This window comes from Verrucomicrobium sp. BvORR034, from assembly GCF_000739635.1.
Classification (GTDB): Bacteria; Verrucomicrobiota; Verrucomicrobiia; order Verrucomicrobiales; family Verrucomicrobiaceae; genus Verrucomicrobium.
In genome coordinates this window covers 1-57,671 of record NZ_BATQ01000072.1, presented here as the reverse complement: position 1 = coordinate 57,671, position 57,671 = coordinate 1, and the positions used below count along the sequence as shown (strand labels likewise).

Here is a 57,671-nt window from a genome sequence, read left to right as displayed (position 1 = left end):
GCCAAAGATCACCCGGATGTCCGCCTCATTGTCATTGGCGAACACACGCTGCAGATTGCGCTCAAATGGCGTAAGGGTTGCCGCTGGTACCTGAGGCTGCACCGGGGCGACCGCAGGAGTGGAGGCAGGAGCATCCGGCCTCAGCAGGGTAAGAGGCGGTGGTGTAGGCGATACAGTGGACGACGCCATCACCCCGGCAGGTGCTGGGAGATCTGCCGCAGTCAACCCTGGCAAACTGGAACTGAGCACTCCGACCGCCACAGCCATGGACCAACCACTCCAACGATGGAGGGCTGGGCAGCCTGATAGGAGATGCATGAGTAGGGGGGACATGCAATGCCCGGGATTCCCTGGGGCGGATGATTGAATTCTACCACAGAGGGCGGGGTGATCAAGATCCGACCGTTTCATCTTCAAGGGCATGCAGGTTTGCTTGAAGATCGCGTGACACCCGGGGGCTGGTGGCACGTCCGCTGCGAAATCTCCCACTTCACGGATGGCAAAGGCGTAATCTCGTTCCAGATGTTTCGAGACTTGGGTTGCGCCCAGCGCAAATCCCCCGCCCTGCTCCATGGATCCCCTCACCCACTCCTTTCTTGGCATGGCCACCGCCCTGGTGGTCGCACGTCGTTACACTCCACGCGGCCAGGTCGCCCTGGCGGGGCTGGCGGCCGGGCTTCTGCCGGATACGGACGTCTTTCTCCGCAATGCCGCCGATCCGCTCTTTTTCATCGAGTACCATCGGCACTTCACCCACAGCCTGGCGTTTTCACCCGTGATCGCCGCATTGGCGGCTGGCATCGTCTGGCTGATCTACCGGGTGGTCGCCCGTCGCAGCATCGCCGTTACCCCGCTCCTGCTGCCTGCATGGCTGGCAGGCCTCAGCCACATTTTCTGCGACCTCTGGACCAGCTACGGCACCCGGGTGTGGTGGCCCTTTTCCGATGCCCGCGTCTCGCTCGACTGGGTGGCGGTGGTGGATCCCCTGCTGACTCTCCCGCTCCTGGTGCTGACAGTTCTAGCCCTCACGAAGCAAAGGGGAGCCCGGAAGCATGCCGCGCTCGGACTGGCGTCCGTGAGCCTCTACCTGGGGCTGGCAATCGTTCAGCATCATCGGGCATCGACGGCGGTCAGCCAGTGGCTTGCGCAATCGGGCGGCACGTCCCCTACCCCTGTGCAAATCACGGTCAAGCCCTCCATCGCGAACATCATCGTGTGGCGGGCATTGATCCGAGATCCCGATGGTGTGCGGGTGATGGCCGTTCGTTGCGGTCTGGGCGCGACTGAGATCCTCAACCCTTCGCCACCCCATTATGCCGCCTTTGCCACCCCGGCCGACGCGGTGGCCGCGTTCGGCTTGTCGGCAGATTCGGTCCAAGCCTCAGACATCAAGAGGTTCTTCCATTTCTCCGATGACTGGGTGGGCGTGCATCCTCAGCACCCCCAGGTGCTGGGCGACCTCCGCTACGCCTCACTGCCGGATGACATCCGCCCCCTTTGGGGCATCCACCTGCAACCGTCCCACCCTGAAGCCCGGGTGGAATGGCAACAGTTCACGGAAATGGAACCCGGAGCGGTGAAACGGCTCTGGGGGATGATTTGGAAATAGGGTTAAGGGTTAGGAGTTAGGAGTTGGGAGAAGAGCTTCTAACTCTTAACTCCTAGCCTTCCTATTCTCACGGAATCCTGAACACCTTCCCGTTCGTGGGATCCTTGGCCAGTGAGCCGGGATTGAGTCCGGACACGTCCAGTTCCGTGTAGGGTGGATAGGGGCTCTTCACACGGCCTGGGGTTTTGGCGCGGGTTGCCGTCTTGATGTCCTTGGGGTCCGTCTTGGGCGCGCCAGTGTCCGGCTTGGGACCGGAGGGCACCACATCATCCCTCAGCCTGGGCTGAGGCTGGGGTTCTGTCGAAGCGCGTTCTTGAGGCTCACCAGTGGAACGCTGGCGCTCATCATCCCACTCCTCATCACGATCGTCCCTCTCGTCACGGAGATACTCGTTCCTCCCGCCATGACGGGGGCCGCGCGGACCGTAGTTGTAATAGTCATCTCTCCTCCGATTGCTTCGGGGGGAGTGCTCATAGCGGTCGCCGTACTGGTAGCCTTCGTCGTAGTAGCGGCCTGAACCATGCCGCTGCCGCTGATTGTAGCGACTGGGGGGCGGGCCGCCCCCCGGGCCCGGCTCCACCATGTAGGACGGGGGCTCGTAGTAGTCGTAGGGGTCATAGACGCAGCCGACTCCTGTCACGAGAAACAGGACCGACAGGCCGGGAATTTTCAAAAATCGAAAAAGGGGGGGCTCCATGGTTGAGAGATTGGACGCAGCAGATCAAAAATAACTCAATCTACCTGAGGATCGCAATCTCCCCCTTCCTTGGGTCTCTAAGGAATGCGGAAAACCTTGCCCGTGGCGGGGTCTCTCGCCAGGGAGCCAGGGAGAACGCCGGAGGAGTCCAGCTCCAAATACGGTGGGTAGGGGCTGCGCACCCGGCCGAAGGTGGTACTCCGGGTGCCCGTCCGGATGTCCTTGGGGTCCATGGCAACTGGGGCCACCGACGCGGGAGTGATGGCGGATGCTGGCAGCTGGGCACCGACCTGCGCCCCTTCACGAGGCAATGGCAGGGTTTCGTACCCGGTTTCCATCTGTCGAATGGGGTAGCCCGTTTTCTTGTCAAAGTGCACGGGGTCCATCGGTGCCACCTCCTGCCTCAGCAGGGTGGTAGAACTCTCCGTGATAGGCTGACGTCGCGCCCCCTGGTCGTACTTGGGACGCTGGGGAATGTCGGGGGCATCTCCGTTGTTGAGCACGCCAAAGAAGCCTGAACCACCGGAGTCTTGAGTCGCACCGGCCCCCGCCGCGCCGGGAGGAAGGGCGGGCTGACCAGGCAGAGGCACCCTATCTGGCCCAAGGGCAATCTGGCCTGGCGCGGCTCCCGGCCCACCTGCTTGTGCTTGAGCCTGCTGGGATTTCCGCGCGTCTGAGTTGGCCTTCATACGAGCCGCCCATTGCGGCCCCTGACCACTGGGACTCTGCAGGCCGATGCAACCTACCAACGCCATGCCGCATACTATTGAAGTGAGGAATGACAAGGCATTGGATTTCATGGCAAATGGGCAGTGCATACCGAGGACACGGGCAAAACTCCAGCCCCCGACGCCCCCTTTCATACCGCTGGAAGAAAATCCCGGCAATGAGAGAATTGGGTGAGCGAGAAGAGACGGCAACGAGGTGTCAGTCGTGAATGCGTTCGTCTGAACGCGTTCAGGCAGCTTGCCACCCATGGACCCGCTGCCTGCCCCACAGGGCCACGCCACCCTTCCGCACTTTCACGAGTGTAGCTACGAGCTTCCGTTGCGCGGTCGATGAGAGTCAGTCGTGGATGCGTTCGTGAGAACGCGTTCAGGCAGCTTGCTACCTATGACCCGCTGCCTACCCACAGGGCAACGCCACACCCTTCCGCACTTTTACAAGTGCAGCTACGAGCTTCCGCTGCGCGGTCAATGAGAGTCAGTCGTGGATGCGTTCGTGAGAACGCGTTCAGGCAGCTTGCCCCCCATGAACCCGCTGCCAACCCCACTGAGCCACGCCACCCTTCCGCACTTTCACAAGTGCAGCTACGAGCTTCTTCCGACAGCCTCACTCGCCAATCGACACACTACGCTCCTCGGCATTCCCCTTCAGCTCCGGCGCATACATCCCCTCGATCACGCTGGGCAACGCGCTGAATTTCCCAGGGATCTCGGCACGGAGACGATAGGTCAAAGACTGCTTCCCGCGAGGCAACCTCTCCAGGTAGTGCGTCACCTTTTCATCGCGGAACTCACGATACGTATTGAGCCCCTGGCTCCAGACATACCCGCTCTGTAGATCCACGGCTTCACATCCGGCGGGCTTGAAGTCCTCCAGCATGAGGTATTCGTAGTCGTTCTTGCTTTCCGTGATGAGTTCCACCTCCAGCAGGTCACCGCTCTTCACCGTGGCCTCCGGTCCCAGGGGTTCGCGGCGATAACGCGACCCTTGCTGTTTCAGGGCCTGGCCATGGGCACCGGACACAAGGTCCTGCGTTTTCTCCGGCACCAGCTTGTAGAGGTTCCGCTGCACCTTTACCTCCAGGCCAGCCGCCCGGAGGTGGTCTTCCAGGGTGAAACAGGCGAGGTAAGCATTCGCGTACAATGGCCCGGCTCCTTTACGACGGATCTCCAGCTGGTGTTTGCCAGCGGTGAGTGCCTCGCCTTCGATCACAAAGGCGTGGTCGAAGGAGAAGAGGTTCTCCTTGTTGATGGGAGCCTCTTTGACTTTCTTGCCATCCAGCCACAACTCCACCATCAGGTCCGGGGCGGTTTCACCGGAGGCCTTGATGTACATGGCCAGGGCGCTGATGGCAGCGGCCGTGTCGCGGGTGCTCTTCCAGTAGTTCCCGTGCTTGCGGTTGTTCAGCAGGTACTTCACCAGACGGGAGGCCACCGGATCCCTGCCGTCCTTAATAAGCCGTAGCTTCAGGTAAGCGGCGAGGGTTTCGGTCTCGTCGTCATACCAGTACCACCAGCGCTGGTCGTTGCCGAAGTCCAGCCATGCGGTCTGGTTCTCCTCATCCTGCTTTTGGAACTGCTCCAGGTTGCGGGTGATCATGTCCCGGCGCTCCGTCTCCTTGACGGTGGCGCAGGCCAGCCCCACGAGGGCCTGCATCGATTTCGAAAGCTTGAGGCGGTCGTTGTAGAGGTGGGTGCGCATGCCTCTATTTCCGCGCTCCCCGGCAACCAGGGCGGCGTGCACGAGGGCGTCTTCATTGTCCGCCTGGGTTTTGTGATCCTGAGCCTTCTCTGGCAGGTTCAGGCGGCGCAGTTCCTCCTCCTCATGACGGGATAGCCAGTCCAGACCCCGGCTCAGCATGCCAGCGGGCACATCTGCTCCCGCGGCACGGGCCTGGAGCAAGCCATCCACCACCTGGGCGGTGAGGTGCGAGGAGCCTTGAGCGGCGCCCGGCCACCATCCCCACCCGCCGTCGTTGGCCTGCATGGACTCGAGCCGGTCAATGCCAGCCGCGGCCATCTTCTTGACGACTTTCTCGTCGAAGACCGGATCCTGGTCGTTCTTGCGATAGCGCCGCCACTGCTGGGCGCGTTTGACGGGATCGCCCAGTTCCTGGGCATTCAGGTTCACGCCCTTGTCCCGGATGGCTTTGAGATCCAGGCCAAGATCCAGCAGCACCTTCTGGGTGATCACCGTGGGTACAAACCGATTCAACGTCTGCTCCGTGCAACCATGCGGATAGCTCACCAGGAAAGGCAGTGCATCCACCATGGCGGCTGCCAGGCTGGGGCTATAGCGTACCTCGAACCGTGTCTGGGCGGGGCGACGCTTGTCCGGCACTTCAAAGGCAATGGTCCCCTGCCCCTGATCCGGGCGAATGGCCAGGCTCCAGGCGTCCTGCCGCAACATGCCGTGCACATAGACGGGAAACTTCTTCTCCACCGCATCGCTCTCACCGGCAGCCAGCGCCTTCATGCGGACAGTCGCTTCGCCTTCGGCGATCACCTTGACGCGCCAGTCAAACCGGTGCTCGCCACCGGGGGCAATCTCAAACCGTTGCTCGGTGGCCTGCCCCTCCAGCGGCGCAAGCGTCTTGCCATCCAGTTCGAGGACCGCACGCACGTTCTGCTTCTCCTTCAGATCATTGTGAACGATGCCAGAGAGCACCACCTCATCCCGCTCCACAAAGAAACGCGGGGCCTGCATGCGCACCAGCAGGTCCTTGCGACTGATCACCTCCACCGAAGCCTCGCCCACCTCCGTATTGGGCCCGAGGACCCAGGCCCGAAGCTTCCAGGTGGTGAGATCGTCAGGGAAGTGCACCGGCAGCGTGACCTTGCCCTGAGCGTCCGTGGTCGCCGCGGCATTCCACACCAGTAGATCGGCAAAGTCCTGCCGGATCATCGGCGTGGCCTCTTCTGCTCCTGCCACCGATTGATTGGAAGCCAGCAGACCATCAATCGAGTCCGCGGCGATCGCCTTGGACTTGGCAGCCTCCATGGGCGCGGCAGCCGCTGTCATGGGCGCTGAGGCCGGAGCGGGGAGGCCGGCCATGTCATAGTCCACCCGGCCATTCCGCTTGAACTCATTCTTGTATCCAAACCCGCCTCCGCTCCCTCCAATGGCAAAGTTCATCCGCGTGCTCATGCCAAGGTAGCGGTTCCCGAACACTCCCACCGCCTCCCAGTTCAGCCCTGGCAGTGAAATCTGAGAGTTCACTGTGTTCAGGGAGCTCACTCCTATCATAAAGTGATTCCGCTTCCAACCCCAGAAGAAGTCCCTCACGTTGGGCACGTTGCTCCCGCCAGAGATGTACTCGAGCGCCTTGTCATAGCCAGTTAGGATGACCGGCCCCTGCACCGGCGTGCCATCGGGGTGTTTCACCTGGATCTGCACTGTGCCATCGGCCTGTGGTTTATAAGTCTCCTGGGAGGGCGTGAGCTTCACCTCGGCAATCCGCTTGCTGGGCGGCACCGGCACCTGCACCACCTGGGTGTGGATCTTGGCTCCATGAACCGTCACCACCTCCAGGAAGAAGTTGGGCTGGTCATTCGTACCGACGGGCAGGGTGATGCGGGTGGACTTGCCCTGGGCCAGCGTCACCACGCGGGGCTTGGGATAACCGCCATTCTGAGGACGCTCGAACACCAGGATGCTGCCGCCCTCCTGGGCAATGTTCACCACAAAGGAGGCGTCTTCGCCGGGCGCATACTCCGCCTTCTCCGACACCACCTCCAGATCCGGGAAGCGGAAGTCCTTGCCGTCAAAGTCCTTTCCTCGCACCGTGGTGTGCGCCGTGCCTTCCACTTTGTGCCCTGCGCCGTCATCAAACTCCACCGCCAGGCGATAGTGCCCGGTCTGGGGGAATTGCAGCACCTGCACAGCCGGGTTGCCATCGCGAGCCACCAGCTCGAACCGTGACTTCTCAGTCTCCACCGGCGCGCCGCCCGGTTCGTACGTGACAGCCAGAACCTTCAACACCGCCTTGCCATTCACGGGACTGCCATCCGGCGTGCGGGCTTGCACCGAGACACGGGCCTCCGTGCCGGCTTCATAGAACCCGCGATGCGTCCATACATACACCTGATAAGGCTGGCGCGGGGCCACCACAGAGCCGGAGCCGGAGATCATGCGACGGGATGAGTCCGTCACCTCTGCAGTGATGTTGTACTTGTGATCCTGGTCACCGTGCAGCTCCTTGGCCAGAGCGGTTTCGATAGGGATCTTCACCGTGCCATCCGGGCCGATGTCCACCGTGGCCTCGGCCACGACTTCCGGCGGATCTGACCGCACACCCCACCAGGGTGGCCAGATGCGGATGCAGCTGGTGTAGCCGGGGAGCCAGGCGTAGTCATTGTTCCGCCACCAGTAGCCGGGGCCGTAGAGCCAGTCCCAGGGGGTCACGGGGAACCAGGAGGCATCATGACGCACGCGCTCCACCTTGTAGTGCACCTTGGCCTCGCTCACCGCCCCGCCGAAGTAGTACTTGGCCTCCACCGTGGCCGTGAAAGGCTCGCCCAGTTGCACCGGCTTCTCCGGCGTTTTCACTTTGACCTCGAACTCGGGCTTCTTGTACTCCTCCACCTGGAAGAAGGCATGCCCCGCGAGCTGGGTGTGGTTGCTGAAGCTCACTGAGTAGCGACCCAACCCGGCAGTATCGGCCAGGGAAAGGTCCAGGCTCATGGCACCATTCGCATCTGCGACCACATGCTGCTCCAGCAGCTTCTCCCCACGGGGATCATTGATGCGAACTACAAAACGCTGGTTGGCGAATTCATTGCCGTTCTTGCCCTCTTCATAGGTCGCCCGGCGGGCCCAGCCTGCCAGATAGACTTTTTGTCCGGGACGATAGGCGGGGCGATCCGTGGTGATGTAGAGCTTGAGCTGCTGGCCATCGGGGTTCTGGCCCATGTAGTGCCGGTAGAACGGGTTGAAGCCCACCACCGCCAAGCCGCCGTCTGGAGACTCCACCCTCAAGAGCCAGTTGTAGCGGTTCTCCTCATCCATATTGATTGGGAAGTTCCCCTCCGCACCGCTGGTGAAGCGTTGTTCGCGCGTGAACCAGTACTCCTTGGAACGGTTGCCTTCACTGCGGTACTCGTGGCGATATCCGAAGGCCAGCACCTTGGCCTTTGAGACCGGGCGTCCTGTGGTTGCATCCAGCACAAAGCCATGAGCCCCGGCCCCATTGAGCACGGGCTTGGTCAGCACCACCAGATCCGCGAGCTCCACCATACAGTGGGCCACACCGCCGCCCTCAAACGTGGCTTCGAGGAAATAGACACCCGCCCGGCTCAGCGGCGTCTCCAAAGTGATACGCCGGTCGGCATGCTTCGCCCGGGGTTCCAGGGCCACCTCCCAGGTGGCGGCAGGCTCGCCCAGGTACTTCTCCACTTCCGACTGGCGGACCGGCACAGATCCCGAGAGCAGGGTGCCAAAGGCCTGATTCAGCCACGTCCACTGGCTCTGTTCCCGTTCCTTTTTCCCATTGGCCCGCGCCTTGTACTCCGCCTGCAGGGTATCGAGCAGGGCGTCCACCTTCACGGGTCTGGCCGTGAGCTTCACCTGTTTGGCATTGCGAAAGACAAGATCCACGGTGGCCTTCTGACCCGCCGGCAGGGTGTCCTTGCCTTCAAGCTTGCCCAGATGGCCCTCAATCTGGCGGAGCCGCCCTTCAGCCACTTCCTTGACCTGCGGGTCTTTGCCATGTCGCTCGATGACCTCTTTCCACACTGCCGCGGCCAAGTCGCGCTGCTGGCGGTTCTCGTGGATGTATCCGAGTTGCATCAAGGCCTGCGGGGCGCTCGCGGTGCCGCCCGTTCCAAGCTCCCGCAGGATCGGGATGAAGCGGTAGTCTTCAGGAAGTGTGTGCCGGCGGATCCCGGTCGCCAGCCGGGTGATGGTCTCCTCGGGTTTGAGCGTGGGGAGATCGACAATACCTTGGCGCAGATTGCCCTCTTCCTTGCCGTCCTGTTCACTCCTTTTCACGATCAGCGGCCAGATGGCGGTCCGCTGCAGGGTATCCACATCCAGCCAGCCTTGGATTTCAGTCACAAAGGCAAACATCGCCAGATGGGCGGAGGCCGGATCCGTTTCCGCAGCCAGCTTCAGGAGATAACGCCAGCGCTCCCCGTCACTGGCGGCAGTTTCCCAGGAGGCGGGGATTTTGAAATAAACCGGATTGCCGGCAGCGTCCACGGGATAGCCAGTGTCGTCTGCCGGATTCCCCCACGGCCCCCGACCTCGGCCTGGCCACATCATCTGGCCTCGTCCACCTTCATTGATCTCCACCTCTGGCAGTTTCTCCAGGTCAGTCAGGCTCTGGAGTTCCCAGGGGGCCTTGCCGGAGAGGAGCCCATTGGCCTCCGTCAAAAGCACGTTTACCCGCTCCGCTGCCGTGGCACCTGCATCCTGCAAGGCCAGGGTGGAAGCCTTGCGCAACCAGACGAGCCCCTGCACCCGGTCGCGATCTGTGCTGTCAGCTCTCTTGCCTGTCCAGTTCTGCCGCTGGTACTTGCCATCTGTCACACTGCCTTGATGAGCGCTGCGCTCCAGGATGCTGGCGGAAAGGGTCAGTACTCTCCAGTTCTGGGGATGAGCCTTTTGCACGCCTTCCAGCAGCGCATCCAGCCCGGTGCCCGCCGTGCCCAGCCCCTGCTGGGCCGAAAACGCCAGCTCGAGACCTTTGCGCACCTGTTGATCGGTCGCACCGGATTCCTGGAGGGGCTTGTCCAACAGAGGCTGGAGCAGCTTCATCGCCTCCGCCCCATTGCCCTCACTCAGCAGTTTCTCGGCCCGCACCAGCAGCTTGGCCTGGTCGCCATCACTTTTGCCGCCAGCCCCCTGACCCAGCAGGTCTAGAGAAAAGGCTGAGTACCACACCACCACCGGCACGAGTGCCGCGAGCGTGGCGAACCAGGGGAGTTTCAGGAAAGAGCGTTTCATGAGCGAGCAGGGGGAAGTGCGAAAACGGGGCACCAGACGGCGAAAACGCCGCAGTGCGTTCATACTAGGCCTGACGGAGAAATCGTGGCAATCTTGGAAAATAGCCTGATCCTGCGAGAAGATTCGCGAAGGGACCCGGGACAGTGAATTCGACGACTTCGTGCTGACGGGTCGAATGTGACGAAAAGTCCACTTTGGACTCAGGCAAGGTGCCCCACAGTGACAGGCTGGTGAGGTTGGGTTCAGTCGTCAGCGGGGCGAGTACGGACACCGGTCTCCACAGGCATCCGCTTCCCCCCAATCCCCACCGTTCGGTGACATGATCGATCCCTCCCAAGGACACATTTCCAGCCAGTTTAATCGGGACCTCGGCACCCTGCGGGACAACGTCCTGATGATGTCTGCTCTCACGGAGCGCAGTCTGGCCAATGCCCAGGCGGGGCTGTTTCAGAGGGATGCGGAACGCTGCAATCGCGCCATCGCCGATGATGACGAAATCGACACCCTGGAGCGCGAGCTGAGCGCCGAGGCCATGCGGGTGATCCTGCGCTTCCAACCCGTCGCTCTCGATTTGCGGGTCGTCGTGGCCACCATCAAAATCAGCGTGAACCTGGAACGGATCGCGGATCATGCCGTCAGCATTGCTCGTCGCGCCCGCAAGCTGCTGGACTGGGAGCCCATCCCCCAGATGCCCGCCCTGGCCGCCCTCTTCACGGATTGCTGCAAGTTTCATCACCAGGTGGTGGAGGCCTTTGTCACTCATCAAGCCCTGTCCCCGAACTTTCTGGAAATCGCCCACGCCGGCCTCATCCGCCGCGCCCAGGAGTACGGCGATACCGTGGCCGCCCGCATGCCCTACGAGCTGGACCAGGCCATCAACGCCTGCATGGAGCTGGTCCACATCTCCAAGCTGCTGGAGCAGATCGTCGGCACCAGCCGCGACATCGGCACCGACACGCAGTTCGCCTTCAATCCCGAGTTCGTGGCGGTGCGCCGACAGGACGTTGAGTAAGTGGACTGACGTTGGATACCCCAACGCAGTTCACTCACCAATCGCCCCTCGATCCTCTCCCCGCTCCGCCCACCCCACAGATCGCGGGGCCCGAGCCCCCGCCTCCTTTACTCCGCGGCCATGTCACCTTGACGTTTGTTCCTGCTTTACAGGAGGCGGGGGTTCCTAGCCCCGCTCAGTCGCACGTCCTCTGCAATGGACCACACCGGGCACACACAAGCCCGAGCCAGCTCAGGTCTTATGTCTTTTGTCTTCCAGTCTTCTGTCTCCCGCGCAGCGGGTCTCACTCCTCAAACAGAATCCGGTTCTCCCAGCAGGACCGGCATTTCTTACCGACTGGGAAGGAAGCGGGGTTCACGCCGGGGATGACGTTGTTCCAATGGTAGGCCCGCACGCCGTCATGGCTGCAATGGCTGTCTTCATTGAGAATGACAAAGGTGTCCGGATTGGCTCCAGCGATGAGCTTGCCATCCCAGAAGACCTGCCGGGCATCACGGGTGTACCAGCGGGTCATTACCTGGAAGGTGTTGGCATCTGCACCGGGTACGGACTTGGTGAGCTGATAGACCCGGCGGGCATCCCGGCTGTAGGCATGGCTCAGCAGCCGAAAGGTGGCCGGATCGGCACCATCCACCTTGATCCCATTGGCCAGCACCTGCTGCCGGTCCCGGTGATAGGCCACCGCCCCGGAGTGCCCAATGTAGCGGAAGTTCGGAGCGTCTTCGGAAATCACATGCCCGCACCAATAGACGCGGCGGCTGTCCTTGCCCGCGAGCTCGTCCAGCAGCTTGAAGTTGGCCGGATCCTTGGAGATGGCGTAGCCCTGGTAGTAAACCTGTTTCGCGTCCAACGCGTAGGTATTGCGCAGGCGGGTGAAGGAAGCGGGGTCAGCACCGGGGATAGGCTTGCCACAATAATAGACAGTGGCCTTGTCCCGACCGTAGAACGAGGCAGGCTCGACATCGTCCAGCTTCTGGAACGAAGCCCCATCGGCCCCCGGGATCTCGACCGGACTCGAGATGCCGAACCCGCCATGGTAATAGACCTTGCTGCCCCGGACGTGATAGCCAGAGGCCGAGAAGCCCGAGGGCTTGCCCTGGGCACAGCCACAAGAGACCACCAGGGTGACGGCGGAAGCGAGGGTAACGGTCAGGGAGGCAGCGGATCGCAAGAGTGGGAGTTTGAGAGAACGGAGCGACATGCGGGGGTTGGGGTATTTGCGGTTTTCATGTCGCTGGCGATTTGGTTGTGACAGGAAATGGTTCGGGAGAGATGAGGGAGACTTGGCCTCAAGGCAGAGGGCTCCATGACCACCCGCCCTCCCGCTCCCCGGCGGGAAATGCTCCTCCAACACTCAAGGCATCCCACCTCCCTTCCGTGTCCGCAAACAGGGTTGGAGTACCGCGTTTACGCGGCTCACTTCACAAACCACCGAGGAGTCCCCCCTTTCCTGACGCCCCCATCAAAGCCTTCGGGAGCGAGACGCCTGCGCTCCCCCTAAAGCCACGAACTGCCCGGCGGCGCGCCTCAGCACTCTGGCAACCGCTCGCCATACTCCTTCATCAGTCGCTCGTGTTCCGGCCAGAACGGTCCGCGCTCGCGGTTCTCCAGCAGATCCATCAGCAGCCCAACATGGGTATGCCAACCAGCCGCGACGGAGACCATGTTCTCTTTATGAATGAGCCGCCGATGCGTCAGAACCAGCCGGACGGACTCCCCTTCTGGACTGAGCTCGAAGGTAACCTCGGACATCCCCTCACAGAACTGCCACTCGAACACCAACAGCGTTGGCGGCGTGCAGCGGATCACCTTGCCAGGAGCGGGCTCCATATCCTGGGTAGTCCGATAGTTCTCCGGCACCTCTTCGCCGGGCTGGCTGAGTTCCCGATGCCGGAACTGAAGCTCCATGTAGCCGCCGTCGCGCCGCTCCATCTGGCCGCCCGCGAACCATTTCCGGCGTTTCTCCGGTTCCACCAGGTAGCTCCAGACGCGCTCGATGGGGCCGGGAAGCAGACGCTCCAGCCGCAAGGTGCCGGGTTCTAGAGGGACGCCGTAGGACTGATTCACTGACTGTGTATTTGGCGGGGTAGCACTCATAATCATCCAGGGGGGTTTATGTTATTACGTTATTTATGTGATTGAATTTAACCGAGATCCTCGGGCTTGAGCAGCTCTTCCTCCAGAGCGTCCAGGCTGCGGTTCCAGAAGCGCTTCATATGGGCGAGCCAGATTTCGATCTCGCGGATGCCCGCGGGGTCGAGCCCGTGGATTCGACGTTGTCCCTCGGCGCGTACGGTCACCAACTGCGCCTGCCGCAACACTTTCAAGTGTTGGGAGATGGCTGGGGCGCTCATGTCAAAGTGGGAACAGATGGCACCGGCGGTGAGTTCCCCTTCCGACAGGATCTCGACAATGCGGCGCCTCGTGGGGTCGGCCAGAGCTTCCATCGGCTTCATGGGCTATTTATGAAGCATTCACTTAATTAAATCAATGCCTAAATAAGCATGTTCACCACCCTTTCCCAACAGGCAGTCGGATCAAACCCGGGCTTCGTAGAAGGATTGACTCCTTGAACATCGCCCCTCTCACTTCCATGACCCCCTACTCTCACATCGCCCGCCGAATGACAGCGGCCACCACCCTGGCTTGCGCGTGTTTCAGCCTCACCTCCCTATCGCTTGCAGATGACTGGCCCCAGTGGATGGGACCCAAGCGCGACGGCCATTGGCGGGAGAACGGCCTGCTGGAGAAGTTCCCCGAAGGCGGCCCCAAGATTCTGTGGCGCGCTCCGATCAGCGGTGGCTATAGCGGCCCCTCCGTGGCGGGCGAAAGCGTGTTGGTGATGGACTACGTGCGCAGCGACGGCGACCCGACCCCGAGCGCAGGAGCCCGGCAAAACCTGTCCGGCAAGGAGCGGGTGCTGTGTTTCGACGCCGCCACCGGCAAACAGAAATGGGTGGTCGAGTACGACTGCCCCTACTCGGTGAGCTACCCGGTAGGCCCCCGCTGCACCGTAACCGTCGATGATGATCACGCCTACGCCCTGGGCGCGATGGGGAACCTCCACTGTATTCACGTAGAAACCGGGAAAATCATCTGGTCCAAGGACTTCGCCAAAGACTACGGCGCCGAGGCACCCTTCTGGGGTTACTCCAGCCATCCGATGGTCGTGGATGATCTGGTGATCACCCTCCTGGGCACTCAAAAGGGAGTGGTCGTGGCCTTCAACAAGCAGACGGGAGCAGAAGTCTGGAGATCACTGGAAGCCTCTGCGCCAGGGTACTCTCCAGTGAATCTGACCCAAGCCGGTGGGGTGGATCAACTCATCGTGTGGCACGCAGATGCTCTCAACGGCATTAATCCAAAAACGGGAAAACCCTACTGGCAGGTTCCTCTGAAGCCGATGTATGCGATGAGCATCATGATGCCACTTATTCACAATGACCTCGTTTTTGCTGGTGGCATTATGGGGATCAGCGCGACCGTGAAACTGGATGCTCACACTCCTACCGCCGCTCTCAATTGGGAAGGCAAGCCGAACAATTCCCTGGGACCCAAGAACAGCACCCCGGTCGTTGTGGATAACTTGATGTACGGCTTTGACCGCGACGGCGACCTTCGCTGCGTGGACTTGCTCACAGGGCGCAGATTGTGGACAACTACCGATCCCGTGGGTGGGAGGAGCCAAAATAGCAGCACCGCTTTCCTCGTGAAAACAAATTCTAATTTCATCATCTTCAATGAAATGGGCGAGTTAATTACAGCCAAACTGGATCGAGAATGTTATTCACAAATCTCAAAAGCGAAGGTCCTTGAGCCGACGACCCCTCATGCCAACCGCAAGGTGATCTGGAGCTGCCCAGCCTTCGCTCATCGCTGCGTCTATGTGCGTAACGACGAGGAATTGATCTGTGTTTCCCTCGCAGCCGAATAACGCCTAGAACGTAAAAAGACCCGGGCCTTGGGGAGTTGTTCCCACAGGGTACCGGGTCTCTACTTGCTCACTTATTCACATATTCACTTTTTCACAAACTGGATCCCCGTGCCTTCCAGTCGGGCCTCGATGACATCGCCATCGACGAACTTCCCGTCGAGCATATCGAGTGAGAGCGGGTCCAGCACCAGCTTCTGGATGGCCCTCTTGAGAGGGCGGGCTCCAAAGACGGGGTCGTAACCATCGTCGGCAATCTTCCGCACCGCCTCGTCCGTGAGGACCAGACCAATGTTCTGCTTTGCCAGGCGGCTGACCACCCGCTGGAGCTGGACCTTGACGATCTCGCTCAGATCACGGGCATCAAGCCGGTCGAAGATGATGACCTCATCAATGCGGTTCAGGAACTCCGGACGGAAGAACTGGCGCAACGCATCGCGAACGAGAGCCTCCCGCTGTTCGGGGTTGGCTTCTTCCTGGATGGCATGGCTGCCAATGTTGCTGGTCATGATGATGACCGTGTTCCGGAAGTCCACCGTCCTCCCCTGCCCGTCCGTGATCCGCCCGTCATCCAGCACCTGGAGGAGGGAGTTGAACACATCCGGGTGGGCTTTCTCCACCTCGTCAAAGAGGATCACGCTGTACGGTCGGCGACGGACTGCCTCCGTGAGCTGGCCGCCCTCTTCATAGCCGACGTAGCCGGGAGGCGCCCCGATGAGTCGGGCCACGCTGTGCTTCTCCATGTACTCGCTCATGTCGATGCGGGTCATGGCGTTCTCGTCGTCGAAGAGGAACTCGGCCAGGGCCTTGCTCAGTTCCGTCTTCCCCACCCCGGTAGGCCCGAGGAAGAGGAAGCTGCCGATGGGGCGGTTCTCATCCTGGAGGCCGGCCCGGGCACGCCGGACGGCATTCGAGACCGCCTTGATGGCGCTATTCTGCCCGATGACACGATTGGCCAGACGGTCCTCCATGTGGGTGAGCTTGGACCGCTCCCCTTCTTGAAGACGGCTCACGGGAATGCCGGTCCAGGTGGCGACCACCTTGGCGATGTCGTCCTCAGTCACCTCTTCCCGCAGCAGTTGCCCTTTGGCGGCCCCCTGGGTATGGGCCTGGGTCGCCTCCTGGAGCCTCTTCTCCAGATCGGGAATGAGGCCGTACTGGATCTCCCCGGCACGGGCGAAGTCGCCGCGACGCTGGGCTTGCTCCTGCTCAGTGCGGAGGCGGTCGATCTCCTCCTTCACCTTGCGGCTCGCCTGCACGACTTCCTTCTCCTTCTGCCACTGGAGCTTCAGGCCGGAGCCCTTCTCCTTGAGATCGGCGATCTCCTTCTCCAGCTTTTCCAGGCGGGCACGGCTGGCGGGGTCGGTCTCCTTCTTGAGGGCCTGCCGCTCCATCTCACGCTGCATGACGTCACGCTCGATGACGTCGATCTCCGTGGGCATGGAGTCGAGCTCGATCTTCAGCCGGCTGGCCGCCTCGTCCACCAGGTCCACCGCCTTGTCCGGCAGGAACCGATCACTGATGTACCGGTGGCTCAGAGTGGCCGCCGCCACGATGGCGCTGTCTTGAATGCGCACGCCATGGTGCACCTCATACCGTTCTTTCAGGCCTCGCAGGATGGCGATGGTGTCCTCGACACTGGGCTCTCCCACGTACACCGGCTGGAAGCGGCGCTCGAGAGCGGCGTCCTTTTCAATGTACTTGCGATACTCGTCCAGAGTGGTGGCCCCAACGCAGCGCAGTTCGCCACGAGCGAGCTGCGGCTTGAGCAGGTTGCTGGCGTCCACGGCACCTTCACTCGCGCCTGCCCCCACAATGGTGTGGAGCTCGTCGATGAAGAGGATGATCTCGCCTTCGCTGGAAGTGACTTCTTTGAGGAAGGCCTTGAGGCGCTCTTCGAACTCGCCGCGATACTTGGCCCCGGCGAGCATGCCGCCCAGGTCCATGCTGATCACGCGCTTGTTCTTCAGGGAGTCGGGCACGTCACCCGCGACGATGCGGCGGGCCAATCCTTCTACAATAGCGGTCTTGCCCACACCGGGCTCGCCGATCAGGACGGGGTTGTTCTTGCTGCGGCGCGAGAGCACTTGCATGACGCGGCGGATCTCATCGTCACGGCCGATCACGGGATCGATCTTCCCCTGCCGTGCACGGGCGGTCAGATCCGTGCCGTATTTTTCCAGCGTCTGATACTTCCCTTCCGGGTCCTGGTCGGTCACCCGCTGGGCACCGCGCACGGAAGTGAGGGCCTGTAGCAGGGTCTCGTACTTCAGACCGGCCTTCTTCAGCACGCCTTCGATATCGGTGCGCGTCTTGAAGAGGGCGAGGAGGAAGTGCTCGACGCTCAGGTACTCGTCCTTGAGGTTCTTTTGCTCCTTCTCGGCGTTGGCCAGAGTTTCACGGAGGTCGCCGGAAAGCCGGTCCGCCCCGCCGCCGCCAGAAATACGAGGCTGCTTGGCCAGGAAAGATTCCACCGCCGACTGCAGAGCGGCCGCGTTGGCCCCCACCTTGTCCACCAGCGGCTTGGTGATGCCGCCGTCCTGCTCCAGTAGGGCCAGCAGCATGTGGGAGGGTTTGACCTCCGCATGGCCATAGCGGGTCGCAAGGGACTGCGACGACGCGAGGGCCTCTTGAAGCTTAACAGTGATTCGTTCAGGGTTCATAGATTGAGGAGATAGCAAAAATCGTTTCTACAAGGGAGTACGCATAAACCGGCCCAATTCATCCGGGTTGGCATAACCTGTAGAGAATGAGCACCGTAGTGTGTTGACACGGGCCAAGAAGGTGTGAAAAATTAGGGACAATACGTCTCATGAGATCATTCTCGGCTCAGATTCAATTGCGCCATTTAGACACATTTGATTTTCGATCGAGAAGAAGATGTACTCTCTCATCGGAGAATTCGACATGCCCGGTCTGATTCGGCGAGTGAAAATGCCAAAAAGCTGCGTTTTTCCACCTCCCGATGATGATGCCGACGAGAACCCATTTCCTCAGCCTTCCCTTCTGGACGATTGCCTGTCTGCTCATCGCGGGGTGCGAAAGTATCGCCAAAGGCGAGGAGATCAAAGACGTGGCTGGATGGAAGGTCCACGTGCAATCGGAGCTGGCGGAAAGACACCCCGCCGAGACAGCCAAAGCCCTGGGTCTGCTGGAGCTTCAGTTAGCAGAGATAGACCGGAAGCTGCCCGCCCCTGTGGTCAAACGACTGCGTGAAGTGCCCCTCTGGTTTTCCGTCGGCTACCCCGGTGTGCCGCCACGGGCCGAGTACCACCCGAATGCCGGGTGGCTGAAGGACAACGGTCGCGATGTCGCCATGGCCAAGGGCATTGAGTTTACCAACATCCTCAAGTTTGAAGAGGAACTGGACCGCATGCCCAACTTCGCCCTGCATGAACTGGCGCACGCCTATCATGATCTGGTCTTGGGATTTGATCAGCCGGAGATCCTGGTGGCCTTCGAGCGGGTCAAGGCAGCGGGTCTGTACGACCGGGTGGAGATGCGCCCCGGCAAGGAACGGCCCCGGATTTTCCGGAAGGCGTACGCGCTGACGAATCACAAGGAGTTCTTCGCCGAGTGCAGTGAGGCGTACTGGAGCCGGAATGATTTTTACCCGTATGACCGGAAGGAGCTGGAGAAGTACGATCCGGAGACGGCGCGGTTGATGGAGAAATGGTGGGGCGTGGCGCGGTGAGGTGAAAAGAGACGAAGCGGCGGGATGGGAGGACGGTCAGCAGGTCCGCGGTATGCCGCGCGTCACCCCTCCGCTGCCTGAGCCGGACGGCACGTCCGGACTACGCCCGGGGAGACGCGTCGGGGTCATCCGCCCACATCAATCTCCGGCGGGCACCGCAAACACACCTGCTGCCGCTTTCACGGAGATCTGCTGGTTTCGGGCGTACGCCCGCGCGGCCGCAGCCTTCACTTCAGCACCGGACTTCCCATCGAAAACCGCCTCCAAAGCATCACGCAGGATGAACGCGCCAGGATACATCAGCTGCGTGGTGGTCAGGGCCATGGGGATCCCCAGTTTCGGGAAATACCTCTGCCCAATGCAGCAAAGCACCACCGCCCGGCGGGATGTCGCAGCCGCGCCACCAGCCGGCACATCCGGCCAGGTTACCTCGAACTCCATCAGGCCATTGTGGCCGATGTACGCCAGCCAGCGGGCCTTCGTCCCAAGCGGCAGCGCGATGTCTTCGCCGTCTGGTCCTTTGACCGAAATGGACTCCGCCACTCCTTTCCCACCCGCAGCATCCACAAACGCCTGCAGGCAGGGCTTGATCTCACGCCCTCGCCAGGCGTCGGCGACCAGATAAACATCTTTCCGCGTCGCGTGCCGGAAGACCACCCGCTCCAAGACTTCGGCACGGGGTGAGGCCACCGCAGGCAGGGCCTTCCAGGACTTACTCGCCCGGAAGCAGGATCTCAGGCCATCGGAGCAGCCCCAGTAGAGATTCGCATCCGGCTTGTCACCATCGCCAATCTTGGCTGGCACGGGGATGATCCCCTGAGAGGCATTGTCGCAGAGGGCCACGTACACGTGCACCACCTGCACCTCAGCCCCCCAGGCTACCGGAGCCCACATCATACCGGCTCCGGCAAAAGCAAGACTCAACAGAATCCGCCTGATGGCCACGGCGGAGATGGAGTTCCTGCTCATGTCTGGAGTCTTCTGTCTTCCAGTCTTCTGTCTCCCGCGATGCGGGCGTTACTTGATTTTTGAGAAGTCCACCGGCTTCATGTACACGGACTTCACGCCCTCAGGCTGCGGCACGGTGAGGGAGCCGTTCTTCTCACTCTCGCCTTTGGCGGCAATCCAGACCGGATCGGCGCGGAAGGTACCAAAAGAGGCGAGGCCCGCTTCCTTGCTCTTGTGCGCGAGGATGTAGATGAGCTTGTTGTTGTGGCCCTGCTCCGCGTCAATCGGCGTCCAGTAGCAGAGGTTGGTCATGCCGTGTTTCTCAAACAGCTTGCAGGTGTGGTTCGTGAAACGCGCATGCAGCTCCGGCAGCTTGCCTTCGTTGGTGGTGTAGGTGCGCAGTTCAAACACCCGCTCCGGGTCGCTGGCGGAGACCTTGAGTTCAGGAGAAAACTCCGTGCGGGTCATGAAGATGGATTCCGGCGGCTTGGCGAGGATCTTGCCGTTGGCCTCGCTGGCCTCCCGGACCTGCTTCCACTCGGGGTCAGCGCCAAAGGCCTTGAAGGATTCCTTGGCGGCCTCGCGGCTCTTGTGGGAGAGCACGTAGATGAGGGTGTTGTCCGCGCCGTTCTCCTTGTCCACCGGCACCCAGTAGCCCAGGTTCGACATGCCATGCTTCTCAAAGAGCGCGCAAGTGTGATCACGAAAGCGCTTCAACAGGTCGGGCAGCTTGCCTTCGTTGGTGGTGTAGATGCGCAGTTCATAGACGGGCTCAGGCTCGGCAGCTTTCGCCGTCGTGGAACCCATTGTTGTCGCCATGGCCAGCCCAACGGCGGCAGCTTGCAAGAGTGATTTCATAGTCGGTTTGGATATCAAAACTCAATTCTGCTGATTCTGTTAATTCTGTCTAAAAAACTCCGTCTCTGTGCTCCTCGGTGCCTCTGTGGTTGTTTCAAGACACTCTTCTCTCACTTCATTTCACTTGGCCACCACACCACGTTTCTGCTGGAAGAGCCAGTCCCACATCTCCTGGCTGTCATAGGTGACCGTCCAGGAATCATGTTGCAGGTTGGGATACATGGTGAGCTTCACTGGCGCGCCCAGCTTGCTCAAGGAGTTGTAGATTCGCTGGGAATTGGCGGGCTCCACCACGGGGTCCTTGGCTCCGTGAAACACCCAGATGGGCACGTTCTTGATCTTCTGCGCCATCACAAACTTCACCCCCGCACCGCCACAGATGGGGACCGCAGCGGCAAAAAAGTCCGGGTAGGCGAAGACCGTGTCCCACGTGCCAAAGCCACCCATGCTGATGCCGGTGAGGTAGATGCGGTCCGTATCCACGGAATAGCTGGCCACAATGCTGTCTGTCAGGGCCTTCACGCCGTAGGGGTTCCACACCTCCCCGGCGGGCACCTGTGGGCTCACCACGATAGCGGGAATCTTCTTCCCATTGGCGACAAGCTTGGGCGGACCGTGCTTCTGCAAGCGGCGCAGGTCATCGCCCCGCTCCCCTGCCCCGTGCAGGAAGACCACCAGAGGCCACTTCTTGGCCGGGTCTTTGCCAAAGTCTTCCGGCAGGGAAAGGAGGTACTTGTAGCCAACCTTGAGGGTCACCTCGCCCTCGAAGGACTTGGATTCCAGAGCGGGTGACAGGACCTTCGGGAAATCATCGTCGGCTTGAGCGGAGGCGTCTTGGGGCATGAAGGTAGTGGCTGCGACAACGGACATGGCGAGGGCGAGCAGCGGCGAGGTTCGACGGGATCGCAGAGAGGATGGGTTCATGGTGACAATGTGAAAGTTTACACGAGGCAGTACGAGCACAAAACGACGTCGGGACGGCTATCTGCGGTCGGCCACTCCGCTCTTGCGTTCACCCACACAGATCAACGACTTGTCGCCACGGATGAACAACTGCCCCTCACTCAGGGCGGGTGAGGCAAAGACCTTTTCCCCCACGTTGCTCTCTGCCACAAGCTGGTAGCTCTCGGCTGGCTTGACGACGCGCAGCTGGCCAGGGTCGTTAATGAAATAGACCCGCCCTTCCGCGCTCGCCGGGGAGGCGTGATGCTCGCGGACTCTCTCCTCCCAGGCGATGCGCCCGGACTTGGCTTCAAAGCAATGCGCCACGCCGGAATCCGAGACCACCAGGCAGTAGTCGCCTTCTGAGATGGGCGACGGCACATAGGAGACGCCCTTGTTGGTGCGCCAGGCGATGTGGGTATCCGTCACATTCCCTTTCCCGTCTGGGCGGATGGCCAGAATGTGTTTCTCCGGGAACCCGCCGGTAAGGAAGAGGTAGCCGGACTCCTCGTTGTACACTAAGGAGGCTACGAACTGCTCCGTGGGCCCATCCATCATCCAGATGAGGCTGCCGTCATCGGGATTGTAGCTGGTCACGCACTTGGTGCCGCTCAGGACCATCTGCGTGCGCCCCGCCAGCTCGCGGATGATAGGCACCACGTAGCTGCGGGTGTTGTTGGGACGCTGGATGCGCCAGAGCTCCCGCCCATCCTCCCGGGCCAAGGCCACGATGTATCCATCTCCATCGTGGTCGCAGTTCACGATGACCTTGTCCTTATAGAGGATGGGTGAGCTGCAGAAGCCGTGCTTGCTGGAGAAGAGGCCGGGCCGCACCTGCCAGATCTGTTTGCCGCTGAAGTCATGCGCCGAGACCACCACGGTGCCCTTGGCCACCTCCCCTTTGGGGATCTCTTTGCCTTCGTTGGCCTTCAGGGATGCTGCGGTGGGCGTGTTGTCCAGGAAGGCGGTGAAGACTTTCTCACCATCGGTCGCAGGCGTGCTGGAGGCGCAACTGTTCAGGCGATGGGTGGACTCGAGGGGGGCCTTGATCACCGGCACCTGCCAGAGGATCCTGCCCGTCACCCGATCCAGGCTGATGAGGAGACGCTCCTCGCCCTCGGCCACAGCCGCGACGGTAAAGAGCCGGTCACCCCAGACAATGGGAGAGGCATGCCCACCGCCGGGCAGCTCCGTCTTCCAGCGAATGCTGGCGTCCTGGACCTCCACCGGGAAGCCATTGTCTGCGCTTGTCCCATCGAGCCGGGGTCCCCGCCATTGGGGCCAGTTCTCCGCGTGGGCCAGAGGCGCCGCCATCATGGTGGCAGCACCGGCGAGGAGGTAAAACTTGAGGAAGGTCATGTGAGCGGCGAGGCAGTGGTGATGAATGCGGTGGGCGACCTGTCCACAACGCCCGTGCCGCGGGCCGACTTTCGCCCAAGCGCCGACGCGGAACATTTATGCCTGCTACACGAGCTATGGCGATTCCAGCCCAGGTGGCCCGGGCCTTCAACAAGGGGGTACCCGATGGGCAATTCTTCACGACAGGGAGGTTGAATGCACGACCGTGCTTCCCAAATTAGCCCCTCCCCCTTTTTATCTCTCTATGGTTCGTACGCGCTGGATGATGACCGGTTGGCTGATGTTGTTGATGCTGGGCATGATATCCTGCTCCAGCACGAACAGACTGCTCAAGGCGAAGCCTGTACCCTTGTCGGCTTTCGTCGAGCACCCGAACGAGATGAAGCCGGATCGCAAGCGCGTGCCCTTTCACAAGATCTGGCGGTCCCCAGACCCGGGCGTGCGGGAGCGGGTGGCGCAGAAGACCTCCATCTACGTGTCACCGGTGACGCTGAAATACCTGCGCCCCATCCATAAGGCACTCATTGAAAAAGAGATCGCCATGGGCAGCATCGAGCGCAAAGAACGCGAGATGGCCACGATGCTTCGCAATCAGTTCGCCATCGCCTTCCAGCGTTCTGAGCAGGCCAGGTATGTGCTGGCCCAGAAGCCCAATGCCAGCTCCGTCACTCTGGAACTGGCCCTGGTGGAACTGAGCCCCACCAGCCCCAAGGGGAACGCGGTGAAGACGGCGGCCAAGTTCGTCGTGGGCCCCCTGGCGAGCATTGGCGGCATGTTCACAAAGGGCAACGTCGCCATCGAAGGCAAGGTGAGGAACTCCAGCACCGGCGAACTGGTCTTCGAGTTCGCCGACAACGAAGCAGACCGGATGACCATGTACAGTCTGGCGGACTACCGCCCGTATGGGCACGCGACGGAGGCCATTCACGCCTGGGCCTCGCAGTTCGAGCTCTTTACCCGCACCGCCCCGGGAGACCGGATTCAGGACACCTTTGCCTTCACGCTGGATCCCCGGTAGCGTCCGGGGCGGAGCGGTGCTAGAGATGCCCGCCGCCCATGACTCGCCTGGACCTCCGCCAACAACTCACTGACCTCGACCTCTCCCATCCGCACCGGGCCGACGAAGTGCCCCATCGGGAGAAGATGATCGCCCTGCTGGACGAGCAGGAGGACTGCTTTCACCGCAGCTGTCACCCGGCCCATTTCACCGGCAGCGCTCTGGTGGTGAGTGCAGACGGCTCCCGCGCTCTGCTCACCCACCATCGCAAACTCGACTGCTGGCTCCAGTTTGGCGGCCATTGCGACGGCGATGACAACATCCTGCAGGTGGCCCAACGGGAGGCGCTGGAGGAATCCGGTGTGGAAGGGCTCATTGTGGCCTCAACGCGCCCGTTTGATCTGGACATTCACCCCATTCCGGAGCGCAAAGGCGAGCCCGCCCACTGGCACTACGATGTGCGCTACATGTTCATCGCACCAGAGAACGCCCAGTTCGTCACCAGTGATGAGAGTCACGAACTGCGCTGGTTCACCCCGGAGGAAATGCGGGAGCTGCCGCTGAGTGAAGGCATGCAAAGACTGGCGACCAAGTGGGAGGCGATTTTGGAGCGGCGATTCGGTAAGAGGTGAAAGGTGAGTGGTGGGATATCAGATGCCCGGTCTACCGTCTTGGCAACTCGGATCCCGCCCAAGGCATGACGTCCCAAAGCTGCCATGCGCTGTCATGCTCCACTCCGCGCTGGAGCACCATCAGATAGTATTGGCTGTAGGGACCTTCCGGTTGGGATACCAAGGGGCCCCTCTCCACCCGGAGCCCCACCAATGCGCCACGATGAAATAACAAATCCATGTTCCAGGATTCCACCTGGTCGGACTTTCGGGTTTCCCAGCCCTGGGGCAAAGCCGCCTCCATCCGACGCGCAGGATGAAACAACTGCTTGCAAGCCTCTGCATCCCCCTTGGCCACAGCATCCGACCACGATTTGACCAGGGCAACCATGGAGGGAGTGACGTCACGCGCCAGACGCTCGGAAGGATCCACCGCATCTTGCGCCACGGCCAGCAGGCCGAGACCTATGGCCTTGAGGTTGGACCGGTCCCACTGATACTGCGCACCACCCCCTTTTTCGTCGGCAATACGGGCGATGTAGGTCCACAAGTCTTCGGTGACCAATCCGGCCATGGCCGCGACAGGGGCCGCCCCATGGCTCATCTTGCTCTCCAGTGACAGATACACCACCAGAGACACTATCGCCACCGCATCGTCGCGCTTGACGGATTTGAGCACTCCCAAGATCTCTTCACCCACCCGACGGGCGTCGGATTTCAGTCCGGGTGTCTCAATGTACTTCTGTACGGCAGCCACCGCCGCATCGGTCCCCGAGGTGGCCTGTAGCTTGAGCACTTCCAGACAGTACTTGAGGGAGTCGGAGCCCAGGAGTTCGTCCAGCTTTCGCGCATGCTCCTCAGCCTGTTTAAAGGCATTGTCCTTCAGGGCAGATTGCAGTTTGCTCAATTCATCGGGCATGAGCTGCAGCCCCAGTGCTTCAAGTTGCTTCTCTGCCCCACCGGCAGGCGGAGGCTCCTGCTTGCTTGCTTCGGCACTTCCGGCAGGTGCCCAGGATTTCACGGTGGCGGCAACCTTGTCCATTCCGCCCTTGGCCCAACCGGAAAGCGTATCCTGCCAGCTTTCTGCTGCACCGGACGTCGGTGGCGTCACGGTTGGCTTCGCCGGTTCCAGGACTGGTCCGATGGTCGGGGCTGGCGCGATCTTCTCCGGTGCCTGAGCCTGTATCAGGTCGGCGATCGCCATGGACGCAAACACTGAGGCGACAGCACGCGCCGCCAGCCGCCCACGCATCTGTGAAAGAGCACTACTCCGCATGCTGGAAGTATGACAAGTCAGTCTCTCTTGAGAAAGCCAAATTCCCACACGTCACTCACTTGCTTATCAGCCGCCACCCCGCTGGACGATCTCGTCGACAACGATTGACTACCGTCACGGTCTTTTCTCGACTCCTCCTTGGTCTAGCCCCTCGTCATCGCCTTGTGAACTGTCGGCAGCCTCCCAGACCCGATAGGCTCCCCTCGCCTCCAGCCGGTCGATGTAGCGAAAGATAGCGGCCAGACCTCTGAACCACGGCCAGACAGGAATGGCAAGTGGCAGCAGAGCCAGCGCAAAGGACACGCACAGACCAAGAACTGGGATATCGATCCACGTTTCCTCAGGCACTGCTCCTCGCACCCAGCGGGTGCCAGACTGACAAACACTGAATACGGCGAAGGTTACCGGCATCATGAGCATCGTGCTCACCAAGCGATACCACCGGAAGCACACGCCCAGAGCGATGCCAATGAACCAAGCCGAAGCGACAGCCGTGAACGAAAACCCGAGCCACCGGGCGGCGGTGTTTTCGTGAGCCGTTTCTGAGAAGAGAACGTGCCACAATCCCTGCGCCAAAATCGTCACCCCAAGCCCGCCGAGACTGACAATGATCAGCCAGCGAGCCCAGACTTTGGCAGATGAAAAGTGAGCAGACATTTCTCTTCCATCCCATTATCTCACGAACGAAACCCGCACAATGGAAAAGGCTGTGGCCTCGTTGCTTGTCAGCCACAAACTGCGTACAGCCCCTCTCCGAAGGAAGCTGTTCGCAGTACAAACAGAGCCTCGCCAGCATTGTTAAGTGGCACTTGGTCCCAATCCCGCGGTTGGCAGTCACGCACCGGTCTTTGATTTCACGGGCCAGCGATCTTTCCCCACTTCCAGAATTCTCACGAAGCCGGTGTTCCCCACGCCCTTCGTGAGCTGGTTGCCGCCGAGCAACACCTTGCCTCCAGGCAGTTCCACGATGCCCAGCGCAGCATCGAAGTTCGTCTTACCGAGGAAGTTGAAGGAGGCATCCGCACGCAGGAGCTCCGGAGGCTTGCCATAGCAGCCGAACCACCACTCTCCCTTGATCCAAGCCAGGGTCTGTACGCCCATGAGCGTGTAACCGCTGGCGAGGACGTGACGCTTCACGAACTTAAACTCCGTGTTGTACTCGTAGACGTAGTTCTCGTTGATCCCCGGCGGCAACCCGCCCACGACATAGAACTTCCCCTCTCGGAAAGCCATGCCGCCGGCACCATGCACCGCCTCGGGCACAGCATGACGTGATAACTCCGCGAGCGTCTCCGCATCGTACACGAACACCCAGGAGTCAGCCTTGCCCGCGGGCTGGTTGAACTTGCCCAGATTCACTGCGACATAGATTTTGCCGTCCACATGGCAGAGATCCCCATGATGGTCGGCGGCAGGAATAGACTTGAGGATGCGCCCCTTCAGGTCCGTCTTCACCAAGGCCTCCGTCCAGCTCCAGTAGATGGCACCGCGGTCGTTGGTGCAAATGCCCTGTAGGTGGCGGGGATAGACACCCTCGCACTTGGCGTCATGAAACGCCGCGCTGGAGGTGGATTGGGCAAGAGCCTGGGCATAAGGAGATAACACGACCAGGGCCGTGCCTGCGCTGGCACTACTGAGAAAATGGCGACGAAGCATGAGCTGCTATACGGTGGGATTTGTCGTGCTCTGTCGGTTGGCTGAGATGGGCCGGGGCAGGCTGGAACACAGCGTCCTTCGATATCGCAAGCCTCAGCCACTCCCAAACCATCTCCACACCCCCAACACCTGATCCTGCGCAGCAGGATTTTGGGACTGCGGTGAGCATCACCGCTTTGGGAAGGCATGTGTCGTGCAAACGTCTCTCCACCGCCAACGAAGCCCACGACCGACCACGCTGGCCCCTGCTGGGGAGCGAAGGGTTCAAGAACATCACAAGGGGCGCCAAAGCGGCGGTTCCCGCACGCACTCCACAGCGACTTCGTCGCCAGGTGATGTCCGTTTTTCCGCTGAAAGCTCGTCACTCGGCCACAGACGCCATGAGTCACTCCCCACGGGAGCAGCACCGGCTTACCGCCTCACTGAATTACCGGTTTACTGAATTACCGACTTACAGCCATTTGCTCACATCGGGCACCATGAAGTCCATCATACGCCCCAGCAAAGCCTCGACGTCGCGATCCACCAGCAGCAAGCCGTGGTGTTCTGGGTGCAGGAGGGCGTTGTCCACCATGGCGTCCAGCATCTTCACGAGGGGATCGTAATAACCGGCCACGTTGAGCAGCCCAACCGGCTTGGTGTGGAAGCCGAGTTGCAGCCAGGCGAGGACTTCAAACAGTTCCTCCAGGGTGCCGTAGCCGCCGGGCAGCACCAGGAAGCCGTCGGCGTGGTCCATCATGGCCTGCTTCCGCTCGTGCATGGTCTCCACCTCGATCAGCCGGGTGACGCCGCGGTGCTCCTTTTCCAGCTCGACCAGCTTTTTCGGGATGACGCCGATCACCTCCCCGCCCTGGGCCAGTGCGGCATCTGCCACCACACCCATCAGCCCCACGCTGCCCCCGCCGTACACCATGCCCAATCCGCTGCGCGCCAGCTTGGCCCCGACCTGTGCCGCCACTTCGGCAAAAACAGGATTGTTTCCGAAACTGGACCCACAATAGACACAGACGCGATGCATGGTTCGATCCATGATGATCGAACCGGAGTGATCCGGCAACCGCGAATGCAATGGGGCGATCTCTCTCCGATCTGACCCAAGAAATCGCGCCGATGTCCGTAATCCCAAGTGTCGAACTGTCTCTGCCAGATGTCCTCCCCAGCCAGGCTGCAAAAAGGCCAACAACCCGCGTCACAACCGGGCCAGAAGTGACAAAAATGGGTGAATGTCTGCCATCGTCAACGACGTCCGATTCTGCTAGGCTTTGCCAAACGCCATTTTTTCCATGAAAACCCGAGCATTCGTTGCTGCGCTCTGCGCGCTCTTTGCGGGCTTCGCGCCTGTCCCGGCCTCCGCCGTGGAACTTGTCATCGAGCCTGACACCCTGTCCCCGTCCTCCACCGTCGAGCTGCGATTCGACACGCCCATGGTGGGCAAGGATCGCGTCGGCTCCGTGGAGCAGGCCTCTCCCCTGGTGGCCGCCCCGGCGGTGAAAGGCGAGTTCCGATGGACCAGCTCGCGCAGCGGGCAGTTCCGGTTCACCCAGCCGCTCTCGTTCGCCACGAGCTACAAGTTTGCCCTGCGCCCGGGGATGAAAGATGTCGAAGGGACCGCCGTGGAAGCGACGGACCTGGGAGAATTCGCCACGGATGGGCTCAAGGTGGCCGACGAATGGCGGGCCTACCCCTACTACTCCGGTGACTCCGCCCAGCGCACACCGTTTTACATCCTGCAGTTCAACGACCGGGTGAATCCGGCCGAGATCGCCAAGCACGCCTACTTTGTGAGCAAGTCCAGCCCGACCCGGGTGCCCGCCACAGTGCGTCTGGCCACGGGGAAGGACTTCAAGAAACAGTACCACGCGGAGCTGGTGCAGACCTGGGATGAGCAGATCGCTGGCACGAAGCCCAAGATCGGGCTGACGGATACCCGCCCCAACGCGATCGTTATTGAAACCGCAGCTCCTCTGCCCATCGGCCAGGATTGGGCGCTGGTGCTGCCCGCAACCATCACGAACGCTGCTGGCAACGCCACGCTGGAGGGGGTGGACACCCGCACCTGGGGCAGCATCCTCCCGCTGGGCATCAAGCGTCTCGTGGCCGAGCCTCATTTTGACAGGCCGCACTCGATCGACATCCTTTTCAACAAGGCGATCAGCAGCAATGAAGTCCCGCCCGCCCAGGCAGCCCAGCGCATCGCTCCCTTCATTCACGTAGAGCCGCCAGTGCCGGGCCTGAAGGTGGAAGCCAGCTACCAGTCGGTCGCTATCACGGGTGAGTTCCTCCTGCACCAGCCCTACACAGTGACGCTAGCGGCCGGATTCCCCGGAGCGGATGGCCTGCCCATGGCGACGCGCTCGAAGGACACCGTGACCTTCCAGCCGAGCCCGGTCTATGTTTCCACCACTGCCACCACCAATACCCAGCTCGCCTCGGGCAAGGGCATCTTCGATGTCTATGCTGCGAACTACAAGGACCTGCGCCTGCGCGTAAAGCAGCTCTCCGACGGCGAACTGCTGAAGGCGCGCTCCCTCTATGACGAGAGCTATGATCCACACGCCACGGACACGAACAAGTCCGCGCAGAAGGTAAAGGACACTCCGTTCGAGAACTTCCCCGGCACGGTCATCTACGACCAGACCTATGCGAATGACAAGCCCCTCCAGCAGGCCACCTACATGGAGCTGAAGTGGAAGGACATCCTGGGCCAGCGCCCAGCCGCACCGGTCTTCATCGAGTTGCTGGCGACCGCCCAGGATCAGGCTCCCGGCGGTGCCATCGTGAACCGCGCGATTGTGGAGTTCACCGACATCGGGCTCCTGGTGAAGGGCACGGATCAGGAGGCATTGATCTACGCATTCTCTCTGAAGACCGGCCAGCCTCTCACGGACGTGCAGCTCACCCTGGCCGATGCGCAGCGCGGATTCCTGAAGGTGGCGCAAACGGACGCCCAAGGCTTCGCCAAGGTGCCATCCAAAGGAGCAGAGTGGGTGCTGGCGACGAAGGACCAGGACTGCACCTCCATGAACCTCGGCAGCCGCGGCGATCGCATAGGCATGTGGGGCCACGGGATCAACATCGCGTGGGAATCCCCGTTCCGCGACCGGTTCGAGACCTTCATCTTCTCCGACCGCCCCGTGTACAAGCCCGGTGACACGGCGCACGTGAAAGCCATCACCCGGCATCGCAATGGCGACTCGCTCACGCTGGGCGGCAAGCCCGCCACCGCCACCATGGTGCTGACGGACGAGCGCAACCGCACGGTGCAGACGAAGCCGATCACCTTTACCGCCAACGGCACCTGGGCAGATGACATCACCTTCCCAGATAGCACCACGGGCTGGTACAGCCTGCGACTGGAGTACCCCAAGACGGATGCCACGGGCAATCCCCTGCCGGCCGCGGCCAACGGGGACGATGAAGACGCCCAGATCGCCAACCTGGAACTGCGCGTGGATGACTACAAGCCCAACACGTTCGAGGTAAAACTGGAAGGCAACCGCAACCGTCTTCTGGGTGACCGGGTGAAGGTGCCGCTCACGGCCAAGTACTACATGGGCAAGGCCCTCTCCTCCGCCAAGGTGAGCTGGAGCGCCAGCCTGGCCGAGGACTATGTGCCCCCTACAGAGTGGGCAGACTACCACTTCGGCGATGCCCCGGCCTTCTGGCACTATGGTCAGAAGGATCGCGATGACGAGACAGCCGAGAGCGACGAAGAAGAGACGCAGTTCAGCTGGGGTGCGAACGGTGAGCTGACGCTCAATGACGACGGCACGGTGGATATCGAGATGCCCGCCCCTCCCCTGCACAAGGCCTCCCTGCCACAGACGGTGAGCATCTATGCGGATGTGACCGACGTGAACCAGCAGACGATCTCCAGCACGACGGAGTTCAAGCTCCCGGGCGCCGACTTCATCGTAGGGGCCAAGAAGCAGAACTGGTACGCCACCGCTGGCAAGCCGTTCTCCTTTGAGCTGGCCGCCATCACACCCCAGGGCCAGAGCTTCACCGCGCCCGTCGGCGTGGATGTGAAGGTGGAGCGCATGGAGTGGAATACCGTGCGCGTGGAAGGCGCAGGCGGTGCCATCACCACCAAGAACCAGTCCCGGATCATCGACGAACTGAAGACCTCCGTGCAGCTCAGCAGCAGCAATGGCCGCGCCAGCGCGGGCACGCTGAGTTTCACGCCAAAGCAGGGCGGCACTTATTTCCTCACTGCCACTGCCACGGATGCGCAGGGTCGCACGGTGCTCACCCGGGTGCCCTTCTACGCCGTGGGCGGCCAAGGCTTCCCCTGGTCCTGGGAAGATGGCAGCCGCATCACCCTGCAGCCGGACAAGACGACGGTGAAGCCGGGTGAAGAAGTCAGCATCGTGGTGAAGACCCCCTTTGCCGGTCAGGCCCTGGTGACGGTGGAACGCAACAGCGTGCTTCGCCATCTGGTGGCCCCCGTTTCGCCGGAGAATCCGGTGGTGAAACTGAAGATGACAGACGAAGACGGCCCGAACGCCTTTGTCTCCGTGATCGTGATGCGCGGTGCTGCCGACAGCCCCCAGCCGGACCCGATGCCGGAGTACAAGGTGGGCTACTGCGAGCTGACCGTGCCCTCGGACAAGAAGCGTCTCTTTGTGGAGGCCAAGCCCTCCAGCGACACGGTACGCCCGGGTGAGGAACTGAGCGTGACCGCCACCGTGACGGATGCTGGGAAACAACCTGTGGCCGGTGCCGATGTCACACTCTATGCGGTGGATGAGGGCGTGCTGAGCCTGATGAACTATCTCACGCCGCAGCCGTTCGAGTTCTTCCACATGCCCATGGCGCTGGCCGTGAACAGCTACAGCACCCTGGACTCCCTGCTGGAAGAGGCCATGGACGACCGCTACCGCGGGAACAAGGGCATTGTCATTGGTGGTGGCGGCGATGACGCCGATCCCAGCGCTGCCCTGCGCAAGAACTTCGTAGCCACCGCGCTGTGGAGTGCCACACTCACCACGGACGCCCAGGGCAAGGTGAATGCGACCTTCAAGGCCCCGGACAGCCTCACCCGCTATCGCGTGATGGCGGTCGCCGCCAAGGATGCAGATCGCTTTGGCAGCGGCGAGTCGAAGTTTGTCGTGAACAAGCCCCTCATGGTGGAGCCGGTGGTGCCGCGCTTTGCCCACCTGGGCGATGAGATCCTCATCAAGGGCATCGTCCACAACACCACGCCGCACGATGGCAGCGTGGAGCTCGAACTGACGCTGGATGACAATGCCATCCTCATCACCGAGCAGCGTCCGTTTGCCCTCGTGGGCGTACGGAACCGCATCACCATGAATGCCAGCCGCAGCGAGCGCCGCCCCATCACGTTGAAGGCGGGCGAAACCGTCGCCGTGGCCTTCCCGGTGCGCTTTGTGAAGACCGGCACCACCACGTGGAAGTGGCAGGTACGGACCACCACTTGGGCCCCAGGGGCTCCGGCCTTGAGCGATGCGGTGGAGAGCAAGTTCGAGGTAAATTCCCCGATCCCCGCGCTCCGCGAGGTGCAGTATTTTGAACTCACCTCCGCCTCCGCCAATCAGAACCTGCTGCAGCGGATCAATCCCCAGCTGCTGGAGAGCGAAGGCGATTTGAATCTGAGCTTCAGCCAGAGCCGCCTGTATGAGGCCCGCGATGCGCTGGATCAGACCCTGCACTATCCCTATGGTTGTGTGGAGCAGACCAGCTCTGCCACCCTCCCCTGGCTGGCCTTGTCCCGCTATGAGGCCATGTTCCCAGACCTGCTGCAGAAGGCGAAGGCGAACGACGCCATCAGCAAAGGGGTGCGTCGCCTGCTGGCCATGCAGACGGACTCCGGCGGCCTTTCCTACTGGCCCGGCGGTGACACCCCCGTTTACTGGGGCAGCGCTTATGGTGCCTTTGTTCTGATGAAGGCCAAGGAATGGGGTGTGCCCGTGCCGCAGGATTCCCTGGATAAGCTCACCGACTACCTCTCCAAGGGGCTGCGGGAGTTCGACCTCGCCGCCAGCACGGAGAACGAGAAGCTGACGGATGCCGCCATGGGCCTGTACGTTCTGGCCAAGGCCGGCAAGACAGAGCCTGCCTACTCCACGCTGCTCTTCCAGCGTCGTGAGAAGCTCCCGGAGACGGCACGCCTCTATCTGGCGCTCTCCATGTGCCTCAACAACGGGGCACCGCGGCAGATTGCGGAGTTGATTAAAGCTCCGGCCAAACGCACGCCGCAGCATCGCTACTGGGCCGCCCCCGAACTGGCGCACCCGCTGCGCCTGCTGGTGGCCACCCACCTGGGCATGAAGGCGGAGGCACAAGCTGCCGCGACGGAACTCCTGCGCACTCGCACCGGTCGCGGTGACTGGGGCACGACCTTTGGCAATGCCTGGAGCCTGCTGGCGCTGAGCGCGGCGGAACGTCCTGCCAAGGACGCCACCTCCAGCCCGCTGACGCTGGTGGCCAACTGGCAGGGCACGCCCAACCAAGTGGTTCTGGGAGACAACCTGGCCAGCCAGGCCATCCAGTTCCCGCTGAAGCGCAACGGTGGCCCCGCTCCCCTGAGCGTGGTTCTGCCTGACACGCGCCCAGTGATGGGGCGCCTGGAAGTGAAGTCCTACCCGGACCTCAAGACCTTCCAGCCGGTGTCCAAGGGATTCACCATCCGCCGCAAGTACGAGCGGCTCACGCCCATCGGCACCCGTGAAGTTCCCAAGAACCTTCGCGTGGGTGACCTCATTGTGGTGACCCTCGATATCACCGTGGACAAGCCAAACCGCTACATGGCCATCAACGATCCGCTGCCCAGCGTGTTCGAACCCGTGAACCCGGAATTCGTCACCCAGAACCAGCGCCGGAATGATGAGGGCGAAGACAATGCCTGGTTCTGCGACCATCGCGAACTCCGCAGTGATCGGGCGCTCTTCTTCACCAACGACGCCACAGAGCAGGGCCAGTTTGAATTGAAGTACCTGGCCCGAGTCATCGCAGAAGGCGACGTCATCGTGCCCCCCACCCGCATTGAGGCCATGTATGAACCCAATCACTACGGCCTCGGTGAGATCCAGCGCGTCATGACCCTGCCGATGGGTGATGGCAGCGATGTGGTGGCGCGGTAAGGCCCGCGCCCGCTCCGCGGGAGATAGAAGACTGGAAGACACAAGACCCAAGACTTGAGTTCACAGGTGCAAGTATAGGTTAACGGCCACGGTGCCCGGGTGTAATCCGCCCGGGCATTGGGTGGCCAGGCAGAATACAACCGAAGGACATCTCTCGATGAAACAGGCATCGTTGCCCACTGCAGAGCCGGATTGGCTCGTGGGCAGAGAACTGGTGTCCATTCAAGGCAGTTGCGGCGGGAGTGTTGAACAGTCACATGCACGCCGATATTGCCCGCACATCTCCTCCGCTGCCGGACCGACGGGGACCGTCGGACTACGCTGGAAGCGATACTCGGGTGTAGTCCGACGGTCCCCGTCGGCTCAGTCGCCGCAGGGCCGCACATCCTATCCACCTGCGCTCAGTCGTCGCCCCCAGCAGTCTGAGCTTCCCTCGCCGCGTGCTGAAGCATCTCGCGGAGGTCTCTGGTGGGTTCTGTCTTACCGCAGGAACGCGCGAGCCAACGCAGGCGAACACGTTGAACGGTCAAAGACGCCAACGCATTTCTCATACCTCTCCTCCGCTGCCGGACCGACGGGGACCGTCGCACTACGCTGGAGGCGATACTCGGGTGTAGTCCGACGGTCCCCGTCGGCTCAGTCGCCGCAGGGCCGCACGCCCTATCCACCTGCGCTCAGTCGTCGCACCCAGCAGCCTCTTCGTTCTACGACGGCTGCGGCCCCTCATCCCACAGGAGGTGCCGCATGAAACCCAAACCCACTTCCCCAGCCTCACCAGCCCCCACCTTCAAACGCCGACTCCTGCGTGTCACCCTCGGCTGCGCATCTCTCTTCGCCCTCGGCTGGTGGGTGCTCCCTTGGGCGGTCCCCCTCCCAGAAGGACTACTGAAACCCCAAAACGTGTCTCCCACCTTCCTGGCGGCGGATGGCACTCCCTTACGACAACTGCTCACCGAGGATGGGCAACGCGTCGGGGCACCCGTGCCATTTGACCAGGTGCCTCCCGCCCTGCTGCACGCGACGCTCGCGGCGGAGGACAAGCGTTTCTTCAGCCATGGCGGGGTCGATCTCCTCGCCATCAGCCGGTCGGCACGGGACAACTTGCGTCACGGCCAGGTGGTGTCGGGGGCCTCAACCATCACGCAACAACTCATCAAGATCTCCGCAGAGAAGCGCAAGCCGCGCAATCTGCTCACCAAAATCACCGAGGCCCTGCAGGCCCGCCGGCTGGAGATGTCCTGGACCAAGGAACAAATCCTGCCGGAATACCTGCACCGGGTGAGTTACGGCAACCTGCTCACCGGCTGCGGCGGCGCGGCCCAAGGTTATTTCAACAAACCCCTGCGCGACCTCACCCCGGCAGAGTGTGCCTTCCTCGCCTCCCTGCCCCAGGCCCCGTCACGCCTCAATCCCTTCAAGAATCTGAAGGCGCTCCGCAAACGCCAGCAGCATGTCTTGAAGAAAATGCAGGAGGCGGGCTGGCTCACAGGCGAGGCCTATGAACTGGCCATCGCAGAGCCGCTGAAGCTGCAACGCGGCATCGGCGGATTCAGCGCACCGCACGCTGTGGAGCTGCTGTTGCAACAACGGAGCACGGGAGCAGCAACCGAATCGCTCCCAAACACCTTTCAAACAACCATCGCCCCGGACCTCCAGCGGCGGGTGGAGGCGATCCTGCAGCATCGCCTGAGCCTGCTGGAGGGCAAGCATGTCACCCAGGCGGCGGCCGTGGTGTTGGAGAACACCACCGGCAGGGTGCTGGCGCTGGCGGGATCGCGCGACTTCTTCGGCACCGACAGCGGCCAGATCAACGGGGCCTGGGCTCCGCATTCACCGGGCTCAGCGCTCAAACCCTTTACGTATCTCCTCGCCCTGGAGCGGGGTTTCACCGCGGCCAGCATCATCCCGGACCTGCCGGTGGAATACAACACCCCGACCGGCCTCTACCGACCAGAAAACTACGACCGCAAGCTGAACGGCCCCGTGACGCTGCGCACAGCCTTGGGCAGCTCCCTCAACATCCCGGCTGTGAAGGTGCTGCAGCAATTGGGCGGGGAGACGTTGCTTCTAGAAACTCTGCAAAACGCCGGGATCACCACTCTGGACCAGGCGGCCGACCACTACGGGCTGGGCCTGACGATTGGCAATGCGCCGGTCCGCCTGCTGGAGCTGGCCAATGCCTACGCCAGCATCGCCCGCATGGGGAAAAACCAGCCCTGGACGCTGCTCCAGCCGACCGCCCCTGCCCCATCGACAGCCGAATCGACCCCGCTGTTCCAGCCTTCCTGTTGTTTCCTCATTGCGGACATCCTCTCCGACAACCAGGCACGGGTGCTGACCTTCGGCCCCCACTCGGTGATCCGCATGCCCTTCCCGTGTGCGGTGAAGACGGGCACGAGCACCAACTACAGGGACAACTGGACGATGGGCTTCACCCCGGAGTTCACCGTGGGAGTGTGGGTGGGGAACTTTGACAACACCCCGATGAATCAGGTTTCAGGAGTCACGGGTGCGGGCCCGGTCTTCCGGGACATCTTCACCCACCTGCATGACACCCGCGGCACCTCCTGGTACACGCAGCCCGCAGACCTCGTCCGGGCCAAGGTGGACCCACGCAATGGACGCCGCATCACCGCGCAGTCTCCTCTGGTGGGCCTGAGCCGGGAGGAATACTTCCTGCCGGGCACCCTGCCCCCGCCGGCTCTTTCTGCAGACTACCAGACGGATACGGGCCGGGCCTATCTGCCCATGGAGTACTCCGCCTGGCTGGCGCGCAGCGATCACTGGCTCACCGGCATGGTCACCCTGCGTCCGCCGGAACCGCTCATGACGCCGCCCCGCATCACCACCCCGCTGGATGGCACCGTGTTTTACCTCGATCCCGATCTGCGTGATCAAGGGCAACGCCTGATGCTGGAAGCCTTTCCTGAAGGCCTCCAGTGGACCTCCCCCACGCTGGAGATAGCCTTGGACCAAGACCAGCCCTACGCCCGGCTCACCGTGGGTCACCATGAACTGGTGGCCCGCCAGCCCGGCAGCGAGGACCTGGCGAGGGTCCGCATCGAGGTACGCCCGCCGCCCTCAGCGGCCCTGCGTCGGCCCGGACGGCTCCCCGTCCCGCTTCCCGCCCAGCCAGGCGCGCCAGTGGGGCAGCAGCCACAGGGCGAAGACCAGCGTCCATAGACTGCCCACAGAGCAGGCGATCCCCAGACTGGCCACCCCGCCGTTGCTGGCAAAGACGAGACTCATGAACCCGATGATGGTGGTGACCCCGCAGAAAAACACCGCCCTGCCCGTGGTGGCCCATACCTTGCTGACATCATTGTGATCCCGTTTCATGGCGAGCAGCATGTGAATGCCGTAGTCGATCCCCAGTCCCAACAGCAGCGGCAGCGATGCCACGTTCGCCAGATTCCACGACTGGCCCAGCAGGGCCATGGTGGCCGCCAGCGCGGCAATGCCCATGAAGAGCATGAGCAGACAGAGGGCAAAGTCCACCAGGTTGCGGAAGGTGAGCGCGAGCATGATGGCGAGGACGAGCAACAACGGCAGCATGAGCCGGGTGAGATCTTGCTTGATGCGCGCCGAGAGCGAAGGCCCGAGCGTCTCCCAGCCAGCCAGATGCACGTCCTGCCCCACGAGGCGCTGCCCCAGCGATTCCAGCTTGGCGAGATCTGGGCTGCCGGGTTCCCCCGCGAAGCTGACAGAGCCCAGCAAAACGGAGCCCCCCTGGGGGGCCTGGGGATTGAAAAAACGTCCCACCACGCCCGCAGCGACCGGCTCGCTGGGCAAGGGTTGTGGTTCCCCACTCCCCTTTCCCAGAGTTTCAAGAACCGCCAGGGTGCGGTCGGAGAGCTGCAACGCATCTTCTGTAAATCCCGCCTCCAGCACCGCGGCATTCAGCCTCGCTTTTTGACTGGCCATCTGCACCAGCCGGGTTTGGTTGGCTCCTTGAGCCGCCGCATCCGGCAGGAGCGCCACAGGCAGGGAGTGCTGGCGGATCAGTTCGTCACGACGGGCTTGATCAAGTGCCTTCACAGCCGGAGCCATACGTTCACGGGCGCTTTGCCAGTCCGGCGAGGTGGCGATGAGCGGCACCGTGGCCTGATCCGGCTTGCCCAGCGCCTGCTGCAAACGTTCCCATCCCGCCATGGACTGACTGTGCGCGGGACGCAGCACGGCCGAGCTGGACTGGAATCCCGGGAAACCGCGCACGACAAAGATGCCCACCATCACGAGCAGCACTCCCACTGTGGCCAGCAGTCCGGTACGGGGAGAGACTGCGGACGTGCGATCAGGCAGCGCCGTGGGGCGCACTTTTCCTCGAACCACCAGCTCCGGCATGATGAGCACCATGACGGCGAAGCCCGCCATCACCCCCAGGGCCACCATCAGCCCCATGTCCGCCAGACCCGGCAGGCCGCTGAAGAGCAGTGCCAGAAACACAGTGGCCGTGGTGCAGGCCCCGCCGAAGATGGGCGGCAACGCGCTGCGCCGCAGCTCCGCGGCAGAGAGATGCGGGTGATCCATGCCCTCCTGCAAGATGAAGACCGCGTAGTCCACCGCAATGCCCAGCAAGATGGAGGCGAACCCGAGGCTCATGATGGAGAGCTCCCCCAGCGCCCAGCCGCCCAGAGCCAGACTGAAGAGCACCACCAGCGCCAGCAGCACCTGGATCCAGAGCAGGATCTTCCACCGGCGAAACATGAACCAAAAGAGCGCAGCAATCAGCACCGTGGCCAGACCGATGGTCCCGCTCAGGTCCCGCTCGATGCCCGAGCCGGTCTCCGCCATGAAAGAAGGCTCCCCGGTGTAGAGGAACTGCAGTTGGTGCCGGGCGTCGTCTCCCTCGTTTTGCCACTTGCGAATCTCCCCCTGCACCTCCGCCATCCAGGCACTGGCCCGCTTGTACCCGGTGAGCTTTTCCTTGGGGGCCACCAGCAGCAGTCGCACCGTGCCATCGGCGGAGGCGGTGCTGAACCCCGCATCTTCCATGGAGGTCAGCCCCCCCAGATCCACCGCATCCAGCAGTCCCAACGGATCATACGACCACCGCTGCACCTCGGCGGGATCTGGGGAGCTCGCCAGCTTTTCCAAAACCCGCTCCAGATGAGCGGCCAGCTTGTCCGGCCCGAGCTGGCTTTCCAGTCGGGCGATCCGATCCGGCGGAGCATTCTGGAGCGCCCAGGCCAACAGGGCGGCAGCGGTATCTGGATTCTCCAGGGTACCGGCCCACTCCACGCTCCGGACGAGGTAGCTGGCCCTGCGGAGGTGCTCGCCCAGCCCCGCCACGCTGGCCGCCGCGGCCTCCGAATCAGGGGCCACCAATCCCACCAGCAGCTCATCCCCACCGGAGAAACCGTCTCGCAGGATGCGCAATCCCCTGGCCTCCGGCAGGTCCGCCGGCAGAGTGCCCAGAATGTCCGTGTCCAGGCGCAGCCGCTTGACCCCAAAGACGGTCAGCACCGCCACCAGAATCAGCAGCCCCAGTCGCATCCAAAATCGCATGGCGGGAGAATAAACACCCCGATCCATACGTCCATGAGTGACTGTGCAAGAGTTTGACTTTTCATCCTAAAAAAGCGTTAATCCCCATGATGTTCCCTGATGTGCTCGCAGGCCCCCATGTCCCTCATTTTGAAGTTCATTTCGATGCCAAGACCAGCGCCCTGAGCCATCTTCCCGGCACCTGCCGCCTGGATCTCCCCATCCCCGGATTGCACGGCCATTTCGAAGAAAAGTGGCTCACCGCCGGAGCCAGTGCTCGTCAGGAGGGGCCATTTTACTTTCTTGAGTCCAGCGACCACCTGCACGGGGCCGTGGTGGTGAATGTGGACGGTCGCCTGGAGGAGCCGATTCAGGCCGCCTACTCGCAGCTTCTACAGATCTGCACCAGCCGCGGGTTTTACCTTCATCGAATCTGGAACTACGTGCCACACATCAACGAGACCGACCACGGTCTGGAGCGGTACCGGCAGTTCAACCTGGGCCGATGGATGGCCTTCGAGCAGCGCTTTGGGCGGGATCTAAGGGCCTACATGCCAGCCGCCTCCGGCGTGGGCGTTGGGGGCAGTCAGTTCATCCTCACCTTCATCGCAGGTAAAACGCACCCCGTTTATCTGGAGAATCCCTCCCAAGTCCCTGCTTACCACTACCCCTCTGACTACGGCCCCAAGCCGCCCAGCTTTGCGCGGGCCGTGCTGGTCACCGAGGGCGGGACCACCACCGGATACCTCAGCGGGACGGCCAGCATCGAGGGGCATCGCACCGTGGGTGAGGGCGACTGGCATACCCAGTTCCGCACCACGATGCACAACATCGAAATCATGTTTGATCGTATGGACATGATGGAGGCCCTGCGCGGCCCTGAGGCAGCCGCCAAGGCCGGGATCGTCCGCCGGGATTTCAAGTGCTATCTGCGTCACGCCGAGGCGCTTCCGCTCATCAAAGACTGGCTCACTGAGGAACTGGGCTTGGCCAGCCACCAGGCCACCTTCCTCCAGGCAGACATCTGCCGTCAGGAACTGGACCTCGAAATCGAGGCGGTCGTGGAAAAACGAACGTCCGGTTCCCACTGAATGGGCTTGCCGCCATCATGGTAATCATTATGCTGGATCAGGAGTAATTCCGTACAAATCAGCACCCGCGCGTCTCCTTTGCCTGTCCGACTGTTCTCCTCACTCTCTATCCTCCCCTCACGGGCCGTCTCAGCCGCCCTGTTGGCGGTATTGCTATTTGCTTCCCAGCATTCCTCCGCCGCTCAAGATGCGTCTCCCGAGCGGGACCTGCGGTCCATGAAGCTGCAACTGCGCCAGGATTTGGTCGGCGCGATTCTGCCGGAGAAGCGCACCCAGCGCGATGAGCTGATCGCTCTGGAGAAAAAACTGGCTTTTGCCCAGGACTTTGCCGGGGCCATCCGCGCCCGGGATGAGCGCCTGAAGCTGGAGAAAGAAATTGCTGCCCTGGAGAAGGAGCTTCCCGCTCTGAAAGCCCAGGCTCTGAGCCTGCTGGCCAAGAGTCTGCCGGACAAGATTGAGTTCAAGCTCAGCGACGCCATGCTGAACGGCCTGACTCTGGACGCCCAAGGCACAGTCCTGAGTGGCTTCAGCAACCCAGGGGCTACCGCCACGTGGAAGCTGCCCGACCTGCCCCCCGGCGGCTACGAGGTCCTGCTCCGCTACACCGCGGACGACGGCGAGGTGATCCTGCAGGAGTCCTTTTACTCCCTGAGCGCGACCTGCCGCCCGCCCCTGAAGCGGGCGGAGGAGAAGTCTCTGGGCACCCTGCGTGTCCGCGATGGCAGCGGCATTCTCACCTTGAAAGCGAAAGCGCCTGAGAAAAGCGCCTCTCTGCGCGTGTATGGTCTGGTACTCATGCCGGCCGCCCGTTAATCCCTTCCCCTCCCTCAAGCCGGTGAAAACGCGTCTTGCTCTGCTGTTGTTGCCGCACCTGACTTTCGTCAGCCTCTCTCTCGCCCAAGCACCACCGACGGCGGCCCCGACACCGCCCGCCGCCGTCATCCCCGGAGAACCCGTAGAACTGAGCCAGTTGCGACAGCAGTATGCCCTGCGCGCCCTGGCGTCCTCCAAAACACTGGCGGAACAATATGCCGTGGCCTTGGGCAATCTGTCCCGCGAGGTGGGTGGGGAGGGCGACTACGAGCAGGCCCTAACCGCTCAGCGTCTGCGCCAGGAGCTGGCGGATCTGTACGCGAAGTCCCTGGACGATCCCACCCTCTCAAACGTGGTGGTGCTAAAGGCGGCCGATGCCCGGCCCAGCGGCACCGTTTCCTATGACCGGACCGCGGGCGACCTGACCAACTGGAAGACCGTGGGCAGCATCGCCGTCTGGGATGTGCAAAAGATGGTCCCAGGGAAGTACAATGTGGTGGTGACCTACTCCGTCGCTCCCATGGGCGATCCGCCCACCCGCATGAGCATCTACTCGGTGAGTGAAGACCAGATCACCGGAGGCGAATTTGAATTTTACGAAGACTCGAGTCTGGCAGGTGCGGCCATGAACCGCCGTGCCGGACAGGTAGCCGACACTGGAGGCTGGGACAAGCCTGCCTACCTCCAGCTCGCCCCCATCACGCTGAACCGAACCTCTGCCAGGTTCGCGGTAAAAATCACCCGCACGCGCGGTTCTGGCGGGGTCATGCGGCTGAAGGAAGTGCGCCTCACTCCCGCGAAGGAAGGTGACACCCCTCCTCCCGCAGCTCCTCCGGATGGCAGCACGCCCCCTGCCCCGGCCGTGGATGAGGTGACCAAGATCAATGAGAGCCGGGTGGCCCGCATCCAGCAGTCCATCAAGCCGTACGTGGATGCCTACATCGACAAGGTAAACAAACTGGCAGAACAAGCGCACGCCCGAAATGACGAAGAGGCCGTCGCCGACCTTCAGGTGGAGACTCGCGCCGCCCAACGCCTGCTGGAACGACCTGATCGCATCAGTGCCGTGAGCAATGCGGCCCCCCCCACCACCAGCCTGCGTGGACAAGGGTTCAAGGAATGGGAGGGGGCCACCTACATCTCCAGCGTGAACAATACGGGCGATGAATTTCTGGTCAGCTATCAGGGTGAGTCCGTGCCCGTCCGCCTCCTGTGGGTGACCTGCCCGCCCCTCTCCGTCCACGGTGGGGCACAGGTCAAGATGTGCAGTGACTACTTTGGCCTGGAACCGGATGACATCTATCTCCTGGGCAAGCAGGCACAGGTCTTCACCGACGCATTCCTCCAAGGGCGCCCCCTCAAGATCCTGACCCGCGGCACCAAGGACCCGGACGGTCACCTGCTGGTGGCTGTGCAGCTCGAGGGCGTGGGCGACTTCGCCGGTGTCCTGGTGGACAACGGCCTCGCCTGTGTGAACACGCCCACCGCGCGGGCAAAGAATCCCCGCCGCTTCGAGGAAATGACCCTCTCCAATCTCAAGGAACGCGAGAAGCAGGCCCGGCAGCGCCCCATCCCGCCAGGGGCCTGGGCGGTCTCACCCGACCAGGAAAAGCCTGCGCCCCCCGCGAACACGAACACGACCGCGAACTGACCAGCGAACCGCGTGATGCGTCCCCTTTCCTCCATTTCCCAGCCTTCTCACCTTCCTGGCCTGTGCCGGGTGGCGGCATTGGTTGTTTCCTTGTCCGCGCCTTCTCTGGCCCTGCAAGCGCAGAGTCCTGCACCGGCACCGGCTCCTGTTTCTGCACCGGCTGGCGCGCCCGCCTCTGCCTCCGCTGCGACGGCAGCCGTTCCCGCAGCCTCCGCATCACCCAGCCTTCAGTCCCGACTGGACACGCTGGACGCCACCTACAAGTCCAACCTCCGCCGCCTTCACGCCCCGGTTCTGCAGGATTACATGCGCCAGCTGGAGTTGCTCCGCCAGCAGCTCAGCGCCCGTGCCCGCCTGTCTGACGCCAAGACGGTGGAGAAGGAGATCGAGCAGGTGAAGCAGTTGATCTCCAACGGTGGCGCCATGCCTTATACCGCGCTCCAGCCTGCTGCTCCTCCTGTGGTCGGCGGCACCCCTATGGTGACAGCGCCCGGATCACCGCCTCCCCCTCCAGGCCCTCCCGGTCCCGGCCAAGGCATGGGCAAGCGACCCGGTCTGGTGCTGCATCCCAGCACGGCCAAGGTACAGGGCGTTCCCGCAGACCCCTCCGCAAAAACGCTCTCCCTAGGCGTGGCCGAGTGGACCGTGCCCAGCCTCCCCGCTGGCACGTATGATCTGAACATTGTCTTCTCAGCCGCCAAGCTGGACAGCGACGTGGAGATCCGCGCCTTCTTCGATGGCAACGACCTCACCGCCACCCTCAGCGCCGATCGCGCCACGGGCTCCGATCAAACGTTCCGCATCTTCCGCATCGGCCACATCACGCTCACCCAGGACGTGACCAATGAACTGCTGCAAATGCGCAGCAACCTCCCCCTCGGTCAAATGTTGGTGAAGAACGTGATCTTTGCCGAACCGAGGAAGGTGAAGGAGAAGGAATAAGGGGCAAGGGTTAAGGGGGCGCGACCAACAGGATGGTTGAACATCAAAAATGCTGCTCCGCTACAGACCGGGAAATCTGTGCCCGCCAAGGAACCGACTCTGGCTCAGCCCCCAGTAAGTCCCCTCAGAGGATTTGGGCCTGAAAGGCACACAGAGCCCAGCCCAGGGGCAAAGGCCACGAAGTGGACGGAGACCCTGGGTACCTCCAAAGAGGATGATCAGGTGGGAAGGCCGACAGCACCCGCTATCGGCCCATTTTTATCAACACCTCCACGTCGGTTGGACCTGATGTCATGCGCTGACTGACGTTCGCCGCAAGATGCCGCAAATTGTGCCTCCTCACGTCGACAACTACAACCGGTGTTGGAAGCGGATCAGGCAGAGGGAACGTCGCCCATCTTACGGGGGAGCAGGCAGGCTGATGGCCCCCGCCGCTGCACACTCCCACCGGTCTTTGACTCCCAACCACCCAGTGCCCTTGTAGTTGTCGAAGTGAGGAGGCACTAACTGAAGCGTCTGCAGCGTCACTTTCACGAACCGCCATCATCGTCACTCTACCTCCGCCCCGCCGACTTACTAAATTACCGAATCACCGTCTTACCGAACTACCTCCCCTCCTCCGCCGCCACCCCACCACGCCCGCCGCCAACACCAACAACATCATCCTCCCCGGCTCGGGCACGGCCGTCACAGCAATCGTCCCGTCCACATAGAGCTTGCTCGTGTCCCACGACAATCCCCCACCCAGGGCTGGCAGCGACAGGACACTAAACTCCCCGGTGCGGGAGCTCAGCCCGCTCCAGTCAAAGAGTTTCCAGGAATCGTTGGCCGTCCATTCCATCATCTGGTTGGGATTCCCCAACACGAGAGTAGCACCGCTCTCGATCACCAACGAGCCATTCACCACCATGACGTCCGACGCCGTGGCAACGCCGTCGTTATTTCCCAATCCCACGCCCGTGAACAAGTCCAGCGCCAGGGTGCTCCCGGTTTTGAAGGTGAGCACGCCGCTGCCGCTGGTGGCGATCTCCAACCGGCTGGCCTGAGCCACCGCGAGCGTCGCATCCCCCACGGAGACTTTGCCACTGACCGTGACATGATTTCCTGCAGCGGGAGCCACCCGTCCCGTCCCCGCCAGGGTACCCCCTGCCGCCACCGTGACCATGCCCGTGCCGGTCGCAGAGCCGGAGCCCGTGCCGACCGCCGCCGTATTGAGCGCCTGCAAAATCCCCGCAGTCACAGCCGTCCCCCCGCTGTAGGTATTGCTGCCAGTGATGCCCCAGGTCCCGACACCGGTCTTCTCAATCTGAGTCTTGATCGTGCCGTCGACATCGCTGATGCCAACGATCCGGTTGTCACCCGCATTGGTGCCGGTCAGCCGGAGCTTGCGGGCGTTCGTGTTGGTCCCCGCCGCGGTAAAGAGCGAGGTGAATTGCAACGTGCCGGTGCCCGTGTTCTCAATGATGCCCACTGCAGCGGCAATGGCCGACTGGGTGCCGTTGTTGTTGATCTGCACAGAACGGTTGGTCACGGAGTTCGTGGAGCCCACGTAACGCAGGGTCGACTCCACCGTGAGGCCCGATCCACTCGAAAGACCGGCCAGATAGATGATCGAGTTGCTGGCATCTCCACCGAAATCCCCTGTCCCGAGCGAGCTGGTCTGCCCGGTGTTCGCCAGTGTCTCCACCTCTACGATCCCGCGCTGAATGGTGGTCCTGCCTGCATAGGTATTGTTTGCCCCGAGCTGGAGCAGCGCCGCGTTGGCAGACACCTCGACACCGATGTTGTTTTCATAAAGGCCGGTGCCGCCGATGGTGCCGCGCCGGAAGTCACTGACCAGGGCGTCAAAGTCGATGACAATCTTGGAAACAAACGTGCCACCGCCGACCACAGCGTTCGCCGTGCCGTAGCCTTCCGTGCGCAGCCAGTCGCCCTGCAGGGTGAGGCTGGCCGTGTTATTCCCGACCTTGAGCTTGCCGCTGGCGGCCCCACCGCCAATCGTGAACTGTGTGCCGCTGTTGATGCTGCCCGACTTCAGCCACAACGTGCCCTCCACCACCGACACGGTCCCGGTGAAGGTGTGCACCGCCGTCTCCAGCACCACGGTGCCCACACCGGCCTTCGTCAGCGTCGTCTGGCTGGCAGCGGTGGCGTTGTTGGCAATGACAGAGCTGATGACAAGATCACCCTGGGTGTTGTTCTGGATGACCACGAGATCGGCGAGGTCAAAGCTGGTGCCGGTGGAGGCACTGCGGAGGATGCCGCCGTCGATGTAGGTCGTATTCGCCCCCACGCCCTCCCCCACGAGGATGCCGCCGGTGGTCAGGATCACCCCGGTGCCCATACCAAGGTAGCTGCTCTGCGCTGCATTAAACCGCAGGCTGGTGATGTCCGTGGAGTCACTGAGCTGGATCACGCCCGCCCCCATCACCACATCGGCATTGCCAGCCAGGGAGGTGGCCGCGCCCGCGGTGTAGCCGTCCTCGATGCTGGAAAGCCCGACGATGCGCCGGCGGTCACCCGACTTGGCCGTGGTGGCCGCCCAGTCGCTCTTCCCCCAGGTGAAGGAGACGATGCCGTCGTGGCTGATGATGGCGTTGTCCACGCCTCCGGTGGTGGTGAGATTGATGGGGCCGCCCGTGCCAGTGGTATCAGGCGCATCCGTCACCGCGTCGATCTGCAGGATGCTGGCCGAGTTGCCCCGCGCGAGGTTTCCTAGATCCACCGTGACGCCCGCCCCGCCGTTTTGCACGAGCTTCAGGTTCGACATGCCAATGCCGATGGAGAAGTTCCCAAAGTGCTGGGACGTGCTGACTCCGCCGCCCGTCTTGCCTGTGAGCCGGAGCGTGCCGCCCGCGAGCCGGAGCGCCCCAGGGGCTGACAGGCCGTTGTAGAGCAGGTTCGTGGGCGTGGCCAGACCGGTGTAGTCCAGATGCATCTCGCCCGCATTCACCGTCGTGGCTCCGTCATAAGTGTTCACCGCCTTCAAGATGAGGGTCCCCGTGCCGTCTTTCGTGACGGTAAAGGCTCCGGTATTCTGCCGGGCAATCGCATCCAGCACCACGATGTTTCCCGCCCCGCCAAAGGTGAGCGACCGGTTGCTGCCGCTGTTGTCCTTGATGATGGCATTGCCCGAGGCGACATCCAGGGTGAGGGTGCCGCTTTGAGACTCGATGCGCGAGGTGTTGTCCACCGTGATGAGTCCTGTGAGGGTGTTGTCCCCGCTGCCATTCCGGATGCCGCCGGTGTTGTTGAATCCCGTACTGCCCAGCGAGATGGGTTCTGCCGAGAGTGTCAAACCGCCTGTCAGCTCCAGCGTCCCGCCGGTATTGATATCCGTGAGGCTAAAGGTGCCGGCGTTGTTGCCTAGGGCGTTGACATGCCCTACCCGTACCACGCCGCCGTTGATCGTGACGTTGCCGGTGAAGTTGTTGTCGCCATTCAGGATGAGCGTACCGTTGCCGGTCTTCGTGACGCCTCCGGTGCCGACATTGATGCGGCCGTCCACGATGATGTTGGAACGTCCGCCGAAGGCGATGGCAAAGGTGCCGGTGATGGCATTGGTGGCGGCCGTGGCCGCCTGAAGCCGCAGCGTGCCCGCATCGGAACTGATGGTGGTGGAGGTCAACTGGGTGATGAGCCCGGAAATCGTGTTGTCCCCACTGACATTCCGCAGGGCGCCCTCCACAGCCACCGAGGTGCCGATCCCGGAGAGGGTGACGGCACGGTTCAAGGTAATGCCACCAGACAGCCGCAGGGAGGCGCCATCCTGAACGGAGATGAGTCCGGAGGTGCCCAGGGCGGCCCCGTTGCGTATCTCCAGCGCCCCGCTGGCGATGGTGGTGCCCCCGGTGTAGCTGCCCGTGCCGGTGAGCACGGTGGTGGAGCCGCTTGCCCCATTGATGAGGACGTTGACCGCACCGCCCCCGGCGTTGTTGGTGATACCTGAGTGGATGGTGAGCAGGGAGGTGGTGGAGTTGTTGGTCAGATAGAGCTGCCCAGCACCAGCTGAAGAACCGCCGGCGGAAAGGAAACTGCTGACACCAAGTTCACCGATGGTGAGATTCCGCGCGTCCGAGGCAATCTGCACGCCGCCCACAGCCGCCAGCCGCAACGTGTTGCCGTTGCCGATAGCGACGGTGCGATTACTCGCGGTATCCGTCATCGATACCGTGGCAAGGTAGCTCACCGCGGCTTCTGGGGTGACCACTCCCGTGGAGGTGCTGCCAATCGTGAGATGCGTGGCCACATTGCTGGCCTGGGCCACTCCCGTGGCGTGCGTGGTGCTGCCGGTGAAGCCGGTGACAACGCCGGATGATACTTGAGCCCAGGTGGCATAGCCCGTGCCGCTTTTATAAGTAGCCCAGGGTCCGAGGAAACCATCCACCGTGGTGGTGGTGATGCTGCCCTGCACGGGACCGGTGAAGGAGATCATGCCCGCGCCCGTGCGGGTGATGGTGCCGAGCTGGAGCGTCATACTGCCTCCTGCGCCGGAGTTCACCTGGATATCCCCTTTCAATCCGGTGACGGACACATTGCCAAAACGCTGCACATTGTCCGTCCCCGCCTTGCCATTGAGGATGAGCAGCGAGCTGCCGATGGCACTCGCCACGGGAGATCCGGCAAACTCCAGGCCCCCGGCCGTGGTCAATCCGTTGTAGAGGATGTCCTGCACGGGTGCGCCCGTGGCGGCAAAGTCGAGAATGGTGATGCCTCCGGTGTAGCCAGCCATGTTGCGCCCCAGCACGGTCTTGCCGCCGTAGGTGTTCGCGGCAGTGAGAGTGAATGTGCCATCGTTCTTGGTCAGGGAGTACCGGTGAAACGCATAGCCGTTCCCTCCGTCGGTGATGGCGGAGTTGATCAAGATGCCGGTGTTGGACGAGTGAGTGAGGATGCCCATGTCACCCGTCATGGTGATCCCGCCGGACAGAGTCACGTTTGAGGCCAAGATACGGATGGCACCGTAAGCGTGCGCATAGCCCGCAGCCGTGATCGCCTGGTTGAAGGTCGCATTAGTCGGCCCCAGCGTGAGGGTGCCGTTGGTCTGGACGACAATGGAGCTGACATTACCAATAGTGGCCTGCGATGTGACGCCGAGATAGATGTAGCTGCCGATGGTGAGCGTGCCCGTGAGGTTGGGGTTGGACGCCATGTTGAGATTCAGGAACTGCGTGACCGTGCCGCTGCCCGCGGTCTTGCGGATGGTCAGGTTGCTTCCTTGAATCGCGATGTTCGCACCCAAGGCGGCAAATTGGGAGCCACCGGAGGAAAAGTCAGCCATCTCGATATAGCCGCCATCGCCAAAGTTCAGCACCGTGTTGGCAGCCGATCCGTTGATGCTGTACTGGTTGCCCGCCACCGGTGTGGTGATCCCCAGCGGCAGAAAGACCAGCCCTTTCAGGTTCATGTTGCCAGAGACCGTGACCACACTGGGGTTCGCCGGCGTGGTGCTGCCGAACTGCGCCACCTCCAGGCCGCTGTTGGTCCACAGCACGTTGTTTCCGGAGACGGAGTCAATCCAGTTCGCCACCGTGGTGTTCCACGTGCCGTTGCCGTTTTGCACCCCGCCAGAGGCTGGAGCGGTGTCCCACGTCAGGGTCTGGGCGGGGAGCCGGGCGGCCAGCAGGCCAAGGCCCACGGCAAGAAGCGCAGTGTATCGAGCAAGGCAAAGGCGGAAGGCACGGGGGTGGCGAGGGTGTTTCATGGGATGGGCGCTGCTTCGCCCCCCGCCACCGACGGCACACCGCACGACTGGCTCACACCTTCACCTGGTCACGGGGGAACGGAGACGTCCCGTCAGCACCGCGTGTGCCGTGCTGCCCGCCGTACCGGCACATGGTCACATTTGTACCGGAACCCGTCAGGACCCACGCGCCTAATTTGATCACATTTTCACCAGTCCGGAGGAGATTCCACCCGGTTCAATGAAACCTCGTGAACACAATGAATGTACGAGGAACCAGACGGCCTCAGCACCTGTCTGCTGACGCCCCACCTGGGTGGAGCGGCCTGTTTTACCTCGACGTCCCCAGCTAAAACATGAGACGGCCCAGCAGAACGGCCATGCCCATGCCCACCGTATCGGCGCACAATCCGGCTGCCAGGGCATGCCGGCTGCGGCGGATGCTCACGCTGCCGAAGTACACCGCCAGCACATAGAAGGTGGTCTCCGTGGACCCGTAGAGGATGGCGGCAGTATAGCGCAGGGTGTCCGTGGAGGACGGGTGCAGGATGATCTCGTTCAGGATGCCGGAGGAGCCGGAACCGCTCAGCGGCCGCATGATGGCCAGCGGCAGCAGCTCCACGGGCATGCCAATGAAATCCAGCAGCGGGCGCACCGCCGACTGCAACAACAGCAGCGCCCCCGACTCCCGGAAACACGTCAGTGCGGCAAACATGACCACAAGAAAGGGCATGATGCGCAACGCCACGCCGAAGCCCTCCTTGGCCCCTTCCACCATCTCCTCGTACACGGCGACCCCTTTGAAGAGGCCCCAGACCACGGCAACCAGCAGGACGATGGGAATGGCCAGCACGGAGACAGACTTGAGCGCCTTCCGCCACTCAGACGTGTCAGCGGGTGCGGTGGCCTTGGCGGTCACCGCAGAGGCTTCCGCAGGGTTCGCAACCGCCGCAGCCGCAGCTTCGGCCTTGAGCACTTCCTGCCGTTGTTTGGCCTCGGCTGCCCGTTGCTCAGCGGCAGAGATCACGGCCTCCATGCCAGTGGCCCGCAAGACGGAGGCGCGAAAGTCCTTGGAGAACTCCATGGCCCCGCCTAGGGCAAAGAGGGCGCAGACGATGGAGAGCAGGATGGCCCGCATGGGAGAAAGGCGGAAGGGCTTGGCCGCAGGAGCGGCATCCGTGGTGCTGGTCGTCGCATCAGACTTGCCCGCGCCATCGCTGGCAGCATCAGCCGTCACTTCATCCGGCAGCACGCGGAAGGAGGGCAGACGCTGCAGGAACTTCGCCATGAGCACGGCGGTGATGGAGGCACACGCGGTGGCGATGAGCGTGGGCGCGATGACGGCGTACGGATCCTTCACCCCGCCAGAGCTGAGGTAGATGATCGCCCCCATGGGGATGAGCGTGAACCCGGCCGTGTTCAGCGCCAGGAACATGCACATGGCATTCGTCGCGCTCTGCTTCTGCGGGTTGAGCTCCTGGAGGTAGCCCATCGCCTTCAGCCCCAGCGGCGTGGCGGCATTGCCCAGCCCCAGCATGTTGGCGGCGATGTTCATGGTGATCGCCCCCATCGCAGGGTGCGTGGGCGGCACATCGGGGAAGATGCGGCGCAGGATGGGTGAGAGCAGCTTCGCCACCACCTCCATGAGCCCCGCCTTCTCCATCACCCGCAGAATGCCCAGCCACAGCATCATGGTGCCCGCCAGCGGCAAGGCGATGCCCAGCACCGCGTCCTTGCTCCGCTCCAGCAGCGCCGCCACCAGCACGTCCAGTTTCCCAAAAAGCGCGCCCGCCACCAGGCCCGTGAGCAGCAGAAAAGACCAGACGTAGTTCAGCATGGGGCCGCACTCAAAGCAGATCAGGCCCGGAAGCAACCGGGGATGTGGGAGAAACTGCAAAAGCCAAACTTCAAACCTCAAACTTCAGTGCCTGGGGCCCGACAGGCTGAAAACTGAAAACTCCAACCCCACCCAACCAAGAACTACGAACCAAGAAGCTCTCCCACCCGTATCCAACCCTGACCAGCACAGTTTTTGCCCGTTTTCCGCGCAAACTGATATTGGTGTTTGCTGTTTTGTTCGATGTCGTTTCTCATGGGGCCCCGCCTGGGAAAATCCGTTGTTTCCCGGTCCGAATCCCGCACGTAAAACGCTAGCTGTACTCTCCCTTTTTCTATTCCCCGCATGGTAGTCGCTTCTAAAGAACTCCGCCACCCCATCAAGGTTGTGTGCCACCGCACCGGCCTGACGGCCCACGCCATCCGGGTGTGGGAGCGGAGGTACGGCCTGATCTGCTGCAAACGGACAGACTCCAACCGGCGCCTGTATTCGGACGAGGAAATCGAGCGTCTGCGCCTGCTGAAGGAACTGACGGACTGCGGCCACCGCATCAGCCAAATCTCCTGCCTCTGCCTGGATGAGCTCTACGGCCTGTACAAGAAAGAGGTCTCCCCCGCCCCAGCCGCCGCACCGCTTCCGCAGGATCTCTCACACGACTCTGCCGAGCAGTGCCTGCAGCGCTGCAAGGAAGCCGTGCAGGTGCTGGACACCGCCGTGATCAGCGATCTGCTGGAAGAGGCCCGCCTGCGCTACGGCCAGCGCACCGTGTTGCTCCGCATCATTGCCCCTCTGGTCAACGAAGTCGGCGAGGCGTGGCGACGCGGTGAGATGCGCGTCTCCCACGAGCACCTGGCCACCAGCGTGGTGCGGGATTTCCTTGCACTGGGTGCGCGGAACTACCAACTGCGGCCGAACGCCCCCGAACTCCTCGTCACCACCCCCATTGGACAGATCCACGAGGTGGGCGCCCTGCTAGCCACCGCCGCCGCCCGGGATCTGGGCTGGCGCGTCACCTATCTCGGCCCCTCCCTTCCCGCAGAAGAAATCGCCGCCTGCGTGGAGATCCGCAAGGCCCGCGCCGTCGCCCTAAGCATGGTGTACCCCTCGGACGATCCCAACGTCCCCAATGAGCTGACCAAGCTCCGCGGCATGATGCCCGCCCGCACCGCCCTCCTCATCGGAGGCCGCGCCGCCTACGGCTACTACCAGGCCCTCCGCGTCCCCGACGTCCGCCTCGTGAACTGCCTGGCCGAGATCGAAGCCGCGCTAGAGGAGATCAGCGTCCGCAGCTGCGAGTAACGCTGCCCACTGCTCACGCAGTCCCAGCACTTTTCACTTTTTACCAACTACTTTTTACTTCAGTGAACCGCCTCCTCTTCGTCTGCATGGGCAACATCTGCCGCTCGCCCGCCGCTGAAGGCGTCATGAAGCACCAGCTCGCCGCCGCTGGCGTCTTAGACAAGGCCGAGGTGGACTCCGCGGGCACCATCAATCTCCACGCGGGCAATCCTCCCGATTCCCGGATGACCGCCGCCGCCGCGAACCGGGGCATCCAGCTCGTCCACCGCGCCCGCCAGGTCACCGCCCAGGATCTGGCCGACTTCGACCTCGTACTGGTGATGGACGAAGACAACCTGCGCGACGTCCGCCGCCTCGACCGCGAAGGCAAGTACGCCGCCAAGATCAAGCTCTTCTGCGACTACACCACCCGCCACAGCCAGACTGAAGTCCCCGACCCCTACTACGGCGGTCCCGACGGCTTCGAACTCGTCCTGGACCTCCTGGAGGACGGCTGCGCCAACCTGGTGAAAGAAGTGCAAAGCCAGGGATAAGGGAAGAGGGTCAAGGGAGAAGGGCTTGGCCAGAATTAACGGAATTCAGAAGGCAGTTGCCTCAGCTCCACCAACAGCCGGAAATCTCAAAACCCAATTCCGTAAATTCTGTTAATTCTGTCGAAAAACCCTTATCCCTCTCCCCTTACCCCAAAACCCAAGTCCCCATCTTGTTAATCTGACAAAAATCCTGTTAATCCTGTCTCTAAAAGGGTGACATCTTCCCTGACAGAGCGCGTCCGCACCGCCATCACGAGCGCCACGGGTTCGCCCCTCGGCGCCTGTGAGATCCGCCCCGTCCCTGGCGGGGACATTCATCAGAGTTATGTCCTCGTAGCCCTCACGCCCTACTTCGTGAAGGTGAACACCGCCAGCCAGGTGGACCTGTTCGAAGCTGAGGCAGTCGCCCTCCGCGAGCTGGCTGCCACCGGCACCCTCCGCGTCCCCAGACCCATCGTGTGGGACGTCTGGGAAGATTCCAGCTTCCTGGTCCTGGAGTACATCAACCTCCAGAAAGGCGCTTCCCATCAGTTCCGCCGCATGGGCGAGCAACTGGCCGCCCTCCACCGGGTCACCTCACCGCAGGGCAAGTTTGGCTGGGAACACGCCAACTACATCGGCACCACCCCGCAGCCCAACGCGTGGACCGATTCCTGGATCGACTTCTGGCGGGATCAACGCCTCGGCTTTCAACTCCGCCTCGCCCGGCAGAAGGGGCTCAGCCTCCCCGGTGCCGACCGCCTTTTGGAGAATCTTCCTGCCTTCTTTGCAGGCACGACCGTGGTCCCCTCCCTCCTCCACGGCGACCTCTGGGGCGGCAACGCTGCCTTCGATGAACACGGCCTCCCCGTCATCTTCGACCCCGCCAGCTACTACGGCGACCGGGAATGCGACCTCGCCTTCACCGAACTCTTCGGCGGCTTCACTCCCTCCTTCTACGAAGGCTACGACGCCACCTGGCCCCGCCAGCCCGGCTGGGAACAGCGCCGCGACCTCTACAACCTCTATCACATCCTGAACCACTTCAACCTCTTCGGGCGGACCTATACCCCTCAGGCTGAGGCTCTTCTAGACAGAATTAACAAGATTTTTTAAAGATTAACAGGATTAGGACTTCAGATTTCCAGCCGCAGAAGACGCTGGAGTGATTGCGCTTTGAACCCTGTCGAGCCCCAGACTTCGAAGCTTCTGAACTCCATCTTGTTAATCCTGTCTCAATTGGTCTCCTCTTCCTCCCTGACTCCATCCACGCGCAGAGACACCTTCACGCCGTGCTTCTGGGCGGCCACGTTCACCAGGGAGCGGATGGCACTGATCGTGAACCCGTTCTTCCCGATCACCCGCCGCACGTCATCCGGCGCGAGTTGAATCCGATACGAAATTGCCCCCGCGCTGGTCGTCCCCACGGCGATGCTCGCCTGTTGGGGGTGCTCGATCAGATTCGCCACCACGTACATGAGGAACTCGCGAAGGGCTTCAGGGGCGTCCATGGGGGTAAGGGAGCGTGGGAAGTTAAAAGCGGATAGTAAAAAGTGAAAGTCCAGTTTCGCCCCCTATAGCCTCCCAAACTCCACCTTGGCCCCAAAACCCAGGGCCTCGGTTCTCTCTCTTGAGCTTTGGCTTTTGAATCTTGAAGTTTGAAGTTTGGCCTTCCTCTGTGCCCTCTGCGCCTCTGTGGTTAAACCGAAACTCCCCTTCCCGCCATCCTGCTGAAACAGAACGCAAAAAATCCGCCGCGAACTGGACAAACCAGCGCGGCGGACAAAAAACAGCAAAACTGCCAGCGCTTAGGCCTTGGGAGCAGCGGCGGCAGCCTTCTTCAGGATGCTGCGCACGGTTTCCGTGGGCTGGGCACCTTTGGCGATCCAGGCGTTGGCCTTCTCGACGTCCACTTCGGCGTTGTCTTTGCCCTTGAGCGGATCATACGTGCCCAGAATTTCAAGGAAGCGGCCATCACGACGGAACCGCTGATCAGCGGCCACAATGCGGTAGTACGGGCGGTTTTTCGTGCCTTCGCGGCGGAGTCGGATGACAACCATGGTAATCGTTACAGAATACGTGAATGTGAATGAGTGGGCGTGGAGCATGCCAGCCCCAAAATGAAAATCAAGCAGGAATTTGCTTTTCTGCTTTTCATACGCACGACCTGCGCTAGACTCCGCCCTGCCCCAGCCGCCGGTGTTCGCACTGCGAGTTTGGGAAGCACCAATTGGAGGGATGGCTGAGTGGTTTAAGGCGGCGGTCTTGAAAACCGTTGAAGCGTAAGTTTCCGGGGGTTCGAATCCCTCTCCCTCCGCCAGGGTGGCCGAAAACGAGGCACCTCCTCCCGCGAGATAATCGCTAACCCTTGCGGACGCGACCATGCTCAAGGTGACGGCAGAACAACGTGAAGGAACCATCCAGCCCAGAAGCGCCCGGGCCTGAAAGGCCCAAAGAGCCCAGCCCAGGGGCGAAGGCCACGAAGTGGACGCAGACCCTGGGTACAGGCGGCCCCCTGGATTTGCGGCCTGAAGAAATCAAGGCAACTCCACCCACTTGGGTGATCACGACGAGAATCACCACCGAGACGAACCAGACTCGAAGCTCTTCCTCGAAGAGGATGCCGCTACAAGCCCTACGGCGAATCCCTCTCCCTCCCCTAGGTGAGGTTATCAATTTCAGTGTGACGACGCGCACCAAACCGTCGTCACAAATGCGCAATATAGACAAGGAAACTCTCGGGTCACGTCCGAATTTCGATGCCTAAGATCGAGACTAGCCCAAAACCACACGATCAACGTCAACTCGCACAAATATTTCGGATTCTAGGTCACATCAAACGCCCCCGTTAACGGAACTCAATGCACAAGCCCTCTCTTGAGATCAACTTTATCCCCAGTTTACCTTCTTAGGGTAAACCTTGATGATCTTCTTTTCCCGACGCCACTTTGCAAGTACCTGAATCAAGATGAGAACATCCACCAGACCAGTTGTCTTTATCGGCTCGTCGAGCGAAGGACTGCCTATTGCCGAGGCACTCCAGGCCAATTTGGATCATAATGCTGAGGCAATCTTGTGGAGCCAAGGGGTATTCGGGCTGAGCACTGGCACTCTCGAGACCCTTGTCAGTCGCTTGAGCGAGTTTGATTTCGCAATTCTCATACTAACGGCTGATGACTTGACATTGAGCCGCGGCACCGAATCCGCCTCGCCGCGAGACAATGTAGTATTCGAGCTCGGCCTCTTCATGGGTGCATTGGGCCGCACACGCACATTTATTGTATATGACCGGACCAAAAACATCCGCCTTCCCTCAGACTTGGCGGGAGTGAGCGCCGCAACCTATCAACCACCAAGTGCCGGGACTTTACAATCGGCACTTGGAGCGTGCACAACAGCTATCCGATCTGCTATTCAAGCCCAAGGACGTCGCGTTGCAATCTTGGCGGAAACCCCAATAAGGCCGGAAGACCAGTTTCGAGTGATAGCAAGTCTACTGGACAATGCTGCACTGCAGTTCCTAATACTCATGATGGAGAGTGGCACAAGCATCCATCGGGAGGCTTCGTTCAACATGGGAATTCGCTATGAACTTTCAATCAACCTAAACGGGAATCGAAACGAAGCTGGCGGCTACTTCAGTGTGGCAAGAATGAGTGAACGCTTAGCTGATGCGGGATTGCTAACAATTGACCTTAGAGGTCAAGTAGGACTGACGGATCGCGGGATCGCATTTGCAAAGTGGCTAGCTACATCAGGTTACAAAGCAAACTACTTTTGGAGCGATTTGGGCACCTGGGGCGAGCGCCCCGTGGAAATGCTAACCGGAGAAGATTCTCGCAGCTTGCCTAGAAACTTTTTTGAACTCCAGGCAAGAGAAGACAACCCGCAACCACAAATCGAGCCATCAGTTGTCGACGATCAACGCCCTTCATCATCCACGTAGGCTGATCTTCACCATCCTCCTCCAAAGACCCCCACCAAGGCTTATT

The 57,671-nt window shown here is 61.9% G+C and carries 37 protein-coding genes and 1 tRNA gene (1 of these 38 running past the window's edge); 17 read left to right on the top strand and 21 right to left on the bottom strand.

Features of this window, described 5'->3' with window-relative positions:
* Positions 1 to 333 carry the 5' end (the start) of a hypothetical protein gene (locus BV034_RS12920; protein ID WP_265592941.1) on the bottom strand. It extends 843 nt beyond the left edge of the window, so the window shows 333 of its 1,176 coding nt (coding positions 1-333); it begins with the start codon at positions 331 to 333; its stop codon lies beyond the left edge, outside the window.
* Between the two features lie 238 nt (positions 334 to 571).
* On the opposite strand from BV034_RS12920, the gene BV034_RS12915 reads away from it, so the two are divergent.
* Positions 572 to 1,609, top strand: a complete 1,038-nt coding sequence (locus BV034_RS12915; RefSeq protein WP_050027420.1) for a metal-dependent hydrolase — start codon at positions 572 to 574, stop codon at positions 1,607 to 1,609.
* Between the two features lie 67 nt (positions 1,610 to 1,676).
* Here BV034_RS12915 and BV034_RS12910 read toward each other — a convergent pair whose 3' ends face one another.
* From BV034_RS12910 to BV034_RS12900, 3 genes are all read right to left on the bottom strand, one after another.
* A complete protein-coding gene (locus tag BV034_RS12910; RefSeq protein WP_050027419.1) occupies positions 1,677 to 2,306 on the bottom strand; it encodes a hypothetical protein in 630 nt (209 codons plus the stop codon).
* Positions 2,307 to 2,383: 77 nt separating this feature from the next.
* Entirely contained in the window at positions 2,384 to 3,106 is a 723-nt protein-coding gene (locus BV034_RS12905; protein ID WP_265592940.1) for a hypothetical protein, read from the bottom strand.
* Between the two features lie 532 nt (positions 3,107 to 3,638).
* Positions 3,639 to 9,977 carry an MG2 domain-containing protein gene (locus tag BV034_RS12900; RefSeq protein WP_265592939.1) on the bottom strand — a complete coding sequence of 2,113 codons (6,339 nt, stop codon included), beginning with the start codon at positions 9,975 to 9,977 and terminating at the stop codon, positions 3,639 to 3,641.
* A gap of 319 nt (positions 9,978 to 10,296) precedes the next feature.
* On the opposite strand from BV034_RS12900, the gene BV034_RS12895 reads away from it, so the two are divergent.
* The gene (locus tag BV034_RS12895) at positions 10,297 to 10,989 is read left to right on the top strand and encodes a PhoU domain-containing protein (protein ID WP_050027416.1); all 693 of its coding nucleotides are present in this window, start codon (positions 10,297 to 10,299) and stop codon (positions 10,987 to 10,989) included.
* 283 nt (positions 10,990 to 11,272) lie between these two features.
* Here BV034_RS12895 and BV034_RS12890 read toward each other — a convergent pair whose 3' ends face one another.
* The 3 genes from BV034_RS12890 to BV034_RS12880 all read right to left on the bottom strand — a co-directional run bounded on the left by BV034_RS12890 (position 11,273) and on the right by BV034_RS12880 (position 13,445).
* A complete protein-coding gene (locus BV034_RS12890; RefSeq protein ID WP_050027415.1) occupies positions 11,273 to 12,190 on the bottom strand; it encodes a DKNYY domain-containing protein in 918 nt (305 codons plus the stop codon).
* A 326-nt stretch (positions 12,191 to 12,516) separates the two neighbouring features.
* Positions 12,517 to 13,056 carry an SRPBCC family protein gene (locus tag BV034_RS12885; protein WP_265592938.1) on the bottom strand — a complete coding sequence of 180 codons (540 nt, stop codon included), beginning with the start codon at positions 13,054 to 13,056 and terminating at the stop codon, positions 12,517 to 12,519.
* A 77-nt stretch (positions 13,057 to 13,133) separates the two neighbouring features.
* Positions 13,134 to 13,445, bottom strand: coding sequence for a metalloregulator ArsR/SmtB family transcription factor (locus tag BV034_RS12880; protein WP_050027414.1), 312 nt, complete (start codon positions 13,443 to 13,445; stop codon positions 13,134 to 13,136).
* Between the two features lie 137 nt (positions 13,446 to 13,582).
* On the opposite strand from BV034_RS12880, the gene BV034_RS12875 reads away from it, so the two are divergent.
* Positions 13,583 to 14,923, top strand: a complete 1,341-nt coding sequence (locus BV034_RS12875; protein WP_265592937.1) for a PQQ-binding-like beta-propeller repeat protein — start codon at positions 13,583 to 13,585, stop codon at positions 14,921 to 14,923.
* 83 nt (positions 14,924 to 15,006) lie between these two features.
* Here the strand turns inward: BV034_RS12875 and clpB are convergent, their stop codons facing one another.
* Positions 15,007 to 17,583, bottom strand: coding sequence for an ATP-dependent chaperone ClpB (gene clpB, locus BV034_RS12870; RefSeq protein WP_050027412.1), 2,577 nt, complete (start codon positions 17,581 to 17,583; stop codon positions 15,007 to 15,009).
* 302 nt (positions 17,584 to 17,885) lie between these two features.
* Here clpB and BV034_RS12865 point away from each other — a divergent pair, with 302 nt between their 5' ends.
* Positions 17,886 to 18,614, top strand: coding sequence for a hypothetical protein (locus tag BV034_RS12865; protein ID WP_050027411.1), 729 nt, complete (start codon positions 17,886 to 17,888; stop codon positions 18,612 to 18,614).
* Positions 18,615 to 18,752: 138 nt separating this feature from the next.
* Here BV034_RS12865 and BV034_RS12860 read toward each other — a convergent pair whose 3' ends face one another.
* The 4 genes from BV034_RS12860 to BV034_RS12845 all read right to left on the bottom strand — a co-directional run bounded on the left by BV034_RS12860 (position 18,753) and on the right by BV034_RS12845 (position 22,721).
* Positions 18,753 to 19,583: a hypothetical protein gene (locus BV034_RS12860; RefSeq protein ID WP_050027410.1), complete on the bottom strand. Its 831-nt coding sequence runs from the start codon at positions 19,581 to 19,583 to the stop codon at positions 18,753 to 18,755.
* Positions 19,584 to 19,631: 48 nt separating this feature from the next.
* Positions 19,632 to 20,420, bottom strand: a complete 789-nt coding sequence (locus tag BV034_RS12855; protein ID WP_050027409.1) for an NIPSNAP family protein — start codon at positions 20,418 to 20,420, stop codon at positions 19,632 to 19,634.
* A 120-nt stretch (positions 20,421 to 20,540) separates the two neighbouring features.
* Positions 20,541 to 21,344 (bottom strand): prolyl oligopeptidase family serine peptidase, encoded by an 804-nt coding sequence (locus BV034_RS12850; protein ID WP_265592936.1) that lies wholly within the window; start codon positions 21,342 to 21,344, stop codon positions 20,541 to 20,543.
* Between the two features lie 57 nt (positions 21,345 to 21,401).
* Complete coding sequence (locus BV034_RS12845) at positions 21,402 to 22,721, bottom strand: PQQ-binding-like beta-propeller repeat protein (protein WP_050027408.1); 1,320 nt, start codon at positions 22,719 to 22,721, stop codon at positions 21,402 to 21,404.
* 244 nt (positions 22,722 to 22,965) lie between these two features.
* On the opposite strand from BV034_RS12845, the gene BV034_RS12840 reads away from it, so the two are divergent.
* Together BV034_RS12840 and BV034_RS12835 are read left to right on the top strand one after the other, a co-directional pair.
* A complete protein-coding gene (locus tag BV034_RS12840; RefSeq protein ID WP_265592935.1) occupies positions 22,966 to 23,739 on the top strand; it encodes a DUF3313 family protein in 774 nt (257 codons plus the stop codon).
* A 38-nt stretch (positions 23,740 to 23,777) separates the two neighbouring features.
* Positions 23,778 to 24,350, top strand: coding sequence for an NUDIX hydrolase (locus BV034_RS12835; RefSeq protein WP_050027406.1), 573 nt, complete (start codon positions 23,778 to 23,780; stop codon positions 24,348 to 24,350).
* 31 nt (positions 24,351 to 24,381) lie between these two features.
* On the opposite strand, the gene BV034_RS12830 is transcribed toward BV034_RS12835, so the two are convergent.
* The 4 genes from BV034_RS12830 to BV034_RS12815 all read right to left on the bottom strand — a co-directional run bounded on the left by BV034_RS12830 (position 24,382) and on the right by BV034_RS12815 (position 28,291).
* The gene (locus BV034_RS12830; RefSeq protein ID WP_265592934.1) at positions 24,382 to 25,533 is read right to left on the bottom strand and encodes a hypothetical protein; all 1,152 of its coding nucleotides are present in this window, start codon (positions 25,531 to 25,533) and stop codon (positions 24,382 to 24,384) included.
* A gap of 186 nt (positions 25,534 to 25,719) precedes the next feature.
* Positions 25,720 to 26,262, bottom strand: a complete 543-nt coding sequence (locus BV034_RS12825; protein ID WP_050027404.1) for a hypothetical protein — start codon at positions 26,260 to 26,262, stop codon at positions 25,720 to 25,722.
* Between the two features lie 177 nt (positions 26,263 to 26,439).
* Positions 26,440 to 27,261, bottom strand: a complete 822-nt coding sequence (locus tag BV034_RS12820) for a hypothetical protein (protein ID WP_265592933.1) — start codon at positions 27,259 to 27,261, stop codon at positions 26,440 to 26,442.
* A gap of 451 nt (positions 27,262 to 27,712) precedes the next feature.
* Positions 27,713 to 28,291: a TIGR00730 family Rossman fold protein gene (locus BV034_RS12815; RefSeq protein WP_265592932.1), complete on the bottom strand. Its 579-nt coding sequence runs from the start codon at positions 28,289 to 28,291 to the stop codon at positions 27,713 to 27,715.
* 253 nt (positions 28,292 to 28,544) lie between these two features.
* Between BV034_RS12815 and BV034_RS12810 the strand changes: the two genes are divergently transcribed.
* Together BV034_RS12810 and pbpC are read left to right on the top strand one after the other, a co-directional pair.
* On the top strand, positions 28,545 to 34,364 hold the full coding sequence (locus tag BV034_RS12810; RefSeq protein WP_050027403.1) for an alpha-2-macroglobulin family protein: 5,820 nt from the start codon (positions 28,545 to 28,547) through the stop codon (positions 34,362 to 34,364).
* Positions 34,365 to 35,108: 744 nt separating this feature from the next.
* Positions 35,109 to 37,547 carry a penicillin-binding protein 1C gene (pbpC, locus tag BV034_RS12805; protein ID WP_050027402.1) on the top strand — a complete coding sequence of 813 codons (2,439 nt, stop codon included), beginning with the start codon at positions 35,109 to 35,111 and terminating at the stop codon, positions 37,545 to 37,547.
* Here pbpC and BV034_RS12800 read toward each other — a convergent pair.
* Positions 37,446 to 39,872 carry an MMPL family transporter gene (locus BV034_RS12800; RefSeq protein WP_265592931.1) on the bottom strand — a complete coding sequence of 809 codons (2,427 nt, stop codon included), beginning with the start codon at positions 39,870 to 39,872 and terminating at the stop codon, positions 37,446 to 37,448. The two genes, pbpC and BV034_RS12800, sit on opposite strands and share 102 nt — an antisense overlap.
* Before the next feature lie 86 nt (positions 39,873 to 39,958).
* Here BV034_RS12800 and BV034_RS12795 point away from each other — a divergent pair, with 86 nt between their 5' ends.
* The 4 genes from BV034_RS12795 (at position 39,959) to BV034_RS12780 (ending at position 44,348) form a co-directional block, all read left to right on the top strand.
* A complete protein-coding gene (locus BV034_RS12795) occupies positions 39,959 to 40,942 on the top strand; it encodes a hypothetical protein (RefSeq protein ID WP_265592930.1) in 984 nt (327 codons plus the stop codon).
* Positions 40,943 to 41,158: 216 nt separating this feature from the next.
* Positions 41,159 to 41,755 (top strand): hypothetical protein, encoded by a 597-nt coding sequence (locus BV034_RS12790; RefSeq protein WP_050027399.1) that lies wholly within the window; start codon positions 41,159 to 41,161, stop codon positions 41,753 to 41,755.
* 22 nt (positions 41,756 to 41,777) lie between these two features.
* Positions 41,778 to 43,406, top strand: a complete 1,629-nt coding sequence (locus BV034_RS12785) for a hypothetical protein (RefSeq protein WP_050027398.1) — start codon at positions 41,778 to 41,780, stop codon at positions 43,404 to 43,406.
* Between the two features lie 15 nt (positions 43,407 to 43,421).
* Complete coding sequence (locus BV034_RS12780) at positions 43,422 to 44,348, top strand: hypothetical protein (RefSeq protein ID WP_050027397.1); 927 nt, start codon at positions 43,422 to 43,424, stop codon at positions 44,346 to 44,348.
* Positions 44,349 to 44,937: 589 nt separating this feature from the next.
* On the opposite strand, the gene BV034_RS12775 is transcribed toward BV034_RS12780, so the two are convergent.
* Positions 44,938 to 50,052 (bottom strand): autotransporter-associated beta strand repeat-containing protein, encoded by a 5,115-nt coding sequence (locus tag BV034_RS12775; RefSeq protein ID WP_265592929.1) that lies wholly within the window; start codon positions 50,050 to 50,052, stop codon positions 44,938 to 44,940.
* A 328-nt stretch (positions 50,053 to 50,380) separates the two neighbouring features.
* On the bottom strand, positions 50,381 to 51,868 hold the full coding sequence (locus BV034_RS34195) for a nucleoside recognition domain-containing protein (protein ID WP_081887775.1): 1,488 nt from the start codon (positions 51,866 to 51,868) through the stop codon (positions 50,381 to 50,383).
* Between the two features lie 345 nt (positions 51,869 to 52,213).
* Between BV034_RS34195 and BV034_RS12765 the strand changes: the two genes are divergently transcribed.
* The 3 genes from BV034_RS12765 (at position 52,214) to BV034_RS12755 (ending at position 54,795) form a co-directional block, all read left to right on the top strand.
* Entirely contained in the window at positions 52,214 to 53,167 is a 954-nt protein-coding gene (locus BV034_RS12765; protein WP_050027395.1) for a MerR family transcriptional regulator, read from the top strand.
* Between the two features lie 62 nt (positions 53,168 to 53,229).
* Positions 53,230 to 53,700 carry a low molecular weight protein-tyrosine-phosphatase gene (locus BV034_RS12760; RefSeq protein WP_081887772.1) on the top strand — a complete coding sequence of 157 codons (471 nt, stop codon included), beginning with the start codon at positions 53,230 to 53,232 and terminating at the stop codon, positions 53,698 to 53,700.
* A 213-nt stretch (positions 53,701 to 53,913) separates the two neighbouring features.
* The gene (locus BV034_RS12755) at positions 53,914 to 54,795 is read left to right on the top strand and encodes a fructosamine kinase family protein (protein WP_050027393.1); all 882 of its coding nucleotides are present in this window, start codon (positions 53,914 to 53,916) and stop codon (positions 54,793 to 54,795) included.
* 119 nt (positions 54,796 to 54,914) lie between these two features.
* On the opposite strand, the gene BV034_RS12750 is transcribed toward BV034_RS12755, so the two are convergent.
* Both BV034_RS12750 and rpsP read right to left on the bottom strand, forming a co-directional pair.
* Positions 54,915 to 55,190: a KH domain-containing protein gene (locus BV034_RS12750; RefSeq protein WP_050027392.1), complete on the bottom strand. Its 276-nt coding sequence runs from the start codon at positions 55,188 to 55,190 to the stop codon at positions 54,915 to 54,917.
* Positions 55,191 to 55,487: 297 nt separating this feature from the next.
* The gene (gene rpsP / locus BV034_RS12745) at positions 55,488 to 55,739 is read right to left on the bottom strand and encodes a 30S ribosomal protein S16 (protein ID WP_050027431.1); all 252 of its coding nucleotides are present in this window, start codon (positions 55,737 to 55,739) and stop codon (positions 55,488 to 55,490) included.
* Positions 55,740 to 55,911: 172 nt separating this feature from the next.
* Here rpsP and BV034_RS12740 point away from each other — a divergent pair.
* Positions 55,912 to 55,999 (top strand) — tRNA-Ser (locus BV034_RS12740).
* A gap of 648 nt (positions 56,000 to 56,647) precedes the next feature.
* A complete protein-coding gene (locus BV034_RS12735) occupies positions 56,648 to 57,625 on the top strand; it encodes a nucleotide-binding protein (RefSeq protein ID WP_050027391.1) in 978 nt (325 codons plus the stop codon).
* The last annotated feature ends 46 nt before the right edge of the window (positions 57,626 to 57,671 follow it).

Excerpts from the sequence above, each read along its gene's own strand:
- BV034_RS12915 (WP_050027420.1), top strand. The coding sequence starts at position 572 with ATGGATCCCCTCACCCACTCCTTTCTTGGCATGGCCACCGCCCTGGTG.
- BV034_RS12910 (WP_050027419.1), bottom strand. The coding sequence starts at position 2,306 with ATGGAGCCCCCCCTTTTTCGATTTTTGAAAATTCCCGGCCTGTCGGTC.
- BV034_RS12905 (WP_265592940.1), bottom strand. The coding sequence starts at position 3,106 with ATGAAATCCAATGCCTTGTCATTCCTCACTTCAATAGTATGCGGCATG.
- BV034_RS12900 (WP_265592939.1), bottom strand. The coding sequence starts at position 9,977 with ATGAAACGCTCTTTCCTGAAACTCCCCTGGTTCGCCACGCTCGCGGCA.
- BV034_RS12895 (WP_050027416.1), top strand. The coding sequence starts at position 10,297 with ATGATCGATCCCTCCCAAGGACACATTTCCAGCCAGTTTAATCGGGAC.
- BV034_RS12890 (WP_050027415.1), bottom strand. The coding sequence starts at position 12,190 with ATGTCGCTCCGTTCTCTCAAACTCCCACTCTTGCGATCCGCTGCCTCC.
- BV034_RS12880 (WP_050027414.1), bottom strand. The coding sequence starts at position 13,445 with ATGAAGCCGATGGAAGCTCTGGCCGACCCCACGAGGCGCCGCATTGTC.
- BV034_RS12875 (WP_265592937.1), top strand. The coding sequence starts at position 13,583 with ATGACCCCCTACTCTCACATCGCCCGCCGAATGACAGCGGCCACCACC.
- clpB (WP_050027412.1), bottom strand. The coding sequence starts at position 17,583 with ATGAACCCTGAACGAATCACTGTTAAGCTTCAAGAGGCCCTCGCGTCG.
- BV034_RS12865 (WP_050027411.1), top strand. The coding sequence starts at position 17,886 with ATGATGATGCCGACGAGAACCCATTTCCTCAGCCTTCCCTTCTGGACG.
- BV034_RS12860 (WP_050027410.1), bottom strand. The coding sequence starts at position 19,583 with ATGAGCAGGAACTCCATCTCCGCCGTGGCCATCAGGCGGATTCTGTTG.
- BV034_RS12855 (WP_050027409.1), bottom strand. The coding sequence starts at position 20,420 with ATGAAATCACTCTTGCAAGCTGCCGCCGTTGGGCTGGCCATGGCGACA.
- BV034_RS12850 (WP_265592936.1), bottom strand. The coding sequence starts at position 21,344 with ATGAACCCATCCTCTCTGCGATCCCGTCGAACCTCGCCGCTGCTCGCC.
- BV034_RS12845 (WP_050027408.1), bottom strand. The coding sequence starts at position 22,721 with ATGACCTTCCTCAAGTTTTACCTCCTCGCCGGTGCTGCCACCATGATG.
- BV034_RS12840 (WP_265592935.1), top strand. The coding sequence starts at position 22,966 with ATGGTTCGTACGCGCTGGATGATGACCGGTTGGCTGATGTTGTTGATG.
- BV034_RS12835 (WP_050027406.1), top strand. The coding sequence starts at position 23,778 with ATGACTCGCCTGGACCTCCGCCAACAACTCACTGACCTCGACCTCTCC.
- BV034_RS12830 (WP_265592934.1), bottom strand. The coding sequence starts at position 25,533 with ATGGCGATCGCCGACCTGATACAGGCTCAGGCACCGGAGAAGATCGCG.
- BV034_RS12825 (WP_050027404.1), bottom strand. The coding sequence starts at position 26,262 with ATGTCTGCTCACTTTTCATCTGCCAAAGTCTGGGCTCGCTGGCTGATC.
- BV034_RS12820 (WP_265592933.1), bottom strand. The coding sequence starts at position 27,261 with ATGCTTCGTCGCCATTTTCTCAGTAGTGCCAGCGCAGGCACGGCCCTG.
- BV034_RS12815 (WP_265592932.1), bottom strand. The coding sequence starts at position 28,291 with ATGGATCGAACCATGCATCGCGTCTGTGTCTATTGTGGGTCCAGTTTC.
- BV034_RS12810 (WP_050027403.1), top strand. The coding sequence starts at position 28,545 with ATGAAAACCCGAGCATTCGTTGCTGCGCTCTGCGCGCTCTTTGCGGGC.
- pbpC (WP_050027402.1), top strand. The coding sequence starts at position 35,109 with ATGAAACCCAAACCCACTTCCCCAGCCTCACCAGCCCCCACCTTCAAA.
- BV034_RS12800 (WP_265592931.1), bottom strand. The coding sequence starts at position 39,872 with ATGCGATTTTGGATGCGACTGGGGCTGCTGATTCTGGTGGCGGTGCTG.
- BV034_RS12795 (WP_265592930.1), top strand. The coding sequence starts at position 39,959 with ATGATGTTCCCTGATGTGCTCGCAGGCCCCCATGTCCCTCATTTTGAA.
- BV034_RS12790 (WP_050027399.1), top strand. The coding sequence starts at position 41,159 with ATGAAGCTGCAACTGCGCCAGGATTTGGTCGGCGCGATTCTGCCGGAG.
- BV034_RS12780 (WP_050027397.1), top strand. The coding sequence starts at position 43,422 with ATGCGTCCCCTTTCCTCCATTTCCCAGCCTTCTCACCTTCCTGGCCTG.
- BV034_RS12775 (WP_265592929.1), bottom strand. The coding sequence starts at position 50,052 with ATGAAACACCCTCGCCACCCCCGTGCCTTCCGCCTTTGCCTTGCTCGA.
- BV034_RS34195 (WP_081887775.1), bottom strand. The coding sequence starts at position 51,868 with ATGCTGAACTACGTCTGGTCTTTTCTGCTGCTCACGGGCCTGGTGGCG.
- BV034_RS12765 (WP_050027395.1), top strand. The coding sequence starts at position 52,214 with ATGGTAGTCGCTTCTAAAGAACTCCGCCACCCCATCAAGGTTGTGTGC.
- BV034_RS12750 (WP_050027392.1), bottom strand. The coding sequence starts at position 55,190 with ATGGACGCCCCTGAAGCCCTTCGCGAGTTCCTCATGTACGTGGTGGCG.
- rpsP (WP_050027431.1), bottom strand. The coding sequence starts at position 55,739 with ATGGTTGTCATCCGACTCCGCCGCGAAGGCACGAAAAACCGCCCGTAC.
- BV034_RS12735 (WP_050027391.1), top strand. The coding sequence starts at position 56,648 with ATGAGAACATCCACCAGACCAGTTGTCTTTATCGGCTCGTCGAGCGAA.